Annotated in this window: 43 protein-coding genes; 10 read left to right on the top strand and 33 right to left on the bottom strand. The window is 61.6% G+C overall.

The window, feature by feature from the left end; genetic code table 11:
• Positions 1-109 precede the first annotated feature (109 nt).
• The 4 genes from rpoD to rpsU all read right to left on the bottom strand — a co-directional run bounded on the left by rpoD (position 110) and on the right by rpsU (position 4,740).
• Positions 110-2,005 carry an RNA polymerase sigma factor RpoD gene (gene rpoD, locus OKC30_RS04370; RefSeq protein WP_263639565.1) on the bottom strand — a complete coding sequence of 632 codons (1,896 nt, stop codon included), beginning with the start codon at positions 2,003-2,005 and terminating at the stop codon, positions 110-112.
• Between the two features lie 183 nt (positions 2,006-2,188).
• Complete coding sequence (gene dnaG, locus OKC30_RS04375; RefSeq protein WP_069784226.1) at positions 2,189-3,976, bottom strand: DNA primase; 1,788 nt, start codon at positions 3,974-3,976, stop codon at positions 2,189-2,191.
• Positions 3,977-4,065: 89 nt separating this feature from the next.
• The gene (locus tag OKC30_RS04380; protein ID WP_160837269.1) at positions 4,066-4,509 is read right to left on the bottom strand and encodes a GatB/YqeY domain-containing protein; all 444 of its coding nucleotides are present in this window, start codon (positions 4,507-4,509) and stop codon (positions 4,066-4,068) included.
• Positions 4,510-4,524: 15 nt separating this feature from the next.
• Positions 4,525-4,740, bottom strand: coding sequence for a 30S ribosomal protein S21 (rpsU, locus tag OKC30_RS04385; protein WP_005309452.1), 216 nt, complete (start codon positions 4,738-4,740; stop codon positions 4,525-4,527).
• A 179-nt stretch (positions 4,741-4,919) separates the two neighbouring features.
• On the opposite strand from rpsU, the gene tsaD reads away from it, so the two are divergent.
• Entirely contained in the window at positions 4,920-5,933 is a 1,014-nt protein-coding gene (tsaD, locus tag OKC30_RS04390; protein ID WP_041213897.1) for a tRNA (adenosine(37)-N6)-threonylcarbamoyltransferase complex transferase subunit TsaD, read from the top strand.
• 73 nt (positions 5,934-6,006) lie between these two features.
• Here the strand turns inward: tsaD and rpoS are convergent, their stop codons facing one another.
• From rpoS to rlmD, 14 genes are all read right to left on the bottom strand, one after another.
• Positions 6,007-6,990 (bottom strand): RNA polymerase sigma factor RpoS, encoded by a 984-nt coding sequence (gene rpoS / locus OKC30_RS04395; protein WP_010675620.1) that lies wholly within the window; start codon positions 6,988-6,990, stop codon positions 6,007-6,009.
• A gap of 46 nt (positions 6,991-7,036) precedes the next feature.
• Entirely contained in the window at positions 7,037-8,107 is a 1,071-nt protein-coding gene (locus OKC30_RS04400; protein WP_160837271.1) for a LysM peptidoglycan-binding domain-containing protein, read from the bottom strand.
• A gap of 9 nt (positions 8,108-8,116) precedes the next feature.
• The gene (locus tag OKC30_RS04405) at positions 8,117-8,698 is read right to left on the bottom strand and encodes a YqaA family protein (RefSeq protein WP_010675622.1); all 582 of its coding nucleotides are present in this window, start codon (positions 8,696-8,698) and stop codon (positions 8,117-8,119) included.
• Positions 8,695-9,312, bottom strand: a complete 618-nt coding sequence (locus OKC30_RS04410; RefSeq protein WP_010675623.1) for a protein-L-isoaspartate(D-aspartate) O-methyltransferase — start codon at positions 9,310-9,312, stop codon at positions 8,695-8,697. Before OKC30_RS04410 ends, OKC30_RS04405 begins: the two co-directional genes overlap by 4 nt.
• A 4-nt stretch (positions 9,313-9,316) precedes the next feature.
• Entirely contained in the window at positions 9,317-10,078 is a 762-nt protein-coding gene (gene surE, locus OKC30_RS04415; RefSeq protein ID WP_128342491.1) for a 5'/3'-nucleotidase SurE, read from the bottom strand.
• Positions 10,059-11,117: a tRNA pseudouridine(13) synthase TruD gene (gene truD, locus OKC30_RS04420; protein WP_160837289.1), complete on the bottom strand. Its 1,059-nt coding sequence runs from the start codon at positions 11,115-11,117 to the stop codon at positions 10,059-10,061. Before truD ends, surE begins: the two co-directional genes overlap by 20 nt.
• Complete coding sequence (gene ispF, locus OKC30_RS04425; protein WP_052814805.1) at positions 11,117-11,593, bottom strand: 2-C-methyl-D-erythritol 2,4-cyclodiphosphate synthase; 477 nt, start codon at positions 11,591-11,593, stop codon at positions 11,117-11,119. The genes truD and ispF overlap by 1 nt, the downstream gene beginning before the upstream one ends.
• Before the next feature lie 58 nt (positions 11,594-11,651).
• Positions 11,652-12,383: a 2-C-methyl-D-erythritol 4-phosphate cytidylyltransferase gene (ispD, locus tag OKC30_RS04430; RefSeq protein WP_160837273.1), complete on the bottom strand. Its 732-nt coding sequence runs from the start codon at positions 12,381-12,383 to the stop codon at positions 11,652-11,654.
• The gene (gene ftsB, locus OKC30_RS04435) at positions 12,376-12,693 is read right to left on the bottom strand and encodes a cell division protein FtsB (protein WP_010675628.1); all 318 of its coding nucleotides are present in this window, start codon (positions 12,691-12,693) and stop codon (positions 12,376-12,378) included. Before ftsB ends, ispD begins: the two co-directional genes overlap by 8 nt.
• A gap of 177 nt (positions 12,694-12,870) precedes the next feature.
• The gene (gene eno / locus OKC30_RS04440) at positions 12,871-14,172 is read right to left on the bottom strand and encodes a phosphopyruvate hydratase (protein ID WP_043154803.1); all 1,302 of its coding nucleotides are present in this window, start codon (positions 14,170-14,172) and stop codon (positions 12,871-12,873) included.
• A gap of 89 nt (positions 14,173-14,261) precedes the next feature.
• Positions 14,262-15,899, bottom strand: a complete 1,638-nt coding sequence (gene pyrG, locus OKC30_RS04445; RefSeq protein ID WP_039041042.1) for a glutamine hydrolyzing CTP synthase — start codon at positions 15,897-15,899, stop codon at positions 14,262-14,264.
• A gap of 141 nt (positions 15,900-16,040) precedes the next feature.
• Entirely contained in the window at positions 16,041-16,838 is a 798-nt protein-coding gene (mazG, locus tag OKC30_RS04450) for a nucleoside triphosphate pyrophosphohydrolase (RefSeq protein WP_104454748.1), read from the bottom strand.
• A 170-nt stretch (positions 16,839-17,008) separates the two neighbouring features.
• Positions 17,009-19,219: a GTP diphosphokinase gene (gene relA / locus OKC30_RS04455; RefSeq protein ID WP_010675631.1), complete on the bottom strand. Its 2,211-nt coding sequence runs from the start codon at positions 19,217-19,219 to the stop codon at positions 17,009-17,011.
• A gap of 349 nt (positions 19,220-19,568) precedes the next feature.
• Entirely contained in the window at positions 19,569-20,891 is a 1,323-nt protein-coding gene (gene rlmD / locus OKC30_RS04460; protein WP_270662361.1) for a 23S rRNA (uracil(1939)-C(5))-methyltransferase RlmD, read from the bottom strand.
• 269 nt (positions 20,892-21,160) lie between these two features.
• On the opposite strand from rlmD, the gene barA reads away from it, so the two are divergent.
• The 3 genes from barA (at position 21,161) to OKC30_RS04475 (ending at position 25,408) form a co-directional block, all read left to right on the top strand.
• Entirely contained in the window at positions 21,161-23,881 is a 2,721-nt protein-coding gene (gene barA, locus OKC30_RS04465) for a two-component sensor histidine kinase BarA (RefSeq protein WP_160837277.1), read from the top strand.
• Between the two features lie 64 nt (positions 23,882-23,945).
• Positions 23,946-24,431 (top strand): DUF1456 family protein, encoded by a 486-nt coding sequence (locus tag OKC30_RS04470; protein ID WP_010675634.1) that lies wholly within the window; start codon positions 23,946-23,948, stop codon positions 24,429-24,431.
• A gap of 32 nt (positions 24,432-24,463) precedes the next feature.
• Complete coding sequence (locus OKC30_RS04475) at positions 24,464-25,408, top strand: N-acetylmuramoyl-L-alanine amidase (protein ID WP_234888574.1); 945 nt, start codon at positions 24,464-24,466, stop codon at positions 25,406-25,408.
• 86 nt (positions 25,409-25,494) lie between these two features.
• Here OKC30_RS04475 and pdxJ read toward each other — a convergent pair whose 3' ends face one another.
• The 10 genes from pdxJ to rpoE all read right to left on the bottom strand — a co-directional run bounded on the left by pdxJ (position 25,495) and on the right by rpoE (position 34,359).
• Entirely contained in the window at positions 25,495-26,232 is a 738-nt protein-coding gene (gene pdxJ, locus OKC30_RS04480) for a pyridoxine 5'-phosphate synthase (protein WP_010675636.1), read from the bottom strand.
• A 157-nt stretch (positions 26,233-26,389) separates the two neighbouring features.
• Positions 26,390-27,100 carry a DNA repair protein RecO gene (gene recO, locus OKC30_RS04485; protein ID WP_111896575.1) on the bottom strand — a complete coding sequence of 237 codons (711 nt, stop codon included), beginning with the start codon at positions 27,098-27,100 and terminating at the stop codon, positions 26,390-26,392.
• Positions 27,101-28,000: a GTPase Era gene (era, locus tag OKC30_RS04490; RefSeq protein WP_041211854.1), complete on the bottom strand. Its 900-nt coding sequence runs from the start codon at positions 27,998-28,000 to the stop codon at positions 27,101-27,103.
• Positions 28,001-28,061: 61 nt separating this feature from the next.
• Positions 28,062-28,733, bottom strand: coding sequence for a ribonuclease III (rnc, locus tag OKC30_RS04495; RefSeq protein WP_010675639.1), 672 nt, complete (start codon positions 28,731-28,733; stop codon positions 28,062-28,064).
• The gene (lepB, locus tag OKC30_RS04500) at positions 28,734-29,657 is read right to left on the bottom strand and encodes a signal peptidase I (RefSeq protein ID WP_010675640.1); all 924 of its coding nucleotides are present in this window, start codon (positions 29,655-29,657) and stop codon (positions 28,734-28,736) included.
• A 3-nt stretch (positions 29,658-29,660) separates the two neighbouring features.
• The gene (gene lepA / locus OKC30_RS04505; protein WP_010675641.1) at positions 29,661-31,454 is read right to left on the bottom strand and encodes a translation elongation factor 4; all 1,794 of its coding nucleotides are present in this window, start codon (positions 31,452-31,454) and stop codon (positions 29,661-29,663) included.
• Between the two features lie 159 nt (positions 31,455-31,613).
• On the bottom strand, positions 31,614-32,075 hold the full coding sequence (locus tag OKC30_RS04510; protein WP_039040538.1) for a SoxR reducing system RseC family protein: 462 nt from the start codon (positions 32,073-32,075) through the stop codon (positions 31,614-31,616).
• A 90-nt stretch (positions 32,076-32,165) separates the two neighbouring features.
• Positions 32,166-33,146, bottom strand: coding sequence for a MucB/RseB C-terminal domain-containing protein (locus OKC30_RS04515; RefSeq protein ID WP_010675643.1), 981 nt, complete (start codon positions 33,144-33,146; stop codon positions 32,166-32,168).
• Positions 33,147-33,167: 21 nt separating this feature from the next.
• On the bottom strand, positions 33,168-33,755 hold the full coding sequence (locus OKC30_RS04520) for a sigma-E factor negative regulatory protein (protein ID WP_041211670.1): 588 nt from the start codon (positions 33,753-33,755) through the stop codon (positions 33,168-33,170).
• Between the two features lie 22 nt (positions 33,756-33,777).
• Entirely contained in the window at positions 33,778-34,359 is a 582-nt protein-coding gene (rpoE, locus tag OKC30_RS04525) for an RNA polymerase sigma factor RpoE (protein ID WP_010675645.1), read from the bottom strand.
• A 181-nt stretch (positions 34,360-34,540) separates the two neighbouring features.
• On the opposite strand from rpoE, the gene nadB reads away from it, so the two are divergent.
• Positions 34,541-36,148 (top strand): L-aspartate oxidase, encoded by a 1,608-nt coding sequence (gene nadB, locus OKC30_RS04530; protein WP_048208412.1) that lies wholly within the window; start codon positions 34,541-34,543, stop codon positions 36,146-36,148.
• Between the two features lie 120 nt (positions 36,149-36,268).
• On the opposite strand, the gene OKC30_RS04535 is transcribed toward nadB, so the two are convergent.
• Together OKC30_RS04535 and OKC30_RS04540 are read right to left on the bottom strand one after the other, a co-directional pair.
• Entirely contained in the window at positions 36,269-36,640 is a 372-nt protein-coding gene (locus tag OKC30_RS04535) for a protein YgfX (RefSeq protein WP_043154867.1), read from the bottom strand.
• Positions 36,641-36,698: 58 nt separating this feature from the next.
• Positions 36,699-36,968 carry an FAD assembly factor SdhE gene (locus OKC30_RS04540; protein WP_041213909.1) on the bottom strand — a complete coding sequence of 90 codons (270 nt, stop codon included), beginning with the start codon at positions 36,966-36,968 and terminating at the stop codon, positions 36,699-36,701.
• Positions 36,969-37,081: 113 nt separating this feature from the next.
• Here OKC30_RS04540 and ygfZ point away from each other — a divergent pair, with 113 nt between their 5' ends.
• On the top strand, positions 37,082-37,993 hold the full coding sequence (ygfZ, locus tag OKC30_RS04545; RefSeq protein ID WP_052815669.1) for a tRNA-modifying protein YgfZ: 912 nt from the start codon (positions 37,082-37,084) through the stop codon (positions 37,991-37,993).
• 7 nt (positions 37,994-38,000) lie between these two features.
• Here the strand turns inward: ygfZ and OKC30_RS04550 are convergent, their stop codons facing one another.
• Positions 38,001-38,882, bottom strand: coding sequence for a LysR family transcriptional regulator (locus OKC30_RS04550; RefSeq protein WP_160837281.1), 882 nt, complete (start codon positions 38,880-38,882; stop codon positions 38,001-38,003).
• 124 nt (positions 38,883-39,006) lie between these two features.
• Between OKC30_RS04550 and OKC30_RS04555 the strand changes: the two genes are divergently transcribed.
• A complete protein-coding gene (locus OKC30_RS04555; protein WP_039040541.1) occupies positions 39,007-39,444 on the top strand; it encodes a PACE efflux transporter in 438 nt (145 codons plus the stop codon).
• A 70-nt stretch (positions 39,445-39,514) separates the two neighbouring features.
• Here OKC30_RS04555 and OKC30_RS04560 read toward each other — a convergent pair whose 3' ends face one another.
• The gene (locus tag OKC30_RS04560; RefSeq protein ID WP_010675652.1) at positions 39,515-39,856 is read right to left on the bottom strand and encodes a hypothetical protein; all 342 of its coding nucleotides are present in this window, start codon (positions 39,854-39,856) and stop codon (positions 39,515-39,517) included.
• Between the two features lie 183 nt (positions 39,857-40,039).
• Here OKC30_RS04560 and cutA point away from each other — a divergent pair, with 183 nt between their 5' ends.
• The 3 genes from cutA to OKC30_RS04575 all read left to right on the top strand — a co-directional run bounded on the left by cutA (position 40,040) and on the right by OKC30_RS04575 (position 42,682).
• Positions 40,040-40,357 (top strand): divalent-cation tolerance protein CutA, encoded by a 318-nt coding sequence (gene cutA, locus OKC30_RS04565; RefSeq protein ID WP_010675653.1) that lies wholly within the window; start codon positions 40,040-40,042, stop codon positions 40,355-40,357.
• Positions 40,354-42,132, top strand: a complete 1,779-nt coding sequence (locus tag OKC30_RS04570; RefSeq protein WP_160837283.1) for a protein-disulfide reductase DsbD — start codon at positions 40,354-40,356, stop codon at positions 42,130-42,132. The genes cutA and OKC30_RS04570 overlap by 4 nt, the downstream gene beginning before the upstream one ends.
• Positions 42,133-42,256: 124 nt before the next feature.
• Complete coding sequence (locus tag OKC30_RS04575; protein WP_160837285.1) at positions 42,257-42,682, top strand: hypothetical protein; 426 nt, start codon at positions 42,257-42,259, stop codon at positions 42,680-42,682.
• 18 nt (positions 42,683-42,700) lie between these two features.
• Here OKC30_RS04575 and OKC30_RS04580 read toward each other — a convergent pair whose 3' ends face one another.
• Positions 42,701-44,002 (bottom strand): NAD(P)/FAD-dependent oxidoreductase, encoded by a 1,302-nt coding sequence (locus tag OKC30_RS04580; RefSeq protein WP_041213912.1) that lies wholly within the window; start codon positions 44,000-44,002, stop codon positions 42,701-42,703.
• Between the last annotated feature and the right edge of the window lie 137 nt (positions 44,003-44,139).

Raw genomic sequence — 44,139 nt, forward strand, 5'->3', positions numbered from 1 at the left:
ATTTTTTAGCCCTGATACTACGTGGACTGGAACTCAAATTCTCTTAAGTGAACAGCATTGCCGCATGGCGGGGCTTTTTGTTGCAATGTCAGACTGACAGAACCCGGGACTACTCGTCCAGGAAGCTGCGCAGCACTTCCGAGCGGCTCGGATGACGCAGCTTGCGCAGAGCTTTGGCTTCGATCTGACGGATACGCTCACGGGTGACGTCGAACTGCTTGCCCACTTCCTCGAGGGTGTGGTCGGTGTTCATGTCGATACCGAAGCGCATGCGCAGTACCTTGGCTTCCCGTGCGGTCAGCCCGGCCAGCACTTCGCGGGTCGCGTTGCGCAGGCTCTCGCTGGTGGCCGCATCCGCTGGCAGAGCCAGGGTGGTATCTTCGATGAAGTCGCCTAAGTGGGAGTCTTCATCATCACCGATGGGCGTCTCCATGGAGATGGGCTCCTTGGCGATTTTCAGTACCTTGCGGATCTTGTCTTCCGGCATGCCCATGCGCATGGCCAGCTCTTCCGGGTTCGGTTCACGACCCATCTCCTGCAGCATCTGGCGGGAGATACGGTTGAGCTTGTTGATGGTCTCGATCATGTGCACCGGGATACGGATGGTACGGGCCTGATCCGCGATGGAGCGGGTAATGGCCTGACGGATCCACCAGGTGGCATAGGTCGAGAACTTGTAGCCGCGACGATATTCGAACTTGTCGACCGCCTTCATCAGACCGATGTTGCCCTCCTGGATCAGATCCAGGAACTGCAGACCGCGGTTGGTGTACTTCTTGGCGATGGAGATAACCAGACGCAGGTTGGCCTCGACCATCTCTTTCTTCGCACGGCGGGCTTTGGCCTCACCGATGCTCATGCGGCGGTTGATGTCCTTGATCTGGGCGATGGACAGACCGGTCTCTTCTTCGATCTGCTGCAGCTTGCCGATGGAACGCAGTACTTCTTCGTCCATCTCGAGCAGGCGGGGAGACCACGCCTTGCCGGCCTGCTTCTGGTATTCGAACCAGGCAGTTTCGCACTCGTTGTTGGTGAAGGCCGCGACGAAGGTCTTCTTCGGCATCTTGGCCTGCTCAACGCAGAGCTTCATGATGATGCGTTCCTGCACGCGGACACGCTCCATCATCTCCCGCATGTTGTTGACCAGGCGATCGAACTGCTTGGGCATCAGGCGGAATTGACGGAAGACATCGGCCAGCTGGGCGATGGCATTCTGGGTGTCGTCGTGGGCACGGCCATTCTGCTGAATGGAGAGACGAGTCACCTCGTACTGGGCACGCAGTTCGCCGAATTTCTCGCGAGCGACTTCCGGATCCGGGCCACCGTCACCATCATCGTCGGAGTTGTCACCGTCTTCGTCTTCGTCTTCGTCCTCATCTTCGTCTTCGTCGGCAAGGTCGTCCTCGCTGAGCTCGGAGCCGATATGAGTGGCGGTCGGCGCCACGTCATCCACTTCGTTCGGATCGATGAAGCCGGAGATGATGTCGGACAGGCGAAGCTGCTCGGCTTCGTACTTGTCGTACTGTTCGAGCAGATAGGTGATGGCTTCAGGGTACTCGGCGACGGAGCTTTGTACCTGGTTGATACCGTCTTCAATCCGCTTGGCGATGTCGATCTCGCCTTCGCGGGTCAGCAGTTCGACGGTACCCATTTCCCGCATGTACATGCGGACGGGATCGGTCGTGCGACCAATTTCAGATTCAACAGATGCCAGAGCCTGGGCCGCTGCTTCGGCAGCGTCCTCATCGGCGGTACCACCTTCAGCCATGATAAGGTCATCGGCATCCGGAGCGTTTTCAACCACTTGAATGCCCATATCGTTGATCATCTGGATGATGTCTTCGATCTGGTCTGAATCGACAATGTCTTGCGGGAGGTGATCGTTCACCTCGGCATAGGTCAGGTAGCCCTGTTCTTTACCTTTGGCAACGAGGAGTTTAAGCTGAGACTGCGGGGTTTGCTCCATAGAACTCATCCGGTTGGTGTTGCTAGGTTGCGCGTACAGTGCGCTGCTGCGCAAATAGCCAATTCTAATAGAAAACCGCCAGACATGCTATGTCTGGTTGCGGCGTCGGTCATGAGAAACCCCTGCCCGCAGTGTTGTCGGGGCCAGGTGGTTATAAAGTGTTTGCTTTCAATCCCGTCGATTCGGGCAACGCTATTCATATTGGGACTGCTCACTCAAATATCAAGCCCCACTCTCATTTCTTTTCTCAATCTGCACCTCTCTGATCAGCATCATCAGCTCCTGAGTTTCCTCAGAGCTTAGCCCTTCCTGCGCCACCTTGGCCTGCAATTCTTCGATCCGTTGCTTCAGGAAAAGGTTGATGAAACCGACAAAAGTATCCTGCAATTCTCCCAGAATATCGGGCTCCTGATCGAGCTTTACCTCTTCAAACAGGTCATGCATCGCCAGCTGGGCAAGTATTTCTCCCTCTTTTGTGCCGCGCCAATGCTCCAGCAGGATACCCGTTGTCACTCCCGGCTGGATCAGGATCTGCTGGTGCAGTTGCAGCAGGAAAGGGATCCCCTGCAGGCGCAGCCCGGCCAACTCGGGCATGGCCGGCAGCTCGGCGGTGATCGCCGGATACTGCACCATCAGGGCCAGAGCCCTGCGGATCGGTGTCAGTTTGGTCGCCTTGGGTTTGTTGACTTCCACCTTGGGCTGGCTGTTGCGGGCAAACAGCTCGGCAATCCGCTGCTTGTTTTCTCCCCAACGCATCATGCTGGAAAGTCGGGTAATCAACCCCTCGCGAGTGAAACCTTCCGGTACCCGACGAATCAGCTCGGCGGCCTTGTTGGCCACTTCAAACTTGCCTGCCTCACCGGAAAGAGCCGCATCGCGCCCGAGGCGTTCGAACATGAAATCCGCAAACGACTGGGCCTTGTCGAGCAGCGCTTCGAACCCCTCCTTGCCGATCTGGCGTACCAGCGAGTCGGGATCCTCGCCATCCGGCAAAAAGACGAACTTGAGTTCACGGCCGTCCTGCAGGTGGGAGAGCGCGTTATCCAGCGCCCGCCAGGCAGCTTCCCGACCGGCGTTGTCGCCGTCGTAGCAACAGACCACCTCTGCCGTGGTACGGAACAGGGTGTGGATGTGATCGCTGGTGGTCGCAGTCCCCAGTGCCGCCACCGCATAGTCGATGTCGTACTGGCCGAGCGCCACCACATCCATGTAACCTTCCACCACCAGGATCCGGCGCGGATCCTTGTGTGCCTGCTTGACCTCATAAAGGCCGAACAGCTCTCGCCCCTTGTGGAAGATGGGGGTTTCGGGGGAGTTCAGGTACTTGGGCGTGCCATCCCCCAGCACTCGGCCACCGAAGCCGATGACCCGGCCACGTTTGTCCCGGATCGGAAACATGATGCGATCGCGGAAACGATCGTAGCTGCCCGGGCCGCTGTCACGGGGGATCAGCATACCGCCCGAAATCAGCAGTTGTTCGTGATCCCGACTGGCGCCAAAGCGGCGACGCACCTGATCCCAGTCCCCAGGGGCATAACCGATGTTGAAGCGCTTGACCACCTCGCCAGTCAGGCCCCGGCCTTTCAGATACTCCACCGCCTGAGGCGCGTTCTTGAGATTGCTCTCGTAGAAGCGCGCAATCTGGTTCATCAGCTCGAACAGATCCTTACTGACGGCTGGTTGGCTATGGCTTGATCCACCCGCCGTTTGCTCACGGGGGACCTGCATACCGTGCAGGCTTGCCAGCTCTTCGATGGCATCGGGGAATTCCAGGCCGTCGTACTCCATGACAAAGCCGATGGCATTGCCGTGGGCACCACAACCGAAACAGTGATAGAACTGCTTCTCCTGGCTGACGGTAAAGGAGGGGCTTTTTTCGTTATGAAAAGGGCAGCAAGCCTGGTAGTTCTTACCGGCTTTCTTCAACCGCACACGGGAGTCGATCAACTCGACTATGTCCGTGCGTACGAGCAGATCATCGATAAAGGATTGCGGGATCCTGCCAGCCATAACCGTCCTGTTTCATTGCATAGGAAATAAAAAAGCCGCGCATTCCAATGGGAAGCACGGCTTCTTCGACCAAACAAGAGAGTTGCCTGTTACGCCAAGCGGGTTTTCACCTGAGCACTGACGGCGCCGACATCGGCACGCCCCTGAATTTTTGGCTTCAAGACAGCCATGACTTTACCCATGTCAGCCATGACGGCAGCACCACTTTCAGCGATGGCTTGCTCGATCAGGGCGGCAATTTCGTCTGCGGTCAGCTGTTGTGGCAGGAACTCCTGCAGCACAACGATCTCGGCGGACTCTTTGTCGGCGAGATCCTGGCGACCGGCAGCTTCAAACTGGCTGATGGAATCGCGACGCTGTTTGACCATTTTGGTCACGACGGCGAGGATCTCTTCATCATTGAGCTCGACACGGGTATCGACTTCACGCTGCTTGATTTCTGCCATCAACAAGCGGATAGCACCCAACCGAGGCTTGTCTTTGGCAAGCATGGCGAGCTTTTGCTGATCCTTGAGTTGATCCTTCAGAGACACGGCATGATCCCTTGATTAGTACAGGCGGATACGACGTGCGTTTTCGCGGGACAGCTTCTTGGCGTGACGCTTGACAGCGGACGCTTTGGCGCGCTTGCGAATGGTAGTCGGCTTCTCGTAGAACTCACGGCTACGAACTTCGGACAGGATACCGGCCTTTTCGCAAGAACGCTTGAAGCGACGCAGAGCAACGTCAAACGGCTCATTTTCACGGACTTTGATTACTGGCATGTGCCTTTCACCTCAGTGATAAATTGTTAGCTGACCTTCAATCGATCAGCATGTCTTAAAATGGTGCGAAATTATACTCTGGACAGGGAATGAAAGTAAACCCGCAGAGATCGCTCTGGTTTAAAAAACCCGCGAAGGTTACCATAGCCGTCTCATTTTAGCAGTGAAATTTTTTAGCAATGCGTGTATTGGGCATAGAGACATCCTGTGACGAAACCGGGATCGCGATCTTCGATGATCAAAAAGGGATCCTTTCCCACCAGTTGTACAGCCAGGTCAAGCTGCATGCGGACTACGGCGGCGTCGTTCCCGAGCTCGCCAGCCGGGACCATGTACGCAAGACGATCCCCTTGATCCAGGCCGCCTTGAAAGAGGCTGGACTTGGCAAGGATGACATCGATGGCATCGCCTATACCGCGGGGCCAGGTCTGGTTGGTGCCATCCTGGTCGGGGCGACCATAGGCCGCTCGCTGGCGATGGCATGGGACAAGCCGGCCATCGCCGTACACCACATGGAAGGCCACCTGCTGGCCCCCATGCTGGAAGAGAAGGCCCCCGAGTTCCCCTTCGTGGCGCTCTTGGTTTCCGGCGGCCACTCCATGCTGGTTCGGGTCGACGGTATCGGCAGCTATCAGCTGCTGGGCGAATCGATCGACGATGCCGCCGGTGAGGCGTTCGACAAGACCGCCAAGCTGATGGGTCTGGACTACCCCGGTGGTCCGCTGCTCTCCCGGCTGGCAGAAAAAGGCACCACTGGACGCTTTACCTTCCCGCGTCCCATGACCGACCGTCCCGGGCTCGACATGAGCTTCTCCGGCCTCAAGACCTTTGCCGCCAATACCATAGCAGCCAATGGCGACGACGAGCAGACCCGTGCCGACATCGCCCGGGCGTTTGAGGATGCGGTGGTCGACACCCTGGCCATCAAGTGCCGCCGTGCCCTGAAAGAGACCGGTCTCAATCGTCTGGTCGTGGCAGGCGGCGTCAGTGCCAACCGTCATCTGCGCGCCCAGCTGGCCGAGCTGATGGAGAGCCTCAAAGGTGAAGTCTTCTACCCGCGCACCGAATACTGCACCGACAACGGCGCCATGATCGCCTATGCCGGCATGCAACGCCTGAAGGCGGGAGTCTTCGAACCCCTCGTCGTCAAGGCCGTGCCGCGCTGGCCGCTGGACACTCTGGATCCGGTATGATCCGGAAGATCCACGACAAAAAGAAAGGGGCCTGCGGCCCCTTTTTCATCTTGATGACGGTATTCATACCCGTTTAATTGGTGCGGAATAGCGCCTCAATGGAGAGCCCCTGCCCCAGCAGGATCTCCCGCAGACGGCGCAACCCTTCCACCTGGATCTGGCGCACCCGCTCGCGGGTCAAACCAATCTCGGCGCCCACGTCTTCCAGGGTGGCCGGTTCATAGCCGAGCAGACCGAAACGGCGGGCCAGCACTTCGCGCTGCTTGGGATTTAGCTCCTCCAGCCAGTGCACTATGCTGCTGCGCATGTCATCTTCCTGGGACTCCAGCTCGGGCCCCATGCCGCGCTCGTCGGAGAGCACGTCCAGCAGCGCCTTGTCGCGATCGCCACCAATGGGAGTATCCACCGAGGTGATCTTCTCGTTGAGCTTGAGCATGCGATTCACATCGTCCACAGAGCGATCCAGTGCAGAGGCGATATCCTCGGCGGTCGGCTCATGGTCGAGACGATGAGAAAGCTCGCGCGCAGTGCGCAGATAGACGTTCAGCTCCTTGACCACATGGATGGGCAGACGAATGGTACGGGTCTGGTTCATGATGGCCCGCTCTATGGTCTGGCGGATCCACCAGGTGGCATAGGTGGAGAAACGGAAGCCTCGCTCGGGGTCGAACTTCTCGACGGCGCGGATAAGGCCGAGGTTGCCCTCTTCGATGAGATCCAGCAGCACCAGGCCGCGGTTGTTGTAGCGCCGGGCAATCTTGACCACCAGGCGCAGGTTGGATTCGATCATGCGCTTGCGCGCCGCTTTGTCGCCACGCAGGGCACGGCGGGCGTAGTAGACTTCCTCTTCAGCCGTGAGCAAGGGGGAGAAGCCTATCTCCCCCAGATAGAGCTGGGTGGCGTCCATTACCTTGTTCAGCTCGGGCGCCATCAGTTCATCGGAAATGGTCTCTTCGGCTTCGGCCGCCACTTCCTGAACCTCTTCTTCCTCCTGAACCTCCAGCTCCTCGTCGAACTCTAACTCTGCATCCTGCATTACCAGTTGTTCTTGGCTCATGATATCTCTCCCTGACCTACACCAGAGTAAGACTCAGCTCTCTGAGTTAACGCTTTGGCAAATAGCCCATCGGGTTGATCGACTTGCCTTTGTACCGGATTTCAAAGTGCAAGCGCACATCCGGCGCATCCGTGCTACCCATATTGGCGATAACCGCTCCGCCCTTCACGGTGTCTCCCTCCTTGACCCTCAACTCATCGTTGTGAGCGTAGGCGGAGAGGTAGTCATCGCTGTGCTTGAGAATTATCAGCTTGCCATAACCTCGCAGTGCACTGCCCGCATAGACCACTTTGCCGCTGCTCGCAGCGTAAATGGGTTGGCCCTTCTGGCCGGAAATGTCGATGCCCTTGTTGCCTTGTTCCGCAACGGAGAAGCCTTCAACGATCCGCCCTTTGGTCGGCCAATGCCAGGAGAGTGTTGACGAGGAACTGACGGTTTTTTGTTCTTTCGCCTGAGCGTATGCTGTTGACGAGGCAGGAGCAATCGTTTTCTGAGCAATAAATGGTGTGGTCGTACCTGCCGGAGCCGTGGCCAGGGGTTTGGGCCCCGTGCTGGTCACCACCGGTGTGGTTGCTGCCACCATCTGACCACCCGAGGACCCCGCGCCCCCCACATTGAGCACCTGGCCCACGTGCAATGCATAAGGAGCCTGGAGGTTGTTGCGCTGGGCCAAGGCCTGGTTGGAGAGACCGAACTGGCGACCGATGCTGCTCAAAGTATCGCCACGGCGCACCTCGTAACTGCCAGACCCCGTCACGCTGCCACGACTGACAGGGCTGCCGACGGTTGCCACCGCCATGGGGGCGGAAGCGCCATCGAGCCTGAGCTGCTGGCCGGGATAAATGTTATAGGGGGGAGTGATGCCATTGATGCTGATAAGCGAAGCCACATCCATGCCAGAACGAAATGCAATGGAGTAGAGAGTGTCTCCTTTGACCACGGTGTACCCGTTGCCTGCAATGCCGGGCTTGGTCATACCTTGACGCACGGGGATGGTCGAAGCGACCTGATCATTGCCCAGGCTGTGCACCGGAGCCGCAGTCTTGCTGGAGGAACAGGCAAGCAGCAGCCATGACAACACGACGACACCGCTACCTTGCCAAACACGCGAACACATAGTGGATCCTTAACGACTAAACCAGAAATAGGCCGCAACGGCCAAACCAATACAGAGCCAGCCCAGCACATCCACATAGTGCATCAGCTTGCGCTCCATCTTCTCGCCGCCCCAGCGCATCAGACCTGCAACCAGGAAGAAGCGCATGCCACGACCGATCAGCGAGGTCAGGATGAAAGGCAACAGTGCCATGTGGAGCAAGCCAGCCGTGACGGTAAACACCTTGTAGGGGATCGGCGTGAAGCTGGCAATAAAAATAACCCAGATGCCCCACTGCGCGAACCACTGCTCGGCCAGGGCAATCTTGTCCTCATAGCCAACCGAGGTCACCAGCGGCTGCACCACTGGCTCCCACAGGGCATAGCCGAGCAGATAACCAAACAGGGCGCCCAGCACCGAAAAGAGGGTGGCCAGCGCGGCATAGTGCCAGGCGCGATGAGGTTTGCCGAGCGCCATGGGCGCCAGCATCACATCCACCGGAATGGGCCAGAAGATGGATTCAATAAAGGCGGTGATGGCCAGATACCAGGGGGCATACTTGTGGCGTGCCCACTGCATCACCAGAACATAAAGGCGGGAAAACAACTTCACTCGACATCTCCGTCAATCAGGGGAACGAAACGTACCGGCTCCAGGATCCGGCTGGTGAGCTGGGAGCCCGATCGCTCGATGAGCTGCAGGGTCTGCTGGCCATCACCCACCGGCAACACCAGACGACCACCGTCAGCCAGCTGATCGGTCAGGGCCTTGGGGACCTCACTGGCCGCCGCCGTCACCAGAATGGCGTCGAAAGGGCCCTTGTTGGGCCAACCTAGCCACCCATTGCCGTGCTTGGCCGACACATTGTGCAGATCGAGCTGGCGCAATCTGCGCCGGGCCTGAAACTGCAGCGACTTGATCCGCTCCATGGTGTAGACATGCTCCACTAGGTGGGCCAGTACCGCCGTCTGGTAGCCCGATCCCGTCCCGATCTCCAGCACATGGGCCGGATCGTTCTGGATCAGCAGCTCGGTCATGCGCGCCACGATGTAAGGCTGGGAGATGGTCTGCCCATGGCCGATGGGCAGGGCCGTATTGTCCCAGGCCTTGTGGGCCATGGCCTCGTCCACAAACAGCTGGCGCGGCACCTTCGCGATCGCCGCCAATACGCGGAAATCGCGGACATCCTGGGCAATCAGTTGATTCAACAGGCGCTGTACTATCACAACGTCATCCCTGCAGATCCAGCCACGCGCCCAGGGTCGACAGACTGCCGTAGGCCGTCATGTCGATGGTCAGGGGAGTGATGGAGACATAACCCTGCTCGATGGCGGCAAAGTCCGTTCCCTCTCCCGCATCCTGCTGGTTGCCGGGGGGACCAATCCAGTAGACCGGCTGACCACGGGGATCCTCGGTGCAGATCACCGACTCCGCCCGGTGGCGATTGCCAAGACGAGTCACCCTGATCCCCTTGATCTGCTCGAGCGGCAGGTCAGGCACATTCACGTTGAGGATCTGATCCGCAGGCAACGGATGCACCATCAGCCCCCGCACCAGCTGGGCGGCGTAGTGGGCCGCACTGGCGAAATGGGTCTTGCCCACCAGCGATACGGCGATGGAGGGGAAACCAAGATGACGCCCTTCCGTCGCGGCCGCCACCGTCCCCGAGTAAATGACGTCATCCCCCAGGTTGGCCCCGTGATTGATACCGGCCACCACCATGTCGGGCTCAGGGCGCAGCAGTTCGTTGACCGCCAGATGAACGCAGTCGGTCGGCGTCCCCTTGACCGCATAACTCTTGATGCCGTGAAAACTGGACGCATCGAGGCGGGTGACCCGCAGCGGCACTTCCAGCGTCAGGGAGTGGCTGGCACCGCTGCGGTTGCGATCCGGCGCCACCACCACGACCTCGCCACAGGCACGCAACGCCTCGCTGAGGGCGCGAATGCCCTCGGCGTGTACCCCATCGTCATTACTGACCAGAATTCGCATCGGTTGAGTTCCTGAGACCGTGATCGGCCTCTTCGGCCTGCATTAACTCTCGTACCACGCTGGTGGCAAAGGCGCCGGCAGGCAGGAAGAACGACAGGGTCAACACCTCGTCCTCCCGTTGCCAGCTCATCTGCTCCGGCTTGAGCAGCAGCGGGCGCCTGTCCTGATCCAGCCCGGCTTTCTCCAGCCCCTCGCACCAGTCGCCATAAGAGGCCAGCACTCCTTGCTCGAACTCGGCGGCTGCCCCCTGGCTCGCCAGACGGCCACGGCCCCACTGGGGAGCGGTCAGTTGCACGTCTCCGGAGGCAAGGCGCGCCTCGAGCTCGGGCGTCACGCTCTCTTCACTGAAGATGGAGTGGCTGCCCTTGAGCATCACGCAGTCGCCAGCCAGCAGCTGATGGGCCAGCCCCTGCTCGATGCGGGCGCTGACGATGGCATTGAACAGCATGCTGCGGGCGGCGGACAGATAGAGGGAGCGCTTGTTGCGATCCTTGATCCGTTTGCCGGCGAACATCGCCTTGGCGGCCTCCAGGTTGTTGCCACCGCGGCCGAAACGCTGCTCGCCGTAGTAGTTGGGCACCCCCTGGGTTGCAATCGCCTGCAGACGGGATTCCAGCCCGTCGGCCTGCTCCAGACCGGTTAGACGCAGGGTGAAGTGGTTGCCCTTGAGATAGCCGACCCGCAGCTTCTTGTTGTGGCGCTTCACCTCAAGGATCCGGATGTTGTCGTTCTCGATGACCGAGAGACCCGGCTCGCCCTTGCCCGGCAGATGGATGCCGAACCACTGTTCGGTCACCGCATGGCGATCTTTCAGACCAGCCCAGGTCACCGCATTGCGGGCAACCCCGGCCGCATCGGCCAGCAGGCCAGCCACCCAGGCGGTATTCTCGCCGGTTTTGCGTACCCGGACGAAGATGTGTTCCCCCTCGCCGCAAGGTGCAAACCCGAGATCTTCATTGACCACGAAGTCGGCGGCCTCGGCCTTGAGGATGCCGCGAGCAGTGGGCGTCCCGTGCAGATAGGCAAGTTGTTCAAGCATCATTGTTTCACCAGCAAGACGACGGCTTCGGTGGCGATCCCTTCCTTGCGCCCCGTGAATCCGAGTTGTTCGGTGGTGGTCGCCTTGACGTTCACCCGGTTCAAATCACATTGCAGATCTGCGGCCAGCACGGCGCACATGGCGTCGATATGGGGGGCCATCTTGGGGGCCTGGGCGATGATGGTCACATCCAGGTTGCCGATGGCATAACCTGCGCGCTGCACGCGGGCAAAGACATCCCGCAGCAGGATGCGGCTGTCGATGCCCTTGAATTCGGCGGCGGTATCGGGAAAGTGGCGGCCGATGTCACCGGCGCCGATGGCCCCCAGCAGGGCATCGCTCACCGCATGCAGCACCACGTCGCCATCGGAGTGGGCCAGCAGGCCCTGTTCATAGGGCACCGCCACCCCGCCCAGCATGCAGGGACCAACCCCGCCAAACTTGTGAACATCAAAACCATGTCCGATCCGCATCATGCCTGCGCCCTCCTCAATACACGGAAATCTGTCTCATCAAAACCATGTCCGGTGCGGATCATGCCTGCTCCTCTGGGGATGAATCGGGTCGTGCCGACCGGCACGCACGTTGTTGCTGTAAATAGAGCCCGGCCAGGGAGAGATCTTCCGGCCGGGTCACCTTGATGTTATCGGCCCGCCCTTCCACCATGCGCACGGGGAAACCGGCGCGCTCCATGGCGGAGGCTTCATCGGTGATGGCGGCGCCGAGCGCCAGCCCCTCCTCCAGCGCCCGCTTGAGGGGGCGGACCAAAAACATCTGGGGCGTCAGGGCATGCCAGAGCTGCTCGCGATCCACGGTGGCGAGGATATTGCCGGCCGCATCGGTGCGCTTCATGGTATCGCGCACCCGGCTGCCGAGGATGGCACCGCCAGAGGCCATGGCGGCAGTAATGAGCGCATCGAGATCCTCGTGGGTCAGACAGGGCCGGGCGGCGTCATGCACCAGTGCCCACTCCCCTTCTGCCACGTGCAACGCATTGAGCACGGAGAAGGCGCGCTCGCTTCCCCCTTCCACTCGCAGCACCCGCGGATCGGTTGCCACGGTCAGCGTCTCAAACCAGCGGTCGTGGGGCGCCAGCGCCACGATCACACGGGCGATGGCGGGATGGGAGAGCAGACGCTCCAGGGTGTGCTCCAGAATGCATTTACCTGCCAGGGAAAGGTACTGCTTGGGGCAATTGGCCCCCATGCGACTGCCAATACCGGCAGCCGGGACGATGGCGGTCAGGCCGCTCAGGCTATCAGTCATCGTAGGGGGCACCATCAGGCTCCGTCACCTGATCCTTTTCTTTAGGAATGATTCTGTAGAAGGTCTCGCCCTGCTTGATGTAGCCAAGATCGTTGCGCGACAACTCCTCGATGGCCTCAAGGCCAGAGGTAAGATCGTCGATTTCCCGGTAAATCAGACTGTTGCGATCCTTGAGTACCAGGTTGTCCTGTTGCTGCCGCTCGATGGCGGTGGAGAGTTCCCGATAGTCGGAGAGGCCGTTTTTCCCCAGCCAGAGGTCATATTGCAGCCCTCCCAACAGGAGGAGCAGGATAAGAGTGAGTAGCCGCATGCACTGAGTCTCCTTCAAGCGGCCTAGTTTCCCATATTCGCAGGCAAGACAAAAGAAAGCCTGTGTGCCGGATGGGTTGGTCGGAATAAAAAATGCAGGTCGCACATGTCCATAAGCGCAGAACGAAAAAGCCCCGCCAGATGGCGGGGCTTTGTGAAGCATGAACGCAGGCGAAAATTAAGCCTGGTTCTTCACTTCTTTCAGACCACGGAACGGAGCCTTGGCACCCAGGGCTTCTTCGATACGAATCAGCTGGTTGTACTTGGCAACACGGTCAGAACGGCTCATGGAACCGGTCTTGATCTGGCCAGCAGCGGTACCCACAGCCAGGTCGGCGATGGTCGCGTCTTCGGTCTCACCGGAGCGGTGGGAGATGACGGCAGTGTAGCCAGCGTCTTTGGCCATCTTGATGGCAGCCAGAGTTTCGGTCAGGGAACCGATCTGGTTGAACTTGATCAGGATGGAGTTGGCGATGCCGTTGTCGATACCGCGCTTCAGGATCTTGGTGTTGGTTACGAACAGGTCGTCACCCACGATCTGGATTTTCTTGCCCAGTTCGGCGGTCTGGTAGGCGAAGCCTTCCCAGTCGGATTCGTCCAGGCCATCTTCGATGGAGACGATCGGGAACTTGGTGGTCAGGTCAGCCAGGAAGTCGGAGAAACCGTTGGAGGTGAAGATACGACCTTCGCCCTTCAGGTTGTACTCTTTCTTCTCTGCGTCGTAGAACTCGGACGCAGCGCAGTCCATGGCCAGGGTAATGTCGGTGCCCAGTTTGTAACCGGCAGCGGCAACGGCTTCAGCGATCACTTCCAGCGCTTCGGCGTTGGATTTCAGGTTCGGAGCGAAACCACCTTCGTCACCGACGGCAGTGTTGTAGCCCTTGGACTTCAGCACTTTGGCCAGGTTGTGGAACACTTCTGCGCCCATGCGAACGGCTTCTTTCAGGGTCTTGGCGCCAACCGGCTGGATCATGAACTCCTGGATGTCGACGTTGTTGTCGGCGTGCTCACCACCGTTGATGATGTTCATCATGGGCAGCGGCATGGAGTAGACACCCGGGGTGCCATTCAGCTCGGCGATGTGGGCGTACAGCGGCATGCCTTTGGCAGCAGCGGCAGCTTTGGCGTTGGCCAGGGAAACAGCCAGGATGGCGTTGGCGCCGAACTTGGATTTGTTCTCGGTACCGTCGAGGTCGATCATGATCTGGTCGACAGTGGCCTGGTCCTTGGCATCTTTACCCAGCAGAGCCTGAGCGATCGGGCCGTTGACGGCTTCGATGGCTTTCAGCACGCCTTTACCCAGGAAACGGCTCTTGTCGCCGTCACGCAGTTCCAGCGCTTCGCGGGAACCGGTGGACGCGCCAGACGGAGCGGCTGCCATACCAACAAAACCACCTTCCAGGTGAACTTCGGCCTCAACGGTCGGGTTACCACGGGAGTCGATGATTTCACGACCGATCACTTTAACGATCTTGGACATGTGTATTTCCTCAGGTTTCGTAAAAAAACAACAAAAATATGCCAAAAAAAGCGGCTGTGGCACAGGGCCCCAACCGCATTTATTTTCAATTACTTCAAATTACGCTTCTGATACTCGCCCGCCGCCTTCACAAAACCGGCGAACAGGGCGTGGCCATCACGGGGAGTCGAGGTGAACTCCGGGTGGAACTGCGCGGCCACGAACCAGGGGTGATCCGGGATCTCGATGATTTCCACCAGTTTTTTGTCGGCGGAGAGACCGGTCACCTTCAGACCTGCCGCTTCAATCTGTGGCAGCAGCTTGTTGTTCACTTCATAACGGTGACGGTGGCGCTCGTAAATGGTCGGGCTGCCGTACATCTGACGCACCTTGGAATCTTCCACCAGGTGGCAGAGCTGGGAGCCAAGACGCATGGTACCGCCCAGATCGGACTTCTCGGTCCGGGTCTCGACGTTGCCTTCGTCATCCACCCACTCGGTGATGAGACCGACCACGGGGTACGGGCTGTCTTTCTTGAACTCGGAGGAGTGGGCCCCTTCCATGCCCGCCACGTTGCGGGCGTATTCGATCAAGGCGACCTGCATGCCCAGGCAGATACCGAGGTACGGGATCTTGTTCTCGCGGGCATATTTGGCGGCCAGGATCTTGCCTTCCACGCCGCGTTCGCCGAAGCCGCCCGGTACCAGGATCGCATCCAGACCTTCCAGCAGCTCGGCGCCACGGGTCTCGATGTCCTGGGAGTCGATGTACTTGATGTTGACGGAGAGACGGGTCTTCAGGCCACCGTGCTTGAGCGCTTCGTTGACGGACTTGTAGGCGTCCGGCAGGGAGACATACTTGCCCACCATGCCGATGGTGACTTCGGCAGTCGGGTTGGCCTCTTCATAGATGACCTGTTCCCACTCGGCCAGGTCGGCTTCTTTGCACTCGATGCCGAAGCGCTCGGTGATGTAGCCGTCCAGCCCCTGGGATTTCAGCAGCGCCGGGATCTTGTAGATGGAGTCGACATCCTTCATGGAGATGACGGCGCGCTCGGGCACGTTGCAGAACAGGGCGATCTTGGCACGCTCGTTGGCCGGAATGGCGCGGTCGGAGCGGCAGATCAGCACATCCGGCTGGATACCGATGGAGAGCAGCTCCTTCACGGAGTGCTGGGTCGGCTTGGTCTTCACCTCGCCGGCGGCGGCCAGGTAAGGAACCAGGGTCAGGTGCATGAACATGGCATTGTTGCGACCCACGATGGCCGCCAGCTGACGAATGGCTTCAAGGAACGGCAGGGACTCGATGTCGCCCACGGTACCGCCCACTTCGACGATGGCAACCTGATGGCCTTCGGCACCGGCAATCACCCGCTCCTTGATGGCGTTGGTGATGTGCGGGATCACCTGGATGGTGGCGCCCAGATAGTCACCACGACGCTCCTTGCGCAGCACGTCTGCATAGATGCGGCCGGTGGTGAAGTTGTTGCGGCGGGTCATCTTGGTGCGGATGAAACGCTCGTAGTGGCCCAAATCCAGATCGGTTTCGGCCCCGTCCTCGGTTACGAACACTTCACCATGCTGGGTCGGGCTCATGGTGCCCGGATCCACGTTGATGTACGGGTCCAGTTTCATGATGGTCACATCCAGACCACGGGCTTCCAGAATGGCTGCCAGAGAAGCTGCGGCAATGCCTTTGCCGAGGGATGAAACAACGCCACCAGTCACAAAAATATATTTGGTCGTCATGCTGAACCTGAAAGAAGTTTAGGGATTTTTAAGGGGTGCTTCGGGGATGAAGCAGGACGGGGAAACAGTATACCAAAACCCCCACTCCCAAACAATGAACAAAAATCTATCAGGCTCCCCGCCGCCCCGTCTTGCGCCAAATCAACTTTGCTCGGTTTCCTTGGCCTTGTTCCAGGCCTCGTCCAGCTTCTCCAGGGAGCAATCCGTCATTTTCAGACCTTCTGCGGCAATAAAGTGTTCAACTTGACGAAAACGACGCTCAAACTTGGTGTTGGCAGCCCTCAGCACCTGCTCGGGATCCTTGCCCAGATGACGCACCAAGTTGACGGTGGCAAACAAGAGATCGCCGAGCTCGTCGCTCACCCGAGCCTCGTCCACGTCAACCATCAGCACCTCTTCCATCACCTCCTCGATCTCCTCGTGGATCTTGTCCACCACGGGCCCCAGGGTCTTCCAGTCGAAACCGACGGTGGCGCAGCGCTTCTGGATCTTGGCTGCCCGGGTCAGGGCAGGCAGGGAGAGGGGGATATCGTCCAGCACGCTCTCCTTGTCGAGCGCGGCCCGCTCTTTGGCCTTTTCCGCCTCCCAGTTCGCTTTGACCGCCTGCTCGTCACCCAGGTCGGCATCGGAGAAGACATGGGGGTGGCGGCGAATGAGCTTCTCGCTCACGGTATCGACGATGTCGGCAAAGTCGAACAATCCCTGCTCCTTGCCGAGCTGGGCATAGAACACGACCTGGAACAGCAGATCACCGAGCTCCCCCTTCAGCCCTTGCCAATCTTCGCTCTCGATGGCATCCGCCACCTCGTAGGCCTCCTCCAGGGTGTGCGGCACTATGGTCTGGAAGCTCTGCTTGAGATCCCAGGGACAGCCCCCGTTCGGGTCACGCAATCTAGCCATGATGTCGAGCAGTTGGGGAAGGTCGTAGCGTTGGGACATGGGCAACTCACTTTCGATTCAGTAAATGGGTTCATGAATATCCGCTCACGCCACTGCTCCACATGATGTGGCGCCATGGCGGCCGGAGATGGGGCGCGTGATATCCGTCTTCAATGCTCTACAAGGAGGGAGAAAATGCAGACCGGCCACTGGGGCCGGTCGGTTGAGCATTACAGCCGCTTGGCGCTGATCACGTCGTTGAGCTGACTGAGCTTGGCCAACGCCCGGTTGAAGGCGTTGATGTTGTAAATCTCCAGCTCCATGTCTATTTCGGCGGTCTGCTCGCGCACGTTGGAGCGCGAACGCACTCCCATCACGTTGATCTTCTCGTTGGCGAGCACGGTGGTGATGTCGCGCAGCAGGCCGGATCTGTCGTTGGAGAGAATGCGGATGGTGAGACCGTAACCGCCGGAGTAGTTCTCCCCCCAGACCGCATCGATCAAGCGCTCCGGGTTGCGACGCGACAGCTCCTTGAGCTGCTCGCAATCTTCCCGGTGGATGGAAACCCCCCGTCCCATGGTGATGAAGCCCTGGATGGCGTCCCCCGGGATGGGCTGGCAGCAGCGGGCGATGTGAGTCATCAGGTTGCCCACCCCTTCCACCACGATGTGATCCTTGGGTTTGGGGCGGAAGGGCACATTGGCCTTCTGCTCCAGCTTCTCCAGCAGACGGCGATCTTCTTCTTCCGCCGTCGGCTTGTTGTAGCGGGTGTCCAGATAATTGAGCAGCTGGTTGATGCGGATGTCGCCGCTGCCGATACCGGCCAGCAAATCCTCCAGCTCCTCCGCATGGAAACGCTCCAGCACCACCTTGTCCACCTTGGAGAGGGTGAGGTTGTGCCTGTCCAGTTCTTTCTCCAGCAACTCCTTGCCGGCGGCGATGTTCTTGTCCCGGTCCAGCTTTCTGAACCAGGTGGCCACCTTGGCCCGCGCCCGGCTGGAGCGCAGGAAGCCGGCGTTCGGGTTCATCCAGTCGCGGCTCGGGTTCGGCTCCTTCTGGGTGATCACCTCCACCTGGTCGCCGGTCTGCAGCGTATAGGTGAAGGGCACGATACGGCCGTCGATCTTGGTGCCGATGCAGCGGTGACCGATCATGCTGTGCACGTGATAGGCGAAGTCGAGCGGCGTCGCCCCTGCCGGCAGGTCGATGACATCGCCCTTGGGAGTGAAGACATAAACCCTGTCCTCGAACACCTGACTGCGCAGATCGTCCAGCAAGGAGCCGCTCTCCGAGAGATCCTCCTGCCAGGCGAGGAGTTTGCGCAGCCATTCGATCTTGTCTTCGAAGGTGCTGGTCTTGGCAGCGGCCTGTGCACCTTCCTTGTAGCGCCAGTGCGCAGCCACACCGAGCTCCGCATCCTGATGCATCTGCTCGGTACGGATCTGGATCTCCACTGTCTTGCCCTCCTCCCCCACCACCACGGTGTGGATGGACTGGTAGCCATTGGGCTTGGGGTTGGCGACATAGTCGTCAAATTCGCGGGGAATATGGTGGAAATGGGTGTGAACGATACCGAGCGCCGCGTAGCAATCCTGCAGCCGCTTGGTGATCACCCGCACCGCGCGCACATCGAACAGCTCGTTGAATTCGAGGTGCTTCTTCTGCATCTTGCGCCAGATGCTGTAGATGTGTTTCGGTCGGCCATAGACCTCGGCCTCGACGCCGGCCTCGGCCAGGGCATCGCGCAGAGACTGCACGAATTCACGGATGTAGCGCTCGCGGTCGAGCCGTTTCTCGTCCAGCTGTTTGGCGATCTGCTTGTAGGTGTCCGGGTGCAGGTAGCGGAAGGCGAGATCCTCGAGCTCCCACTTGAGCTGACCGATACCGAGGCGGTTCGCAAGGGGGGCATAGATGTTGGTGATCTCCTGGGCCATCAGCACCCGGGTCTCCTCATCCGCCTTCTTCGCCTCACGCAGGCAGGCGATGCGCTCCGCCAGCTTGATGACCACGGCGCGCACGTCCTCGACCATGGCGAGCAGCATGCGGCGCACGTTGTCCACCTGCTCCGGCGAGGTTTCGCTGCGGTGAAGGGTTTGCAGGGAGCGGATGGCCTCCATCTCCAGCACCCCTTCCACCAGCTTGGCGATCTTGGGGCCGAAGTCCTCGTTCACCTTTTCCTGGCTGATGAGACCGGCTTCGACGAAGGGATAGAGAATGGCGGCCTTGAGGGTGGCGAGATCCATGCTGAGCATCAGCAGGATGCCCACCATCTCGACCCCGCGCACCAGCAGGCGGTTGGTGAGCGCTTCGTCACCCAGGGTCAGGCAATACTGGTAGACGGTTCGCAGCTGATTCTTGTCACTTTCACTCAGGGTAAGGGAACTGACCCACTCATCCAGAGTGAAATTGTCTTTCAAATGAATATCGCGCACCGCAACCATGGTATCAATCCTTAAAAGTGTGGGGTCGAAAGCCGATGCTCTCCTCATCCCCTCATCAACTGATGACTGCCTCAAATGGGGATGCATGAAAGAGTTTTCAAGGCATGTCACCGCGCAAGGTGACAGGGCTCTTCCCCGCATCCGATCCACTATCGACGACCTAGATTACCCTAATCACTCCCGCTCAAACAGCGCTGCCGCCGCTGGAAAACCAAGATAACCGCATTCTGCCCTGCCCGTTGAAGGCAGCGAAAAACACCTGTTTTACCTCACTCTGGCAGCATCATGCACATCGAAAAATCATCACGACCGCATCTTGATTCATCCAGAATAATGCGGTCGCCTCGACTCAGCCCCGTTCGAACAGCGCCATGGACTCCAGATGACCGGTGTGGGGGAACATGTCCAGCATCCCCAGACGGGTCAGCTTGTAGCCCCCCTGCACCAGCACCTGACTGTCACGGGCCAGGGTGACCGGGTTACAGGAAACATAGACCACCCGTTTGGGGGAAAGTGCCACCACGTGGCTCATCACCTCCAGCGCCCCGGGTCTGGCCGGATCCAGAAGTACCAGATCGAACCCTTCCCGGGCCCAGGACATGCCCACGATGTCGCCGCTCAAGTCCGCCTTGTAGAAGCGGGCGTTGTCGATGCCGTTGCGGCGGGCATTCTCCTGTGCACGCGTCACCATGGCGAACTCCCCTTCCACCCCCACCACTTCGCGGGCCTGACGGGCCAGCGGCAGGGTGAAGTTGCCGATGCCGCAGAAGAGGTCCAGCACCTTGTCATCCTTGCCTGCGTCGAGCCAGCTCAATGCCTGCTCCACCATGCGCTGGTTGACGGGCCCGTTGACCTGGATGAAGTCGCCGGGAGCGAATGCAAGAGACAGGCCATCCAGCGTGTAACTTGGCTGAGACTGTTGACGCAGAGGTTCGATCTGCTCGTCCGCCGCCTGCAGATAGAGGTCTATCCCCTGGGCGGTGGCAAACTCGGTCAAGTGCGCCCGATCCGCCTCGGTGGGGCGACCGATGTGGCGCAGCAGCATCAGAATGCCCTGCTCCCCCTGAATGAGTTCCGCATGGCCCAGTTCGCGCTGGCTCTTCAGCCGGTTGAGACATTCGCGCAGAGGGGCAATAAGGGCGGAGAGGGGCTCGGCCAGCACAGGACAGCCGGCAATCTCTACCAGATCGTTCGACTGGCGACGACGAAAGCCCACCCGGGTGCAGCGACCGTTCTTGTCAAACTTGATGGCCAGACGGCAGACCCGGCGGTAGGCGCGGGACTCCCCCGTCAGCGCAGGTGCCAGCGTAGGCGCCTGGATGTTGCCAAGGCGCTCGAACAGGCTGACCAGTCCCGCCTCCTTGGCCGCCAGTTGATCTCCCTCTCCCAGGTGCTGGGCACTGCAACCGCCACACTCGCGATAGTGGTCGCAGAAGGGGGCGACCCGGTTGGCCGCCGGGGTCACCACCTGTTGCAGGGCGGCGTGAGCATAGTGCTTCTTGTCGTCGATGATGCGGGCCTTGATGGCCTCGCCGGGCAGCGCCCCTTCGATGAAGATGGCCTTGCCCTGATGACGGCCGACGCCGACACAGTGGTGATCCAGACTGTCTACCGTAAATTCAATACGTTGGGGCTGGGTGGATTTCTTTTGGGGCTTGAAAAACTGGGCCATAAAACTTGGTGCCTATAGGTGGCTATGTCATGATTGTGGAATCTGCGGCAGACCATTGTCCCACAAGAATAATCGTATGACCAAATACGGCCTGAGGGCCCCAGCCGCGGCATCCGCCCCATCGTCCATTCTGACCAAAAGTGGCCCATTGATATGACCGGATACGGCCTGAGACCCCGTACAGCGACAGTGACTGTATTGCCTGCCCGACCCCGGTGCCTGCATGCGCCCCGGGTCATGGCTTCTCTTGCGAAAGGCGGGTCGGCGGCATGACCAAGTACGGTCTCAGGGCCCGGGTGCTGGCCTTCACCATCTTGCCGACCCTCATCATCGGCGGCCTCATCGCCGGCTATTTCACCTTCCACCGCTATCAGCAGCTGGAAAACAACCTCATCGATCAGGGCATCAACATCATCGAGCCCCTGGCCATCGCCAGCGAATACGGCATGACACAGCACAGCCGCGAATCCCTCAAGCGGCTGATCGGGCTCACCCATCGCAAGAACTCGCCCTTCATCAAGTCCATCGCCGTCTTCACCCAGGAGAACCAGCTGTTCGTGACGTCCAACTACCACAGGGACTTCAGCCAGCTTCGTCTGCCGGACGGCAGCGTCATCCCGGCCCTGACCAGCGTCTCCGTCAACGGCGATGACATCATACTGCGCACCCCCATCCAGGCAGAGACCAGCCTGGACGGCTTCCCGCTGCCAAGCGATCTGGAGCCGCCGGTCATCGGCTACATCTCCATGCAACTCGCCACGGACAGGGCCATCGTCCTGCAGTACCGCGACGCCTTCTTCGCGGTCATCATCGTGCTCATCGGGCTGGCCATCAGCACCCTGTTCGGCTTCCGTCTGGTCAAGAGCGTGACCCAGCCCATCACCGACATGGTGCAGGCGGTGCACCGGATCAGGGAGGGGCGACTCGATACCCGGGTCAGCGGCCAGCTCACCGGCGAGCTGGACATGCTCAAGAACGGCATCAACGCCATGGCCAAGGCGCTCTCCGAATATCACGAGGAGATGCAGCAGAACATCGATCAGGCGACGTCGGATCTGCGGGAGACCCTCGAGCAGATCGAGATCCAGAACGTCGAGCTCGATATGGCGAAGAAGCGTGCCCAGGAGGCGGCCAGGGTCAAGTCCGAGTTCCTCGCCAACATGTCCCACGAGCTGCGCACGCCTCTCAACGGGGTCATCGGCTTCACCCGCCAGCTGCTCAAGACCAGCCTGACCCCGAGCCAGACCGACTACATGCAGACCATCGAGAAGTCGGCGCGCAACCTCCTTGGGATCATCAACGACATCCTCGACTTCTCCAAGCTGGAGGCGGGCAAGCTGCAGCTCGAGCACATCCCCTTCAGCCTGCGGGACACCCTCAACGAGACCATGCACCTGCTGGGGCCGAGCGCCCACGACAAGCAGCTCGAACTCTCCCTCCAGGTGGATGCCGCCGTGCCGGACTACCTCACCGGCGACCCCATGCGTCTGCAGCAGGTGCTCACCAACCTCACCGGCAACGCCATCAAGTTCACCGAGCGAGGCAACGTGGACGTGCGTGTCGAGCAGACCGGGGAATCGAACGGCAACAAGGTGCGCCTGCGGGTGCTGATTCGCGATACCGGCATCGGCATCTCCGAAGAGCAGCAGCGCCAGTTGTTCCAGGCCTTCAACCAGGCAGACTCCTCCATCTCCCGCCGCTATGGGGGCACCGGGCTCGGGCTCGTCATCACCCAGAAGCTGGTGCAGCAGATGGGGGGCCAGATCCGCTTCGAATCCGAACTCGGCAAGGGGTCGGTCTTCTCGTTCCACCTGGATCTGGATGTCTCGCCCCTGCCCCAGAGCGAGCGGCTTCCGCTGGATCGCATCCAGGGCAAGCGGGTCTGGCTGCTGGAGCCGGATCCCTTCACTCACGCCTCCCTGCTCGCCCTGCTAGGAGAGTGGCACCTAGATGTGCACTCCCTGACGGTGGACGAGGAGTGGCCCCCGATGAGCAGCCAGGACATGGTGCTCATCGGCAGCAGCACCCTGCACAGCCCACAGCAGGTGATTGCCCGTCTCGACGGACTGGACGGCCAGCAGAACACCATAGTGCTGCTCAGCAGCCACGAGCCGGCCCTCTACGACGCCATGCTGGCCCACGGCGCCGTCCACTGCCTCTCCAAGCCCATCAACCATCGCAAGTTGCTGCACGCCCTGCTCTCCCCCGAGGCGGTACGCCGTGCCCCCCTGCCCGCGCCGACGCCGCGCAGCGTGCAGGCGGTCAAGGTGCTGGCGGTGGATGACAACGCCGCCAACCTCAAGCTCATCGCCGCCATGCTCAAGGAGATGGTGACCGAGGTGGTTGTGTGCAAGAACGGCAAGGAGGCGGTCAACCTGGCCCAGAGCCAGCCGTTCGACATCATCTTCATGGATATCCAGATGCCCGTCATGGACGGCATCAGCGCCACCCAGGCGATCCGCCACCACTCCCTCAACACCGAGACCCCCATCGTCGCGGTCACCGCCCATGCCATTCCCGGTGAGCGGGAGCGCCTCATTCGCCAGGGCATGGACGACTACCTGGCCAAACCCATCGACGAGGGGATGCTGGCGCAGCTCATCACCGACTTCGCCCACCGGCGGCACCAGAATCACGGGGATCAGCAGATAGACTGGCCCCTTGCCGTGCGTCAGGCCGCCGGCAAGCCAGCCCTCGCCCGGGAGATGCTGACCATGCTGCTGGCCAGCTTCGACGAGGTGGAGCCCATCCTGGCGGCGGCGCTGGAAGGGAGTGCCGACGATGCAGACGTGCTGGCCCAGCTCCACCGCCTCAACGGTGGCTGCGCCTACTCCGGGGTGCCGGGTCTGCAACGCCTGCTCTCCCAGCTCGAGCAGCAGCTGCGCGACGGGGTCGCCGTGAGCGATCTGGAACCCGAGTTGCTGGAGCTGCAGGATGCCCTGGAGCAGGTGAGGCAGGAGGCCCCCCGCTACCTGGCCCTGACCGACTGAGGCGCTTTTTCTGACTGGACAGGCGGCAGGTGGTAACATCTGCGCCGTTTCCACAGGAGTCAACATGACCAACAACGATATTCTGCGCCGCCTGCGCTATGCCCTCAGCATCAGCAACGACCAGATGGTCGAGATCTTTGCCAAGGGCAATCTGGCCATCACCCATGCCCAGTTGCACGGCTGGCTGATGAAAGAGGCCGAAGAGGGCGAGGCACAGGAAGCGGGCTTCGCCGCCTGCCCGGACTCGGCACTGAGTCAGTTCCTCGACGGCTTCATCGCCCTGCGCCGCGGTGTGCGGGAAGATGCCCCGCCCCAGGTCATCCCGAACCGGATCAACAACAACCTGATCCTGCGCAAGCTGCGCATCGGCCTCAACTACAAGGAAGAGGAGATGCTGGGCACCCTCAAGCTCGCGAACTTCAACCTCTCCAAGTCCGAGCTGAGCGCCCTGTTCCGCGCCAGGGATCACAAGCACTATCAGGATTGCGGGGATCAGATCCTGCGCAACTTCCTGATTGGCCTCACCGCCAAATACAGGCCCGGGCCCTGATGACCGCCTCCGGCCAGGTGCGAGGCTAAACCATGGGCTGGCGCCGCCGGCTGACTCCACGCCCGTCGGCGAGCGGCGGTGCGTGCCGGTTCGCGGCGCGCTGGTTCTGGTCACTGCCCCTCATCCTGCTGCTCGGCGCCTGCCAGCCTGCGCCCTATCGTCTCAATCAGGAGCATCAGAGCGCCAGCCAGAACGAGCGCATCGCCTTTCTCATCCTGCACTACACGGATGAAGAGGATGCCCGCTCCCTGCGCCTGCTGACCGAGCCGGAGCACAAGGTGAGCGCCCACTACCTGATCCCCCGCGACACCGACGAGCAACCGTTCCCGGTCTACCAGCTGGTGCCCGACAGCCAGCGGGCCTGGCACGCCGGACGCAGTCGCTGGCATCACTACGCCGGGCTCAACGCCAGTTCGCTCGGCATCGAGATAGTGAATCTCGGGTATGACGAGAAAGACGCGGCCCTGCCCGCCCATCTGAGACACTGGCAACCCTATCCCTCTGCCCAGATCGCCGCCCTCGGCGCCCTCGCCCGGGATCTGGTCGAACGCTACCAGATCCCCCCCACCCAGGTGCTGGCCCACAGCGACGTCGCCCCCGAGCGCAAGCAGGATCCCGGCCCCCGGTTCCCCTGGCGCGAGCTAGCCCTGCGCTACGGTGTCGGCGCCTGGCCCGACGAGGCCCGGGTGGCCGAGCTGCGCCAGACGCAGCTCATCCCCTGGGATGCGCTGCAATGGCAGCAGCAGCTTGCCCGTTACGGCTACGGCCTATCCCAGCACGGCGCCTGGGATGAGCAGAGCCGCGCCGTCCTGCGCGCCTTCCAGCTTCACTTTCGCCCCGCCCTGGTCACCGGCGAGCCGGATGCCGAGTGCCAGGCCATCCTCACCGCCCTGCTGGAGCGCTACTTCCGGAACCAGGCTGAGACGCCCCTTCCCTTTCGCCCTCTGCACACGGATGCCCGGCCCCATGCCAGATGAGCACGGGGTTCACCCCGCCTTCCACTCCTGAAAACCACAAGGGACGCCGAAGCGTCCCTTGTGGTTTTCATACCTGCGAAGCGGCATCAGATCCCCTGACGGGCTTCCTGCATCAGCGCACGCATGTCGCTGACCGCCTTGGCCAGACCGTCGAAGGCGGCGCGACCGATGATGGCGTGACCGATGTTGAGCTCATAGAGCTCGGGGATGGCGGCGATAGCCTTGACGTTGTGGTAGTGCAGACCGTGGCCCGCATTGACCTTCAGGCCCTTGCCTGCGGCGTAGGAAGCACCGGCGGCGATGCGCTTGAACTCGGCGTTGCGCTCGGCATCCGTGGTGGCATCGGCGTAGCGGCCGGTGTGGATCTCGATGAAGGGAGCACCGCTCGCGGCGGCCGCATCGATTTGCAACGGATCCGCATCGATAAAGAGCGACACCTGGGCGCCGACGGCCGCAAGACGGGTCACCGCATCGGTCACCTTGTCCAGCTGGCCCGCCACGTCCAGACCACCCTCGGTGGTCACCTCGGTGCGCTTCTCCGGCACCAGGCAGACGAAGTGGGGCTTGATGCGGCAGGCGATGCCGATCATCTCCTCGGTCACCGCCATCTCCAGGTTCATCCTGGTCTGGATGGTCTGGCGCAGGATCTCCACGTCCCGGTCGGTGATGTGGCGGCGATCTTCCCGCAGGTGGACCGTGATGCCATCGGCACCGGCCTGCTCGGCCACGAAGGCGGCCTGTACCGGATCCGGATACTGGGTGCCGCGGGCGTTGCGCAGGGTGGCGATATGGTCGATGTTCACACCCAGGTAGATCTCGCTCATTGCTTACTCCTTGATACAGGTCATCTGTGAATGCCGGAGCGGGTGGAGCCCGCTCCTCTGTCCATGTGCCGCCGCAGCCCGGTTCTGGCCACGGCGACAGCATTATTGTTCATGAAAGGCGATGTCATAAACATAAAACATCACCAGATAATAAAAATCAGCTTGAAACACTGCCTTTTCGCTTCAAAAAGAGCTCCCTGCTCTTCAGTTGACGCTTGCCGAGATAGGGCTGCAGCGCCAGCCGACTGAAACGCTTGGCCGCCTGCAGCAAGGGGGGCGTGTCGAAACGCCCCTCGGCGAAGGCCAGCAGGTGGGCGCCGAGGAACAGGGTACGGGGATCCGGCGCCCGCTCGCAAGCGACAAAGCCGAGCTCCCGCTCGAAGCCGTAGAGCAGGGTGGGGTCGATGGGGGAGTCGTCGTCCGCGGCATATTCGAAGTCCACCGCGTAGCCCAGGGCCTGCAGCAGCAGGAACTCGAAGCGGCGCAGGGACAGCTCCGGGGTCTCGCCGTCCGCCAGGGCCATGATGGCACGGGCATAGGCGTCGAACACCTCGGGGAAGGGGGTGTGCGCTTCCAGCAGGTAGTAGACCAGCTCGTTGAGATAGAGGCCGTAGAAGAGACGATCCCCGCCGAGGCGCAACGAGTGATCCGGGCACTCCACCTGGGTGAGGTTCTTGAGATCCCCCTTGCCGCGCCAGGCAATGGTGAGCAGGGTGAAGGGCTGAAGCAGCCCCTTCAGAGAGGAGCGTGGCCCGCGGGAACCGCGAGCCACCAGGGTGAATCGACCGCTATCCTGGGTGAAGACCTCGACCAGCTGGCTGGTCTCCCGATAGGGCCGACTGTGGATGACGAAAGCCGGGGTCAGCAATCAGTCGTCGCCATACCCGAGGCTGCGCAGGGCCCGCTCGTCGTCGGCCCAGCCGGACTTGACCTTGACCCACAGCTCGAGATGCACCTTGTTCTGGAACAGCCGTTCCATGTCGATGCGCGCCTCTGTGCCGATGGTCTTGATCTTCTCGCCCTTGTTGCCGATGACCATCTTCTTCTGGCCTTCGCGCTCCACCAGGATGAGCCCGTGGATGTGGTAGAGACCGGTCTCCTCCACCTTGAAGCGCTCGATCTCCACCGTCACCGAATAGGGCAGCTCCTCGCCGGTGAAGCGCATCAGCTTCTCGCGGATGATCTCGGAGGCCATGAAGCGGGAAGAGCGGTCGGTCACGTAATCTTCCGGGAAGAAGTGGACGTTCTCCGGCAGCAGATCCTTGGCCCACTCGCGGATCTTCTCCACGTTGGTGCCCTTCTCGGCGCTGATGGGCAGGATGTGGGCAAAGTTCATCTGCTGTCCCAGCCACTCGAGGTGCGGCAGCAGATCCTCTTTCTCCTTGACGTTGTCGATCTTGTTGACCGCCAGCACCACGGGGCACTTGAGGTGGCGCAGCTTGCCCAGCACCATCTCGTCATCCTTGGTCCAGTGGGTGCCGTCCACCACGAACACCACCATGGCCACGTCCCCCAGGGAACTGGTGGCGGCGCGGTTCATCAGGCGGTTGATGGCCCGCTTCTCCTCGATGTGCAGACCCGGGGTATCCACATAGATGGTCTGATGGTTCTCCTCGGTGTCGATCCCCAGGATCCGGTGACGGGTAGTCTGGGGCTTCTTCGAGGTGATGCTGACCTTCTGGCCGAGCAACTTGTTGAGCAGGGTGGACTTGCCCACGTTGGGGCGGCCCACGATGGCGACAAAGCCGCAATAGGTGGTATCTGTCATGACCGCGTTCCCAATGCTGATGGAGTGAAAAGAGCGCACAGTGCCGGATCCGTCATGGTGCTCATGACAGCCGTTCCAGTGCTTGCTGCGCCGCGGCCTGTTCGGCCTTGCGGCGGCTGGAGCCGATCCCGACCAGGGGGCCATCCAGCCCATCCACTTCGCACTGGACGGTGAACTCCTGGTTGTGGGCCTCGCCCTTGACGTTGGTCACCGTGTAGGTAGGCAGGGATTTGCGGCTTCCCTGCAGGATCTCTTGCAGACGGGTCTTGGGATCCTTCTGTTCGATCCCGGGCTTGATCTCGCCAAGGCGGCTGGCATACCAGCCGAGCAGGAGGCTGCGCACCCGCTCCAGATCCGTGTCCAGATAGATGGCGCCGATCACCGCCTCGACGGTGTCGGCCAGGATGGACTCGCGGCGAAAACCGCCGCTTTTCAGCTCCCCCGGCCCCAGGATCAGGTGATCCCCGAGGTCGAATTCCCGGCCCAGCTCGGCCAGCGTCTTCTCGCGCACCAGGGTGGCGCGCATCCGGCTGAGATCCCCTTCCGCCGCCTGCGGGAAGCGGTGGAAGAGGTCATCGGCAATCACCAGACTCAGGATGGAGTCCCCCAGAAATTCCAGGCGCTCGTTGTGACGGGACCCTGCGCTGCGATGGGTCAGTGCTCGGGTCAGCAGCTCAGGATCCTGAAAGACATGCCCGAGACGGGACTGCAGTCTGTTCATCTTGATATTCATTTACTTGATTCCGCCAATGCGGTTGAAGCGCACACCGGTCGGCACCCAGCTCGGCAAGCTGGACCCTTCCTCGCGCTCGAATTCGAAACTGATCCAGATGGCGACCGCCTTGCCCACCAGGTTCTGCTCGGGCACGAAACCCCAGAAACGGCTGTCGGTGCTGTTGTCGCGGTTGTCACCCATCACGAAATAGTGGCCTTCCGGCACTACCCACTCGTCGGGGTAGGTGCCGGGCTGGCGATAGTAGCGGTCCACCAAGTCCGGCATCAGCGGGTTGCGCAAGGTCTCGTGGGAGACATCGCCCAGCTGTTCGGTGTAGCGATCCAGCGGGATCCCCATCTGGCTGAACTCGCCGCGCTGCTCGAACTTGACGTCCAGCTTCTGGAAGCCAGGGCACGTTTTCCCTTCCTGCTCATCGCACTTGGGCCGGATCATCAGCTCCTTGTTGCGATAGATGACCCGATCGCCGGGCATGCCGACCACCCGCTTGATGTAGTCCACCCGGGTATCCAGCGGATACTTGAAGACCACCACATCACCGCGCTTCGGCTCACCGGTCTCGAGGAACTTGGTGTTGGTCACCGGGTCCTTGAGGCCGTAGGCAAACTTCTCAACCAGGATGAAGTCGCCCACCAGCAGGGTCGGCATCATGGAGCCGGACGGGATCTGGAACGGCTCGAAGATGAAGGAGCGCAGGATCAGCACCAGCGCGATCACCGGGAAAACCCCGCCGGTCTGTTCGATCCAGACCGGCATGGGGGCCACCTTGGCCAGTGTCTTCTCGTCCACATCCGGACCGGCATTGGCACGGGCGGCGGCAATCTTGGCCGCCCGCTGCTTGGCCCAGACCAGCTTGTCGAGCGTCCAGATGATGCCGGTCAGCAGGGTGACGACGACGAGGATCAGGGAAAAGGTGCTTGCCATCGATTAATCCTTTCCGACGTGGAGAATGGCGAGGAAGGCCTCTTGCGGCACGTCCACACGGCCCAGGGACTTCATCCGCTTTTTGCCTTCTTTCTGCTTGTTCAGCAGTTTCTTCTTCCGGCTCACGTCACCACCGTAGCACTTGGCGGTGACGTCTTTACGCAATGCCTTGACAGTGCTGCGGGCGATGATCTGGTTGCCGATGGCGGCCTGAATGGCGATGTCGAACATCTGGCGCGGGATCAGCTCGCGCATCTTCTCCACCACCTGGCGACCACGATACTGGGCGTTCTCCTTGTGGGTGATGATGGCCAGGGCGTCGACCCGCTCGCCGTTGATCATGATGTCCAGACGGACCATGTCGGAGGTTTCGAAGCGCTTGAAGCCGTAGTCCAGGGAGGCGTAGCCGCGACTGGTGGACTTCAGACGGTCGAAGAAGTCGAGCACCACTTCCGCCATCGGGATCTCGTAGGTCAGCGCCACCTGCTTACCGTGGTAGACCATGTTGGTCTGTACGCCGCGCTTCTCGATGCAGAGGGTGATGACGTTGCCCATGTACTCCTGCGGCAGCAGGATGTGACACTCGGCGATGGGCTCGCGCATCTCCTTGATGTTGTTGATGGCGGGCATCTGGGCCGGGCTGTCGATGTGGATGGTGGAGCCATCGTTCAGCTCGATCTCGTAGACCACGGTCGGCGCTGTGGTGATGAGATCCAGATCGTATTCACGCTCCAGACGCTCCTGGATGATCTCCATGTGCAGCATCCCGAGGAAGCCGCAGCGGAAGCCGAAGCCCAGCGCCGTGGAGCTCTCCGGTTCGTAGAACAGGGAGGCATCGTTGAGGGAGAGCTTCTCCAGCGCATCACGGAAGGACTCGTAGTCATCGCTGGAGATGGGGAACAGGCCCGCATAGACCTGGGGCTTCACCTTCTTGAAGCCGGCCAGCGCCTTCTCGGCACCGTGCTTGGCCAGGGTCAGGGTATCCCCCACCGGCGCACCGTGGATGTCCTTGATGCCGCAGACGACCCAACCTACCTCGCCACAACCCAGGCCGTCGGTGTCCACCTGCTTCGGCGTGAAGATACCGATGCGATCCACACCCCATACCTGACCGGTGCTCATCACCTTGATCTTGTCGTTCTTTTTCAGGGAACCGTTCTTGATCCGCACGAGCGACACGACCCCGAGGTAGGAGTCGAACCAGGAGTCGATGATCAGCGCCTGCAGCGGCGCCTCCGGATCCCCTTCCGGGGACGGGATCTTGGCGACGATCTCTTCCAGCACCAGATCGACACCGAGGCCGGTCTTGGCGGAGCAGCGCACCGCGTCCACCGCATCGATGCCGACGATGTCCTCGATCTCCTCGGCAACCCGCTCGGGCTCTGCGGCCGGCAGGTCAATCTTGTTCAGCACCGGCACCACTTCCAGATCCATTTCCATGGCGGTGTAGCAGTTGGCCAGAGTCTGTGCCTCAACCCCCTGACCGGCATCCACCACCAGCAGTGCCCCTTCACAGGCAGCCAGGGAGCGAGAAACCTCGTAGGAGAAATCCACGTGGCCCGGGGTGTCGATAAAGTTCAGCTGATAGGTGTTACCGTCTTGTGCCTGGTAGTTCAGGGTCACACTCTGTGCCTTGATGGTAATGCCGCGCTCCCGCTCCAGATCCATGGAGTCCAGCACCTGGGCCTGCATCTCGCGATCGGACAGGCCGCCGCAAGTCTGGATCAGACGGTCCGACAGGGTCGACTTACCGTGGTCGATGTGCGCAATAATCGAAAAGTTACGAATGTGTTTCATCGAGCAAGAATCACTCAAAATTAAGTTAGGGTCGGATATGAGGGCAGGATTTTACTGGATAACCCGGTCGACGGCCAATCTTTAGTCGGCGGGCCCCACAAATAGCGCCTTGTCTGGCGGGCGTTGGGCACCTGGATGCCCTCCGCCAGACCCGGCCCCTCAAGAGAGATGACGGGTATTGAGCACCACCCCGAGCATGCGGGGACCGTATTCCCCCTGCTCGAGCCGGTCAGAAAAGTAACGAACCAGTAAAAATCCGATGGCGCCGCCCAGCAGACAGCAGAGGATGGTCACCCCCTCTCCCGCCGACAAGAGCGGCACCAGCCAGAGCTGGCCGAGCAGGGCGCCCAGCAGCAGACAGAAGAGCGGCAGCACGTACACCAGAGCCGCACCGCGCAGGATGCTGGCCTGAGGGATGCCCAGGCGGATCTGCTGGCCCACCGCCACATCGCCGGTGAGGGCGACCCGCAGCCGCTGCGCCTTCATGGGAAAGGCCTTGGCGACGGTGCCGGTCCCGCAGCTGGATTGTTGGTGGCAACCGCTGCAGGCGGATCGCCGCTCACACTCCACCCAGGCGTGATTGCCGTCGATGGCCACTACTGTGGCCAGCTCTTCACTCATGTTACTCACCTGATGACTCCTCACAGGGGGCGGTGGATGCTCCGGATCTCAGCACGGCGGCACCCTCAGGGCAAGTCTCACGGCAAAGACTCACTGCACCGCCTCGTTGCGGGCCAATGGCTGCACTGCCTCGGCGATGCGCTTGGCGGTTTCGGCGGGCACCTCGCCCACCACGGTGATCTCCACCCCGACCTCGTTGACGAAGCTCACCAGCGAGGTGGCCCCCTGGCGAATCAACTGCTGGCGCACCGCCTGCTTGGGATCGACCCGTGAGACGTAGACGGAGAGATCCACCAGCCCATCGGAGAGCATCATGTAATCCACCGGCAGACTGGTGCTGACCAGCTGATGCCGATCCTGAGAGAGCACCTTGAAGCCATCGGGCAACCAGGTCAGGTGCCAGTTGAGGGTCTGCTGGGGAGCGGGATAGGCATCTTCCAGCGCCAGCGCATCCGGCAGCTTGCTGCGTGCCAGGGTGACCAGCCAGGGGGCCGGCGCAGATTGCCTGTCCAGATCCACCCCCAGCACCTGCTCCACCAGATTGCCTTCCCGATCCACCATGTCCACCCGCAGCAGCAGATGGCTCTGTTCATCAATCCAGAGCACGAAGCCGTACTTGTCCGCCTCCTTGGGCACCAGCCGCACCACTTGTGCCACCAGGCCGGCCACCCGGCTGCGGCCCGCCAGCACGGGGTCATAACTCTCCATCACCCGGGGCAGCGGCATCCTCACCAGGCTCGACCAGACCCCGGGGAAACGCGCCCCCTTGAGGGTGTAGGGTTCATGGGTGTTTTCGAAGAAGGTGTATTCGTTCTGGCGTTGCAGGAACTCCACGGCCTTGCCGTCGAGATAGCTCAGGTGAGCCACCTCCTTGCCATCGATGATCCCGTGGCTGAAACGGATAGGCTCGAGGCGCCCCTGGCGGGCCTTGACCATGGACAATTCGAAGTTCTGTTGCGAAACGGCACTCTGCATCTGCTGCAACAAGGCCTCGGCCGACAGATCGTCGGCCGAGGCCTTGGCACAAATCAACAGGAGAGAGGCCAGCAGGATACGGCTGGACTGGCGCACGATCTGATCCCTAAAAATGCGTTATTCCTGAATCTGCTTGTCTTGCAGCAGACGCTGTTGCAGTTGATGGTCGCGCAGGAAGGCATTGATGCGCTCGCGCTGCTCCTGCATCTGCTGCTCGCTCAGACCTTGCTGACGCACACCGGTCCGGCTGCCATCCTGGGGATAGTGCACGCTCACCGGCGCAGCACTGCCACCCACGGGTATGGTATTGAGCACCGGGCTGGTCGGCACACCATCCTTGCCCTGGTACTGCTGCACGCCGAAGATGACGGCGGCAGCCACGGAGGCGGCAATGGCATACTGCCCCACTTGCTGGCCAAAGCGGCGAACAAAGGGGATCACCTTGCCGGCGGGCTGCACCTGGGGCGCAGCAGGCTGTGCCGGCTTGGGCGCCAGTATGGCGGGTTCATCCTCCAGCGCCAGCATGATGCTGTCGCTGAGATCCAGTTGCAGATTGACCGGCAGGTCACCCCGCATGGCATCACCGATCAGATGGTAACGCGACCAGGTATCCTGCAGAGCGGGATCCGTTCCCAGCTCGTTCAGTACCTCGATTTCGCTAAGGTCGCCATCCATCAGGGCTGAAAGTTGCTCTTTATTTGCCATAAGTTTGCCTGTCTTTCCCCAGTTAATGCTCGATCAAAGGTTGCAGCTTTTTATCGATTGCTTCCCTCGCCCGGAAGATGCGGGATCTCACCGTACCCACCGGACAATCCATGATCTCCGCAATCTCCTCGTAGCTCAGCCCTTCCATTTCACGAAGGGTGATCGCCGTTCTCAAATCTTCTGGCAAAGCTTCTATGGCGGTAAACACGGTACGCTTGATCTCGTCGGTCAGCGCCAGGTTTTCCGGGGTGGCCACCTCTTGCAGGGCTTCACCACCACCATAATATTCAGCCTCGTCCGCTTCGACATCACTGCTGGGCGGTCTGCGCCCCTGTGACGTCAGGTAGTTTTTGGCCGTGTTGACGGCAATCCGGTACAACCAGGTGTAAAACGCGCTCTCGCCACGGAATGTCGGTAACGCACGGTAGGCCTTGATGAATGCCTCCTGCGCCACATCCGGTACATCGCCCGGATTGTTGACATACCTGGCCACCAGGTTGACCACCTTGTGCTGGTACTTGCGTACCAACAGGTTGAATGCATTTTTATCGCCACGCTGGACCCGTTCAACCAGCTGTTCGTCCAGTAGATTCTGGTCGCTCATCAGAGCCGTAAAACCCCCATCAGGTTATCGTTTTTCTTTTCCGGCCCCTTCTAAGCGCACAAGTTCAGACAGGAGGAATCAGGGAAAGTTCGCTTGCATTGAAAAAAATGTGATGCGGGCTGCATCACAACCCCCCTTGGGCTACCATGGGGCCAGTTCTTAATCCAGGCCAATGATACTTATGAAAGCAAGTGTTGAATACCTTTGCGATGTACTCATCATTGGCAGCGGTGCCGCCGGTCTGTCCCTCGCGTTGCGATTGGCAGACCAGGCCAAAGTCCTGGTTCTGAGCAAGGGGCCCATCAGTGAGGGGGCCACTCTCTATGCGCAAGGAGGCATCGCTGCCGTGTTCGACGAGACCGACAGCATCGAATCCCACGTGAGCGACACGCTCAACGCCGGCGCCGGGTTGTGCGACCCGGCAGTGGTGGAGTTCACCGCCCGCAACGCCCGCGACTCCATCCAGTGGCTCATTCAGCAGGGAGTCCCCTTCGATCAGGAAGAGGATGCCGAGGGGGAATCCCACTATCACCTGACCCGGGAAGGGGGCCACAGCCATCGCCGCATCTTCCACGCGGCCGACGCCACCGGCAAGGCGGTGCAGCTCACCCTGATCGACCAGGTGCGCGCCCACCCCAACATCCAGCTGATGGAGCGCTTCAACGCGGTCGATCTCATCACCACCCGCAAGCTGGGTCTGCCGGGCAACAAGGTACTGGGAGCCTATGTCTGGAATCGCAACGCCGAGCAGGTCGAGGTGATCCGCGCCCGCTTCGTGGCGCTGGCCACCGGTGGTGCCTCCAAGGTGTACCAGTACACCTCCAACCCCGATGTAAGCTCTGGCGACGGAATCGCCATGGCATGGCGCGCCGGCTGCCGGGTGGCGAACCTGGAGTTCAACCAGTTCCACCCCACCAGCCTGTTCCACCCGGACGACCCCAACTTCCTGCTGACCGAGGCCCTGCGTGGCGAGGGGGCCTATCTGCGCCGCCCGGACGGCAGCCGCTTCATGCCGGAGTTTGACGAGCGGGCCGAGCTGGCCCCGCGGGACATCGTCGCCCGCGCCATCGACCACGAGATGAAGCGCCTCGGGGCGGATTGCATGTATCTGGACATCAGCCACAAGCCGGCGGATTTCATCATCAAGCACTTCCCGACCATTTATGAGCGCTGCCTCGCGGTCGGTATCGACATCACCAAGGAGGCGATGCCCATCGTCCCGGCGGCCCACTACACCTGTGGCGGCGTGATGATCGACAACAACGGCCAGACCGACATCCCCGGCCTCTATGCCATCGGCGAGGTGACCTATACCGGGTTGCACGGCGCCAATCGCATGGCCTCCAACTCCCTGCTCGAATGCGTGGTCTATGCCCATCAGGCGGGAGCTGACATCCTGGCCAAGCTGCCCACCAGCGTGGCGCCCCCCAGTCTGCCGGCCTGGGACGAGAGCCAGGTGGATGACTCGGACGAGCAGGTGGTGATCCAGCACAACTGGCACGAACTGCGACTGATGATGTGGGACTACGTGGGCATAGTGCGCACCAACAAGCGCCTGGCCCGGGCCAAGCGTCGCATCGATCTGCTCAAGCAGGAGGTGCAGGAGTACTACGCCAACTTCCGGGTCTCCAACAACCTGCTGGAGCTGCGCAACCTGTTGCAGGTGGCCGAGCTCATCGTCAACTGCGCCCTGGAGCGCAAGGAGTCTCGCGGTCTGCACTACAACCTGGATTATCCGGACATGCAGCCGGACTCCAAGCCGACCGTGCTGACCCCGGATCGGGAATGACGCCGGATCAGGAATAAGGTCGTTGCGTTCGATTCGGGCGTATGCCCTCCCCCAGATGACCCCGCCCAGGCGGGGTCATCTGCTATGAGCGGCAGATGTGGCAGGTAGAGAGAGACGCCCCTAGCGGACAGCGAGGTGGATGGCGCGGGCCAGGGCGCGGTAGTGTGCAGGGGCCAGGGCATCGGAGAAGAGCCAGAGCTGCCCCTCGGAGCCCTCCACCGTCTTCAGCCGCAACCAGAGCACCCCGGGCAGGATGCGGCTGCGGGGATCCAGCCGATGGCGCGCCCCTTGCCACTCGAGCCACTCCCCATCCCAGACGAGCACGCCGCTCGCCGCCGGATGGCGGCGCAACGCGCGCCACAGACTCAGCCCCCAGACAGGGAGGAACAGCCCCCATTGCCAGCCCTGGATCAGGCTGGCGACGGGCAAGAGCAGCAACAGAAACAGGATGCACAGCAGCAGACGCTGCTGGCGGGAGGCGATCACGGGCATCACTACCCGCTGGGGAGACGCGAGGCTGGCCATGAGGGGTGGCGGTCGCGAGTCGGGCTCAGCGCAGGCTGTCGTGGCGGGCCTGGTTGCGCTCGAGGATCAGGGGGATCATGGCGGCAAAATCGGGATCCTCGGGCACGCCGTGACCCATGCACCAGCGGAACAGCTCGGGATCCTCGCACTCCAGCAGGCGGATGAAGGTGCGCTGTTCGGCCTCGCCGAGGCCATCGAACTCGTGCTCAAAGAAGGGCATAAAGATCACATCCAGCTCGAGCATGCCGCGACGGCAGGCCCACTTCAGGCGGGACTTCTCACTTGGGTTCAACATGGAACTCTCCTTACAAAGACCGGGGAATGGTAGCAGCAGGATTTTCCGGCTGACAAACATTCCTTACGTCTTTACCATGCAGGTCACATACTTTCTGTCTCTGGAATCCCATCGTGAGCCTGCCGACCCCTCTTCTTCCTGCCGAGCCGACCCTGTTTTCCCTGACCAACCTGGCCATCACCCGCCTCGGCGGCCCGGATCGCGCCAAGTATCTGCAAGGTCAGGTCACCTGCGACGTCAACGCCCTGCAACCGGGCCAGAGCACCCTCGGCGGCCACTGCGATCCCAAGGGCAAGCTGTGGAGCGATTTTCGCCTGCTCTGCCTGGAAGACAGCCTGCTGATGCTGACCAAGCCCTCGGTGCTGGCCCGCCAGCTGCCGGAACTCAAGAAGTTTGCGATCTTTGCCAAGGTCGAGATCGGCGAGTTTCAGGGCAGCCTGACCGGACTGGCCGGTCAGGGGACGGACGACTGGATGGCACAGCACTTCGCGCTGACCGGCACCGGCCTGGTGGAGGGCGGCATGGCAGTCAGGGTGGAGGCGGACCGCTGGCTGCTGGCGAGCACATCTTCGCTGGCCCTGAACCTGCCGGTGGGCGACGAAGGACTCTGGTGGGGGCTGGAAATCAAAGCCGGTCTCCCCCATCTGGAAGCGGTCCATCAGGGGGAATACATCCCCCAGATGCTGAACCTGCAAGCCCTTGATGGCATCAGCTTCAACAAGGGCTGCTACATGGGGCAGGAGACGGTGGCGCGCGCCAAGTATCGCGGCGCCAACAACCGCGCCCTCTTCGTGCTGAGCGGCACTGCCGCAACGCAGGTAGCCAGCGGTGACACCCTGGAGATCCAGCTCGGTGACAACTGGCGCCGCAGCGGTCTGGTGCTCAACGCCTGGCAGCAGCAGGGTCAGGTGTGGCTCACCGCCGTGCTGCCCAAGGATACCGAGGCCGACGCCCGCTTCCGCCTCAAGCTGGAAGAGGGCTCCAGCCTCGGTCTGCAACCCCTGCCCTATGCGTTGATCGACTGAAGCCCCCCTAGCGAGGCACCCGCGCCAGCAGTGCCTCCTGCAGCCAGCGCCCCGCCTGCCCGAGCGGGCGGGCGCGATACCACTGCAACTCCAGCGCCAGTTCCGCCTCGGCGATGAAGTCCGGCTTGAGCACCACCAGCTCCCCCCGCGCCAGGGGCCGGTGCAGCAGAAACTCGGGCACCGCCGCCCATCCCAGCCCCAGTTTCACCAGCTCCAGGATCCCGAGATCCCCCTCCACCCACCACACTTGCGCCGAGAGGCGGAAGCGATGGCGCTCCGTCCCCTCCCGCCGTCCGGTCACCATCAACTGGCGAGCTCCTTGCAGGTCGCTCTCCTTCAACGGTGTCTTGTGGGCCAGGGGGTGATCCGGAGAGACCACCAGGGGCATGGTGACCGTCCCCAGGGAGCGGGAGACCAGCTCCCGCTCGGGGTGCGCCTTCTGATAGCTGATGCCGAGCTGGGCACGGCCGCTCTTGAGCAGCTCGGTCACGTCCTCCATCAGCGGGAACAACAGCTCCAGCTCCACCGCCGGGTAGCGGCTGGCGAACTCCTCCAGCAGGGAACCAAGCCAGGGCAGGTGGGAGTCATCGTCGATGGCCAGGGTGAGGCGCGACTCGACGCCGTTGGCCAGTTCTCCTGCGATGGCCTGCAGTCGCTCGCTCTGGGCCAGCAGCACCCCCGCCTCCTGACAGATGCGGGCCCCCGCCTCGGTCAGCACGGGATAGCGGCCGCTGCGATCGAACAGCGCAAGGCCGAGATCGATCTCCAGGTTGGCGATGGCGGCACTCACCACCGACTGAGCCTTGCCCTGCCTGCGCGCCGCCGCCGAGAACGACCCGGTCTCGGCCGTCGCCAGCAATGCCTTGAAGTGTTCCAGTGAAGGGGTCATGAGTCTGCTCCGCCGTGCTGTTGTGTCGTCACATCTATCTATTTTAGCGATAGATACCAACGTGAATCTATCCGGTTTTGGCGATACATTGCCGCCATTCCCTGACCAAAGAGAGAGACAGACCATGCGTACGACCCGTGACCGCCTGCGCCACGCCATCGGCTTCGAATTGATTGGCCTGCTGATCGCCGCCCCGCTGGCCAGCTGGGTGACCGGCGTCGGGCTCAACCACATGGGCCCCCTGGCCCTGTTCTTCTCGGTGGTCGCCACCGTCTGGAACTATGTCTACAACATCGGGGTGGACAAGCTGCTGCTGCGCTATCAGGGCCACACCCACAAGGCGCTGTGGCAGCGTGTGCTGCACACCCTGGGGTTCGAGGGGGGCCTGCTGATCGTGGCCCTGCCGGTGATGTCCTGGTGGCTCGATATCGGCCTGCTGGAGGCGCTGGTGCTGGATATGGGCTTCGTGCTCTTCTACCTGGTCTATGCCTTCGTCTACAACTGGAGCTACGACAAGGTGTTCCCCATTCCCATGGGACAGGTGCAGAAGGCGCTGGGATAAGCGATTCGAGGGGTAAGGGCGAGGCACCATCATGCGATGGCATGATGGTGCTGAAGAGGGCCTCGCGGGGTCAGGCCTGGGCCTTGACCTCTTCCGGCGGGGTGTCGTCCTGCCTAGTTTCCTGGCGCATCATGGCTTCGAGGTCGCTCTGGTACTGGTTCAGCATGCGCTGGGCCGCCACCATGTCCCCCTTGTGCAGGCGCTCGAACAGATGATGCTGCACCACGCCGTTGAGGTACTCCACCGTGATGGGTTGCTCCAACGCCGACAACAGCTCCTCTTTTTCCAGCTCCGCATTGATCTCGTCGACACTGGTACGCAGCAGACCGGCCAGTTGTACCAGCATGCGGCGCTCCCCTTCACGCAACAGGCTCAACATGCGGTTTCTCTGCTGCTCATTCTGTTGGGTCATACATTTCCTTACGTAGAATTGGAACAAGCCCGCTCATTCTGCCCTGTCCTTTTCACAGCGTCCATCTCGGGCGCATGACTTATTCCGGGTGCGGGGGGCCGGGTGCTATTTGCCCCCCGGCCCGGTATAGTAACGGCTGATCCAGGGGGCCCATGCGCCCCGTTGCCGAGACCGTCCATCCCTATGACCGATGCCATTCTGGTGCTCTGCACCTGCCCCGACGAGACCAGTGCAGACCGCCTCTGCGAGCAGCTGCTCGACCAGCGCCTCGCCGCCTGCATCAACCAGCTGCCCGGGGTCACCTCCGTCTATCGCTGGCAGGGCAAGACGGAGCGAACCCGGGAGATCCAGCTCGTCATCAAGAGTCGGGCCGCTCTGTTCGAACCCCTGCGCCAGTGCATTCTCGCCCACCATCCCTACGAGGTACCGGAGATCCTGGCGCTCCCGGCAAGCCAGGGCCACCCTGCCTATCTCGACTGGTTGACACAGGAGACCTCATGACCGCCTCTCGCCCCCTCTCCTTCCTGCTGATGCTGCTGGGCCTGCTCTGCGTCCTGACGACGGCCCCCGCCCGGGCCAGCAGCCAGGATCTGCTCGGCAGCCTCGGCATCGAGACCCAGCCCAGATTCCTCAAGGTGGATCAGGCCTTCGCCCTCGAGAGCGAACAACAGGGTGATCGGCTGCTGCTCCGGATACGCATCGCCGACGGCTACTACCTCTATCGCCACAGCATCCGTGTGAAGGGAGAGAACCTCGCCTTTGACGAGCCCGTCCTGCCCCCCGGCACCGAGCACGAGGATGACTTCTTCGGCAAGAGCCGGGTCTATTACCAGGAGGTGCAGATCCCCGTGGCGCTGACCCGGGTCGGGGACGCGGCCAGCCTCACCCTGAGTTACCAGGGCTGCACCGAGGGACTCTGCTACCCACCGACCGACAAGCGGATCGCCGTCGAGCCCCTCGCCGCCCCCGCCCGGGCGGAAGCGGCGGCCCCCCTTCAGGGCACCGACGTGCCGGGCAGCCAGCAGGACAGGCTGGCGGCCGCCCTCGGCAGCCAGGGGTTCTGGATCAGCGTCGCCGCCTTCTTCGCCCTGGGTCTCGGCCTCGCCTTCACCCCCTGCGTCTTCCCCATGTATCCCATCCTGACCGGGATCATCGCCGGGGCCGGGCATCGCCTCTCCACCCGTCGCGCCTTCCTGCTCTCCTCTGTCTATGTGCAGGGGATGGCGGTCACCTATACCCTGCTCGGGCTCGTCGTCGCCTCGGCGGGCCTGCAATTCCAGGCGGCCCTTCAACACCCCTATGTGCTCATCGGCCTCTCGGTGATGTTCGTGCTGCTCGCCCTCTCCATGTTCGGGCTCTACACCCTGCAACTGCCGAGCAGCCTGCAAACCCGTCTCTCGGGCTTCTCCAACCGCCAGCAGGGCGGATCCGTGGCCGGCGTCGCCATCATGGGCATGATCTCGGGACTGGTCTGCTCCCCCTGCACCACGGCGCCGCTCTCCGGGGCCCTTATCTACGTGGCCCAGAGTGGCGATCTCTGGCTCGGCGGTGCGGCCCTCTATGCCCTCTCCCTGGGCATGGGGCTGCCGCTGCTCTTGCTCGGCACCTCTGGCGGCAAGCTGCTGCCCAGGGCCGGCGCCTGGATGGATGTGATCAAGCAACTCTTCGGTTTTGCGCTGCTGGCGGTACCCATCCTGCTGCTCTCAAGGCTCCTGAGCGACCAGATGTCCACCCTGCTCTGGCTCGGCTGGGGGCTGGTGCTGTGCGGTTATCTCTATCACCACAACCAGCATCGCGCCCATTCGGTGGGCAAGAGCCTCGGCGGCTTCGTCCTGCTGCTGGGGATGATGGGCCTTGTGGTGGTGGGCAAGGATCTGCTGCTGCCACCCGAGGGGGCCAATGCCGCCGCCCAGACCCAGGCCCCCCGATTCATCCGCATCAAGACCCTGGACGATCTCAAGGTGCAGCTTGCCGCCGCCCGCGGCAAGCCGGTACTGCTGGATCTCTACGCCGACTGGTGCGTGGCCTGCAAGGAGTTCGAGCACAAGACCTTCAGCGACCCCGATGTGCAGGCGCGCTTCGGCGAGATGGTGCTGCTGCAGGCGGACGTCACCGCCAACGACGACGCCGACGTGGATCTGCTCAACGGCCTCAACGTGCTGGGATTGCCGACCCTCCTCTTCTTCGATCGCGATGGCAACGAGGTGAACGGCCAGCGGGTGACCGGCTTCATGGGGCCTGCCGAATTTCTCGGCCAGCTGGACAAGCTGCGCTGATACCGGGTGGCCCGTGCAACCGTGTGGGCCCCCGGTTTGACCGCCATTTTTCCGGCAATCCCTTGTATATGACCGACGCCGTGGCAGAATTTGCCCTTTCCCGTCTCGTTCGTCCGGAGTTTTGATGAAAAAGTGGTTCATCCCCCTGCTGGCCCTCTGGCTTTATGGCTGCAACGCAGGTCCCGGTGAAGAGACCATCCAGAGCCAGGTCACCGCCAGGTTGCAGGCGGGCACAGATGCTGACCTGTTCGACATCCGCGACTTCGCCGTGCTCGGCAAGAAGGAGCGGATGGAGGGGGTCTATCTGGTCAAGGTGAGCTACCAGCTCCACTTCAAGCAGGGACTGGATCAGTTGCAGGTGCTGCACGACGAGGATCTCGTCTATGACAGGGTCGGCCCCTTCCAGCAGGAGATGGGACTGATGGAGCTCGAGCGCAAATATGGCGACTTCGAGGCAGGCCAGGCCCTGGCGCAGGAGACCCAGGTCTGGATGATGAAGACGGAGCAGGGCTGGCGCCTGGCCGAGCCAGACGCGACGCAGCAGGGATAATCCCGAGCCCCCCTCCCCCTAGAGCAGATCCTTCAGCCGATACCAGAGCATCCCTAGCGCCAGCAACGGAGAGCGCAGCGCCGGGCCACCCGGGAAGGTCATGTGAGGGACGCGGCTGAAGAGATCGAAGCCCCGGCTCTCCCCCTTGATCGCCTCCGCCACCAGCTTGCCCGCCATGTGGGTGGCATTGAGGCCATGGCCCGAATAGGCCTGGGCATAGAAGACGTTGGGATGCTGCTCGAGGCGGCCTATCTGGGGCAGCCGGTTGGCGCCTATGCCTATCATGCCCCCCCACTGGAACTCGATGGCGGTACCCGCGAGCTCGGGAAAGACCCGCAGCAGCTTGGGCAGCATGAAGGCCTTGATATCGCGGGGGTCACGGCCCGAGTAGTTGCAGGCCCCGCCGAACAGCAGGCGACCGTCCGCCGACAGCCGATAGTAGTCGAGCGCCACATTCTGATCGCACACCGCCATGTTCTGTGGCAGCAAGCGCTGGCGCAGGCGCTTCTCCAGTACCTGGGTGGCGAGAATGTAGGAACCCGCCGGCAGCACCTTGCCCCCGAGATCGGGCTGGAGGTCGCCCAGATAAGCGTTGCAGCCGATCACCAGGTAGTCCGCGCTGACCCGGCCGTGGGCCGTGGTCACCTCGACCCGCTCGCCGTAATCGATGTGGGTCACCCTTGAGTGTTCGAACAGGGAGACCCCGAGACTGGCTGCCGCACGCGCTTCGCCGAGGGCCAGGTTGAGAGGATGCAGGTGACCGGAGCCCATGTCGATCATCCCGCCGATATAGCGATCCGACCCGACCACGGTGTGCATCTCCTCCCGTGCCACCATTTTCAGTGCGTGCCGGTAACCCAGGCTAGCCAGGTGCTCGGCATCCTCCTCGAACCCCTTCAGGTGGCGCGCCTTGGTGGCGAGATCGCAATAGCCCCAGGTGAGATCGCACTCGATATTGAAACGCTCGACCCGCTCGCGCACCAGCTGCACCGCTTCGATCCCCATGAGATCCAGCTCCCGCACGCCCGCCTCACCAATCCAGCGGGCAAACTGGCTGGTATCGTGGCCGATGCCGCGGATCAGCTGGCCGCCGTTGCGCCCCGACGCTCCCCAGCCAATGCGGTTCGCCTCCAGCAGCACCACCTTGTAGCCGGCATCGGCCAGGTTGATGGCGGTGTTGAGGCCGGTGAAACCGCCACCGATGACGCAGACGTCCGCATCCAGCTCACCACTGAGCTCGGGCCACTGCCGATGGTCGTTGCGAGTGGCCGCGTAATAGGAGGCCGTGTGTTCCTGATGTCCCTGTCTTCCTGTCTGCATGCTCAGCATCCTGCCTGGTTGCATTCGTTTACTAAATTAAACGGGTGTCATCGATAATACTCATACCAATCAGATTAAAGATGTGATCTAATTGCTCTATTCTGGTTTCACTGTACTCAGTATGTCCGATCCAATCG

The sequence above is a fragment of the Aeromonas sp. QDB18 genome, from assembly GCF_027705325.1.
Lineage (GTDB): Bacteria > Pseudomonadota > Gammaproteobacteria > Enterobacterales > Aeromonadaceae > Aeromonas > Aeromonas caviae.

Excerpts from the sequence above, each read along its gene's own strand:
- dnaG (WP_069784226.1), bottom strand. The coding sequence starts at position 3,976 with ATGGCTGGCAGGATCCCGCAATCCTTTATCGATGATCTGCTCGTACGC.
- rpsU (WP_005309452.1), bottom strand. The coding sequence starts at position 4,740 with ATGCCAGTAATCAAAGTCCGTGAAAATGAGCCGTTTGACGTTGCTCTG.
- tsaD (WP_041213897.1), top strand. The coding sequence starts at position 4,920 with ATGCGTGTATTGGGCATAGAGACATCCTGTGACGAAACCGGGATCGCG.
- rpoS (WP_010675620.1), bottom strand. The coding sequence starts at position 6,990 with ATGAGCCAAGAACAACTGGTAATGCAGGATGCAGAGTTAGAGTTCGAC.
- OKC30_RS04400 (WP_160837271.1), bottom strand. The coding sequence starts at position 8,107 with ATGTGTTCGCGTGTTTGGCAAGGTAGCGGTGTCGTCGTGTTGTCATGG.
- surE (WP_128342491.1), bottom strand. The coding sequence starts at position 10,078 with ATGCGAATTCTGGTCAGTAATGACGATGGGGTACACGCCGAGGGCATT.
- truD (WP_160837289.1), bottom strand. The coding sequence starts at position 11,117 with ATGCTTGAACAACTTGCCTATCTGCACGGGACGCCCACTGCTCGCGGC.
- ispF (WP_052814805.1), bottom strand. The coding sequence starts at position 11,593 with ATGATGCGGATCGGACATGGTTTTGATGTTCACAAGTTTGGCGGGGTT.
- ispD (WP_160837273.1), bottom strand. The coding sequence starts at position 12,383 with ATGACTGATAGCCTGAGCGGCCTGACCGCCATCGTCCCGGCTGCCGGT.
- ftsB (WP_010675628.1), bottom strand. The coding sequence starts at position 12,693 with ATGCGGCTACTCACTCTTATCCTGCTCCTCCTGTTGGGAGGGCTGCAA.
- eno (WP_043154803.1), bottom strand. The coding sequence starts at position 14,172 with ATGTCCAAGATCGTTAAAGTGATCGGTCGTGAAATCATCGACTCCCGT.
- pyrG (WP_039041042.1), bottom strand. The coding sequence starts at position 15,899 with ATGACGACCAAATATATTTTTGTGACTGGTGGCGTTGTTTCATCCCTC.
- mazG (WP_104454748.1), bottom strand. The coding sequence starts at position 16,838 with ATGTCCCAACGCTACGACCTTCCCCAACTGCTCGACATCATGGCTAGA.
- relA (WP_010675631.1), bottom strand. The coding sequence starts at position 19,219 with ATGGTTGCGGTGCGCGATATTCATTTGAAAGACAATTTCACTCTGGAT.
- rlmD (WP_270662361.1), bottom strand. The coding sequence starts at position 20,891 with ATGGCCCAGTTTTTCAAGCCCCAAAAGAAATCCACCCAGCCCCAACGT.
- barA (WP_160837277.1), top strand. The coding sequence starts at position 21,161 with ATGACCAAGTACGGTCTCAGGGCCCGGGTGCTGGCCTTCACCATCTTG.
- OKC30_RS04470 (WP_010675634.1), top strand. The coding sequence starts at position 23,946 with ATGACCAACAACGATATTCTGCGCCGCCTGCGCTATGCCCTCAGCATC.
- OKC30_RS04475 (WP_234888574.1), top strand. The coding sequence starts at position 24,464 with ATGGGCTGGCGCCGCCGGCTGACTCCACGCCCGTCGGCGAGCGGCGGT.
- pdxJ (WP_010675636.1), bottom strand. The coding sequence starts at position 26,232 with ATGAGCGAGATCTACCTGGGTGTGAACATCGACCATATCGCCACCCTG.
- era (WP_041211854.1), bottom strand. The coding sequence starts at position 28,000 with ATGACAGATACCACCTATTGCGGCTTTGTCGCCATCGTGGGCCGCCCC.
- rnc (WP_010675639.1), bottom strand. The coding sequence starts at position 28,733 with ATGAATATCAAGATGAACAGACTGCAGTCCCGTCTCGGGCATGTCTTT.
- lepB (WP_010675640.1), bottom strand. The coding sequence starts at position 29,657 with ATGGCAAGCACCTTTTCCCTGATCCTCGTCGTCGTCACCCTGCTGACC.
- lepA (WP_010675641.1), bottom strand. The coding sequence starts at position 31,454 with ATGAAACACATTCGTAACTTTTCGATTATTGCGCACATCGACCACGGT.
- OKC30_RS04510 (WP_039040538.1), bottom strand. The coding sequence starts at position 32,075 with ATGAGTGAAGAGCTGGCCACAGTAGTGGCCATCGACGGCAATCACGCC.
- OKC30_RS04520 (WP_041211670.1), bottom strand. The coding sequence starts at position 33,755 with ATGGCAAATAAAGAGCAACTTTCAGCCCTGATGGATGGCGACCTTAGC.
- rpoE (WP_010675645.1), bottom strand. The coding sequence starts at position 34,359 with ATGAGCGACCAGAATCTACTGGACGAACAGCTGGTTGAACGGGTCCAG.
- nadB (WP_048208412.1), top strand. The coding sequence starts at position 34,541 with ATGAAAGCAAGTGTTGAATACCTTTGCGATGTACTCATCATTGGCAGC.
- OKC30_RS04535 (WP_043154867.1), bottom strand. The coding sequence starts at position 36,640 with ATGCCCGTGATCGCCTCCCGCCAGCAGCGTCTGCTGCTGTGCATCCTG.
- OKC30_RS04540 (WP_041213909.1), bottom strand. The coding sequence starts at position 36,968 with ATGTTGAACCCAAGTGAGAAGTCCCGCCTGAAGTGGGCCTGCCGTCGC.
- OKC30_RS04550 (WP_160837281.1), bottom strand. The coding sequence starts at position 38,882 with ATGACCCCTTCACTGGAACACTTCAAGGCATTGCTGGCGACGGCCGAG.
- OKC30_RS04555 (WP_039040541.1), top strand. The coding sequence starts at position 39,007 with ATGCGTACGACCCGTGACCGCCTGCGCCACGCCATCGGCTTCGAATTG.
- OKC30_RS04560 (WP_010675652.1), bottom strand. The coding sequence starts at position 39,856 with ATGACCCAACAGAATGAGCAGCAGAGAAACCGCATGTTGAGCCTGTTG.
- cutA (WP_010675653.1), top strand. The coding sequence starts at position 40,040 with ATGACCGATGCCATTCTGGTGCTCTGCACCTGCCCCGACGAGACCAGT.
- OKC30_RS04570 (WP_160837283.1), top strand. The coding sequence starts at position 40,354 with ATGACCGCCTCTCGCCCCCTCTCCTTCCTGCTGATGCTGCTGGGCCTG.
- OKC30_RS04575 (WP_160837285.1), top strand. The coding sequence starts at position 42,257 with ATGAAAAAGTGGTTCATCCCCCTGCTGGCCCTCTGGCTTTATGGCTGC.
- OKC30_RS04580 (WP_041213912.1), bottom strand. The coding sequence starts at position 44,002 with ATGCAGACAGGAAGACAGGGACATCAGGAACACACGGCCTCCTATTAC.